The sequence below is a fragment of the Pseudomonas sp. MF6755 genome (assembly GCF_016405635.1).
GTDB lineage: Bacteria > Pseudomonadota > Gammaproteobacteria > Pseudomonadales > Pseudomonadaceae > Aquipseudomonas > Aquipseudomonas haemolytica.
The window spans coordinates 1-57,671 of record NZ_JAEKDA010000008.1 but is presented as its reverse complement, the minus strand read 5'-3'; the positions used below and the strand labels follow the sequence as shown (position 1 = coordinate 57,671).

Sequence of the window (57,671 nt, the reverse complement as noted above, 5' to 3'; positions counted from 1 at the left end):
GCATCATCTTGGCCATACCGCCTTTGGCGGAGAATTTCTTCATCATCTTCTGCATCTGCTTGTGCTGCTTGATCAAGCGACCGATGTCCTGCACCTGAGTGCCGGAACCCATGGCGATCCGACGTTTGCGCGAACCGCTGATCAGCTCAGGGTCGCGGCGCTCGGCCGGGGTCATGGAGTTGATGATGGCTTCCATCTGCTTGAACTGCTTCTCTGCCGCGCCCTGGGCGTTGCCCATTTGCGCCAGGTTCACACCGCCAATGTTCGGCAGCTTGTCCATCAGGCCGCCGAGGCCGCCCATGTTCTTCATCTGTTGCAACTGGTCGCGGAAGTCTTCGAGGTCGAAGCCCTTGCCCTTCTTCAGCTTTTTGGCGAGTTTGTCGGCCTTGTCCTTGTCGAGCGTGGCTTCAGCCTGTTCGATCAGGCTGAGCACGTCACCCATGCCGAGGATACGCGAGGCAATACGCTCGGGGTGGAACGGCTCGAGTGCGTCGCTCTTCTCGCCCATACCGATGAACTTGATCGGCTTGCCGGTGATGGCACGTACCGACAGCGCAGCACCGCCACGGGCGTCGCCGTCGACCTTGGTGAGGATCACGCCAGTCAGCGGCAGTGCGTCACCAAAGGCCTTGGCGGTGTTGGCCGCATCCTGGCCGGTCATGGCGTCGACCACGAACAGCGTCTCGACCGGGCTGATCGCGGCATGCAGCGCCTTGATCTCGCCCATCATCTCTTCGTCGATGTGCAGGCGACCGGCGGTATCGACGATGACCACGTCGATGAACTTGAGCTTGGCTTCTTTAATAGCTGCGTTGGCGATGTCGACCGGCTTCTGGCTCAGGTCGGACGGGAAGAAGGTCACGCCTACTTCGCCTGCGAGCATTTCCAACTGCTTGATGGCCGCCGGACGGTACACGTCGGCCGATACCACCATCACGGATTTCTTCTTGCGCTCTTTAAGGAAGCGCGCCAGCTTGCCGGCGGTGGTGGTTTTACCCGCGCCCTGCAAACCCGCCATCAGCACGACGGCCGGTGGCACGGCGCTGAGGTTCAAATCTTCGTTGGCCGCGCCCATCAGGCTTTCGAGTTCGGCCTGGACGATCTTCACAAAGGCCTGGCCCGGGGTCAGGCTGCGAGACACTTCGGTGCCGACCGCGCGCTCCTTGACCGAGTTGACGAAGTCCTTCACCACCGGCAAAGCCACGTCGGCTTCCAGCAACGCCATGCGCACTTCACGCAGGGTGTCTTTAATATTGTCCTCGGTCAGCTTGGCCTTGCCGGTAACGTGGCGCAGCGTCTGCGAGAGACGGTCAGTCAGGTTTTCAAACATGCGCGATCCTTTCAGGCCCTATTCAACAAAATGCATTGGTAGACCGAGGTAGTGGCGGCCCAGGCTGTGGTAAATCGCTATTAAAAACAGCGCTCGGCGAGCCTGCGGCGTGGGCAGGTCGCGGATTATAGCGAAGACTGCGCCCATGCACACCCGCTGTCTGGCCCATGAGTCTTTCGTGGAGCGCAGGTGTGTGCCAAACTCAGCGCCTTTCGGGCTTGTCTATCAGGATTTATGCTCCCCTTGTCACCCAGTTTGCTACCCAGCCTCGCCGCCGCCATCTTGTATGCCGCTGCGACCCTCTATCAGGGCACTCGTCTGGCCCAAGGCACTAAAGCGGACAAACGTCTGCTCGTCGGCCTTGGCGTGCTGGCCCTGCTGGCCCATGCCGCCAGCCTGTTTACCCACCTGATGACCCCCGTGGGCCTGGGCCTGGATTTTTTCAGCGCCGCCAGCCTGATCGCCGCGGCCGTCATCGCGCTGACGCTGCTGGCCTGCTACCGCATTCCCGTCGAGAACCTGCTGGTGCTGCTATTCCCACTGGGAATGCTGACGGTCCTGCTGGCGCAATTTACGCCCACCGGCACCGTGCAGGTGATCGATGAGGAGCCGGGTATCCTTGCCCACATCCTGTTGTCGATCCTTGCCTACGGCATGTTCACCATTGCGGTGTTCCAGGCCCTGCTCCTGCTGCTGCAGGATCACCAGCTCAAACACAAGCACCCGTCCGGGCTGATCAAGAACTTCCCGCCGCTGCAAACCATGGAAAGCCTGCTGTTCGGCTTCCTGTGGGCCGGTTGGACCCTGCTGTCGCTATCGCTGATCTCCGGCTGGCTGTTCGTCGAGAACCTGTTCGCCCAGCACCTGGTGCACAAAACCTTGCTGGCGTGCCTGGCCTGGGTGGTGTTCAGCGTGTTGCTGTGGGGCCGCAACCGCCTCGGCTGGCGTGGGCACAAGGCGATCCGCTGGACCCTGGCCGGTTTCTGCCTGCTGATGCTGGCCTATTTCGGCAGCAAGCTGGTTCGCGAATACATCCTGCATATCTGACGGGCAGCGATCATGGACAACTTGCCCTTAGGGCCGATGCTCGCCGTAATTGCCCTGCTGATTTTATGGGCGGCGCTGTTTACCGCCATTGAAGCCGCGCAACAACACCTGCTGGCCCTGCGCCCCGGTACACGCCAGGGCGACAAGGCTGCCGCGCGCCTGAGCTTCCCGCGCCATAGCCTGATCCTGTGCAACAGCTTGTGCCGCGCCGCGGTGGTGATCCTCTGCACGCTGCTGGCAATCTATGCCTGGGCGCAGAACGGCCCATGGCTCGGCTGGCTGATCTCCTGCGCACTGCTGCTGATACTGGCCGACTACCTGCCCCGCGCCCTCGCCACCCGCCATCCGCAAGCGGTGCTGGGTTTCGGTAACACTCTGCTGGGCGTGCCGCTGAAAATCCTCTATCCCGCAGCCTGGCTGCTCAATGGCATCAGCCTGTTGCTGCTGCGCCCGTTTGCCCGCAAGGCCGGCGTGGTAAAAAACAGCGACGAGCCGCTGCCCCACCACGACGACGAACCGCAGCCCGAAGCCGACGACGACCGTACGCCCGGTATGCCTGGCATTCATGCCCTGGACAACATCACCGTCAATGACATCCTGGTGCCGCGCAGCGAAGTGGACGGTATCAACCTGGATGACTCGATCGACGAGATCATCGAACAACTGCGCAGCTCCCAGCGCACCCGTCTGCCGGTGTTCCACAGCGATATCAACCAGGTCGAAGCGGTGCTCAACACCCGGCAGGTCCAGCATCTGCTACCCGACGCCAGCCTGACCAAAGAGGCGCTGCTCGCGGCCTGCCACGAACCCTACTTCGTCCCGGAAAGCACGCCCCTACAGCTGCAACTGCTGAATTTCCACAAGCAGCAGCGGCGTCTGGGCATGGTGGTGGATGAGTACGGCGAAGTGCAGGGCATCGTCACCCTGGAAGATATTCTTGAAGAGATCGTCGGCGAATTCGAAAACGACCCGGCTGTGGATAACCCACATATCGAAGCCCAGCCCGATGGCCGCTACATCATCGACGGTGCTGCCTCGATCCGCGAACTGAATAAAAGCCTGGGCTGGCACCTGCCCAGCGATGGCCCCAAGACCCTCAACGGCTTGGTGACAGAGGCGCTGGAGACCATTCCGGATTGCGCGGTGTGCCTGAAGATCGGCCGCTACCGCCTGGAAATCCTCGAGACCGAGGACAACCGGGTGAGCAAGGTGTTGATCTGGCATACCAGCCATGTGCCCGTCGCCGCCTAACCTCTGACAGCCCACATTTGGTTTGCGGCACTCCAGCCACTTGTTGTATTTCCAAACCCCTTCCTATAATCCCTGCGGCTTACCCAAGCCTGCGCCCGACCGCGTGCTACCCGCACTCAGCGCGTCCAGGCACTGCTTCATGTCCGACCGGTGTTGGCTCCCATCCCGAGCCGCCCCGCGCACAACCCTGATCCATGGGTGTTCGACCAATAATAATCCGCGTCCAAACGCGCAATGACCGTCAGGGATACCTCCATGAGCACCACCTACCAAGAGGCTGCGACCGCCGCCCCAACCAACTCGACCGCCCGCGTCGCCACGGCGAGCATCGTCGGCACCGCCATCGAGTTCTACGACTTCTATATCTACGCCACGGCTGCTGCGCTGGTGATCGGCCCGGTGTTCTTTCCCCAGAGCTCCGGCACGGCGCAGATGCTGGCGTCGTTCCTGACCTTCGGCATCGCCTTTATCGCCCGCCCGCTGGGCTCGGCGCTGTTCGGCCACTTCGGCGACCGTATCGGGCGCAAATCAACCCTGGTGGCTTCGCTGCTGTTGATGGGTGTGTGCACCACCTTGATCGGCTTGCTGCCCGGCTATGACAGCATCGGCGCCTGGGCGCCGATCCTCTTGTGCGTACTGCGCTTCGGCCAGGGGCTGGGCCTAGGCGGGGAATGGGGCGGCGCGGCATTGCTGGCGACCGAGAACGCGCCCAAAGGCAAACGCGCCTGGTTCGGCATGTTCCCGCAATTGGGCCCGTCGATTGGCTTTCTGGCGGCCAACGGGCTGTTCCTGATTTTGGCCATGAGCCTGGATGACGAGCAGTTCCGCAGTTGGGGCTGGCGCATTCCGTTCATTCTCAGCGCCGCACTGGTAATGGTGGGCCTGTATGCACGCCTGAAGCTGCATGAAACCCCAGTGTTCGCCAACTCCGTAGCCAAAGAAGCACCGGTGAAGGTGCCACTGGTGGAGCTTTTCAGCGAGCATTGGCTGCCGGTGCTGCTGGGCGCTGCGTCGATGGTGGTGTGCTACGCGCTGTTCTACATCACCACGGCATTTTCCCTGAGCTACGGGGTTTCCACACTGGGCTACAGCCGCGAGACATTCCTCGGTTTGCTGTGCTTTGCCGTGCTGTTCATGGGCTTGGCGACGCCGCTGGCAGCGCTGGCCAGTGATCGTTATGGACGTAAGCCGGTGCTGATCGTTGGGGCGATCCTGGCGATTCTGTCGGGCTTTACCATGGAACCACTGCTGAACCATGGCTCGACCTGGGCCGTGGCGCTGTTCCTGGCCCTGGAGCTGTTTTTGATGGGCGTGACCTTCGCGCCGATGGGCGCCATGCTGCCGGAATTGTTCCCGACCCGTGTACGTTATACCGGCGCTTCGGCGGCGTATAACCTGGGTGGGATCGTCGGGGCGTCGGCAGCACCGTTCTTCGCGACCAAGCTGGTGGCGATGGGTGGCCTGAGTTATGTCGGTGGGTATGTGTCGGCGGCAGCGTTGTTGAGTTTGATTGCGGTGCTGTGTCTGAAAGAGACGCGGGATAATGATTTGAACAAGGTCTCCTGACAGACCGCTATCGGGGGCAAGCCCCCTCCTACACTTGATCGGGTTCACATCGTTGGATTTGTGAATACATTCAAATGTGGGAGGTGGCTTGCCCCCGATGCTTTTAAAGCTCTACAACAACAGCCTTCGAAGCGCGGGTCGCTTTAGCCCGAGCCGCTTCAATCGACTCATCCCGCGCCAACGCCACACCCATGCGGCGCTGGCCATTCACTTCTGGCTTGCCAAACAGACGCAACGCCGTGTCCGGCTCGCTCAACGCAGCGCCCAGGTTAGCGAATGCTGTCTGGGTCGACTGCCCTTCCACCAGGATCACCGCCGAAGCCGAAGGCCCGAACTGACGGATCAATGGGATCGGCAAACCCAGGATGGCGCGTGCGTGCAGCGCGAACTGCGACAGGTCCTGGGAAATCAGTGTGACCAAACCGGTGTCATGCGGGCGCGGCGACACTTCGCTGAACCACACCTGATCACCCTTGATGAACAACTCCACGCCAAACAAACCACGACCACCCAAGGCTTCGGTCACCGCCTTGGCAACACGCTCGGATTCGGCCAGGGCAATCGGGCTCATGGCCTGTGGCTGCCAGGATTCTTGATAGTCGCCTTTCTCCTGGCGATGACCAACCGGGGCACAGAAAGTGGTGCCGCCGGCATGACGCACGGTCAGCAAGGTGATTTCGTAGTCAAAATCGATAAAGCCTTCGATGATCACCCGACCTTTACCGGCACGCCCGCCTTCCTGGGCGTAATCCCAGGCTTTGCGCACATCATCAGCGCTGCGCAGCAGGCTCTGGCCCTTGCCCGACGAACTCATCACCGGTTTGACCACACACGGGAAGCCCAGGTCCTGGACGGCCTTGCTGTAGTCTTCAAAGGTATCGGCGAAGTGATACGGCGAGGTCGGCAGGTCCAGTTCTTCGGCGGCCAGGCGGCGGATGCCTTCACGGTTCATGGTCAGCGACGTTGCGCGGGCGGTCGGGATGACGGTAAAACCTTCGGCCTCCAGTTCCACCAGGGTCGCAGTGGCGATGGCTTCGATTTCCGGCACGATGAAGTGCGGCTTCTCGGCCTCGATCACCGCACGCAGGGCGGCACCGTCGAGCATATTGATGACGTGGCTACGGTGCGCAACCTGCATGGCCGGCGCATTGGCGTAGCGATCCACGGCAATCACTTCAACGCCCAGGCGCTGCAGCTCGATTACCACTTCCTTGCCCAGCTCACCGCAGCCACACAGCAAAACGCGGGTCGCGGTTGGCGACAATGGAGTTCCGATTCGGGTCATCTCAGGTCCTCAGGGGAGCGGATCATGGGGAGAAAGGCCGGCATTTTACATGAACTGTAAAAATTGGCCTCAGTTGGCGACCGCTCGCTTACGCAGGCGCCAGGCCATGATCAGCCACACCACCGTAACCCCGGCGAACTTCGATACCAGCGCCGTGCCCGCCACCGCAGGTGTCAGTGCGCCAATCAGGCCGAAAAAGATAAAGGTATCGAGGGGAATGCTCAGCGCCGAACTTATCCACAGGCGGTCATGGAGCGGGCGCTTGGTGATACTGAACACCAGCCAGTCGATGCACTCGGACACCGCGAATGCCGTGGCGCTGGCCAGGGCGATGGACGGATCGGAGGTGATATAGGACAGCACCAGCGCCGCCAGCATGGCAATGATTGCGCCGTGGCCGAAGCGGGTTTGCACCATGTCGCGCAGGATAAAGACCAGGCCACCCCAGGCGGACCAGATCACATCCAGGTGCGGGGCGGTGGAGAAAGCGAAGTTGATCAGCACGACGCTGCTGATGTAGGCGATCAGGAAAAGCATGGGGATGGACCTGTGAACAAGGGGCACAGGGTACTTCACATTTGGAACTATGTCGTCTGGGAGGGCCTCATCGGGAGCAAGCCCCCTCCCACACTTGAATGTGTAAACAAATCAAAATGTGGGAGGCGCTTGCCCCCGATGGCGGTCTATCAGGCGCCGGATTTACCAGAAGCCATAAACACCAACCCACCCGCCACCGCCCGCTCATGACACAACCCCAGCACCACCCGCCGCTCGACGTTGTCCATGCGGCTCCAACGCGTAATCTCGTCCACCGTACGCTGGCAGCCGGTACAGATATCGTCCTCGTCCAGCGCGCAAATATTCACACAGGGCGAGGCTACAGGCCGTTCAACCGCACTCATTCTTCCTGCTCAACCAGATCACGCGCATAGCGCTGCGAGTTATGCACATAGTGCGCGGCGCTGGCTTCGAGCATGCGTTTCTGCGCCTCGGTCAGCTCACGTACGACTTTTCCCGGCGAGCCCATGACCAGTGAGCCATCGGGGATTTCCTTGCCCTCGCCGATCAGCGAATTGGCACCGATGATGCAATGCTTGCCGATCTTGGCGCCGTTGAGGATCACCGCGTTAATGCCGATCAGGCTGTAGTCATCGACGGTGCAGCCGTGCAGCATGGCGTTATGGCCGATGGTCACGCCGGTGCCGAGGGTCAGCGGGTAGCCCATGTCGGTGTGCATCACGCTGCCGTCCTGCACGTTGCTGTTCTTGCCGATCAGGATCAGTTCGTTGTCGCCGCGCAACACCGCGTTGAACCAGACGTTGGCGCCCTCCTCCAGCTTGACCTTGCCCACCAGCGTGGCATTCGGTGCTACCCAACTGTCGGGATGCGTCTCGACGCGGGCGTCGCCCAGGCGGTATTTCATGGTTTTTCCTCACGGCTTGCCATTCAAACGATGGCTTAGATATTGATGAAGCTCTTGGGCGGCTGATGCAGGCTGATGTTGGCATCGTCATAGAGCAGATTGATCAACTCGACGATCATGATCGCGGTCAGGCCCCAGATCTTGTATTCGCCAAAACGATAGCTGGGCACATACCAACTGCGGCCCTGGTAATCGATCCGGTGGGTATGTTCGCGCGGGTCCTGTCGGAAAAAGTCCAAAGGCACGCTGAAAACCGCGGCAATCTCGGCATCGTTGGCCAGGTATTCGACATAATCCGGGATGACGCCCACGTACGGGGTCACGCGAATGCCATGCAGGGAAATCAATGGGCTCAACGGCCCGATCACTTCGACCAGCCCCGGTGGCAGGCCGATTTCTTCTTCGGCTTCGCGCAAGGCGGTGAAAATCAGGTCCGGGTCTTCGGGGTCACGGCGCCCGCCAGGAAAGGCCACTTCGCCACCGTGGGTCGACAGGCCGCTGGCGCGCAGGGTCAGGATCAGCTCAGGTTCGTCACTGCGGGGAATCGGCACCAGCACCGCGGCCTCGGGGAAACGCCCGTCAGTCTCCAGGGTGTGGGGTGTGTGATTGCTTACCCGGCGAAGTAGCTCGTCCAGCATGAGTCATCTCGGTCTGTTGGCTACCTAGCATCATGCACCAAAGCGTGCGGGCGCCCAAGCCCAAAACCCCGTGCATGTCGCGAAACGACAACTTGCAGGAAAGCCTGGCACCGAGCCAAGATGTGCCCATTCTCCAGGAACCCCAGCATGAATTTTTGCAGCCAGTGCGGTAAACCGGTTACCCAACGCATTCCCGAAGGCGACGCACGCCTGCGCTATGTGTGTGACCACTGTTCGACCATTCACTATCAGAACCCCAATATCGTCGCCGGCACCGTGCCAGTATGGGGTGATCAAGTGCTGCTGTGCCGCCGCGCCATCGAGCCGCGCCTGGGTTACTGGACCCTGCCCGCAGGCTTTATGGAGAACGGCGAGACAGTAGAACAGGCGGCCATGCGCGAAACCCAGGAAGAAGCCTGCGCCCGGGTGCGTAACCTGAGCATCTACACCCTCATCGATGTGCCGCACATCAGCCAGGTGCACATCTTCTACCGTGCCGAGCTGATCGACCTGGACTTTGCCGCCGGCCCCGAAAGCCTTGAAGTGAAGCTGTTCGATGAAGCCGACATTCCTTGGTCCGAGCTGGCTTTCCGCACGGTCGGGCGTACCTTAGAATGCTTCTTCGCTGACCGCCGCCAGCAGCTATTTCCGGTGCGCAGCGAGTCAGTGCCGCCGATGACACGTCCAGCCAAATAACCTTCCAGGCAGCACCTTTATCAGGAACCGTTTTAATGCGTTGGTTGCTCGCTCTTATCTGCCTGTCGTTCGCTACCCTGTCTTGGGCTTCCACGGTGGAAACCATCGGCGGTAAAACGGTCGAGAAAGTCCTGGTGCTCAAGTCCGCCCACCAGTTGCAATTGATCAACGACGGCAAGCCCCTCAAGACCTATCGCATCTCCCTGGGCAAGAACCCCAAAGGCCACAAGCTGATCGAAGGCGACCGCCGCACGCCCGAAGGCCTCTACTGGATCGACTGGCGCAAGGCCAGCGACCGCTTCAACCTGGCCATGCACATCTCCTACCCGAACATCAGCGACGCCGCCCGCGCCCGCCGCGAAGGGGTTAAACCGGGCAGTATGATCATGATCCACGGCACGCCCGACAGCGAGGAATACCCGGAGCAGTGGTTCCACACCCTGGACTGGACCGACGGCTGCATCGGCATGCGTAACGTAGACATGCGCGAAGTGTGGAGCCTGGTCAAGGACGGCACCCTGATCGAGATTCGGCCGTAATTTCGCACCGTTCGTAAAATAATTCGAAAATAATTCCTGCCCCCTGGCAGCGCCTGCCGGTGAATACCAGTTCACCGCGCAGGACAGTGCACTTCTGCGCGCCATAAAGACCTCTCTAATACCACTTGATACCAAGCACCTTTAAGGCGCCCTAAAACCGGGGTTCGCACCGTTTTGGCAGCATTGACATGGTATTTAAGTGGTATTAATTTCCGGCCATTACCGGGCGACAACACTCCAATAACCGCATCGGAAACCTGATAGATGAACCCCATCCTGACGCTGCGCCCCGACGACAAGCAATCCACGCCGCTTTACCTGCAACTGGCCCGTAACCTTGAAGCGGCGATCCATGCCGGCCAGTGGAAATCCGAACAGGCCCTGCCCTCGGAGCGCGTCCTCAGCGAGCAGTTGAGTATCTCGCGGGTCACCGCCCGTAAAGCCTTGGAAGTACTGTTTGCCCAAGGCCTGATCCGCCGTAGCCAGGGTTCCGGCACGTTTATCACGCCGCGCCTGGAACAACCGCTTTCACGCCTGTCGGGGTTCAGCGAAATGCTGCGGCTCAAAGGCTTTGTTCCCACCTCGCAGTGGCTGGAACGCGACATCACCCCGCCCACCCACGAAGAACTGATCCGCCTGGGCCTGTCACCCACCGACAAAGTGGCGCGCCTCAAACGCCTGCGTAAAGCCGATGACACGGTGATGGCGATTGAAATGACCGCCATGCCCGCCTCCGTGCTGCCGCACCCGCAAGCCATCGGCAATTCGCTGTACGAATACCTGGAAGGCATCGGCAAGCCCATCGTGCGCGCTCTGCAACATATCCAGGCAATCAATGCCTCGGATGAGTTCGCCAAGCTGGTCGGCATCGCCCCCGGCACCGCGATGCTGCTGATGACCCGGGTCGGCTACACCGCCGACAACACGCCGATTGAAATCACCGACACCTACTGCCGCAACGACTACTACGACTTCGTCGCAGAGCTGCGTCGCCACGACTATTCCGCTGAATTGCGAATCTAGAGAAGTGCCCATGCCAGAAGACAACATCCTCACGCCCAGCGGCTGGATTCGCGGCCGCCTGGTGCACGAGCACGGTAAAGTAATCGCCATCGAAGGCACGCCGTGCGACCCGGCTGACAACGACCTGCCCTACCTGCTGCCGGGCTTTATCGACCTGCATGTACACGGCGGTGGCGGCAAAGACATCATGGAAGGCGTTGAAGCCTTCGAGACCATCACCCGCACCCACGTGCGTTTTGGTACCACTTCGCTGCTGGCCACCACCATGACAGCGCCGGTGAACGAGATCTCCAGCGTGCTCGGCCAGCTGGGTACTTTCTGCGAACAACGTCCTACCGGCAGCGCCCGTGTACTCGGCGTGCACCTGGAAGGCCCCTACATCAACCCAGGCAAACTCGGCGCCCAGCCCAACTTCGCCCACACCGCGTTGATGGCGGAAGTCGAAGCCTACCTGCGCCTGGCGCCGATCCGCGTGATCACCATCGCCCCGGAAATCGCCGGCCATGACGACCTGATCCGCGCCCTCAGCCAACGCGGCGTGCGCATGCAGATCGGCCATACCCTGGGCAGCTATGAAGAAGGCGTCGCCGCCCTCGCCGCCGGCGCCACCAGCTTCACCCATTTGTACAACGCCATGAGCCCGCTGCATCACCGCGAGCCCGGCATCGTCGGGGCTGCGCTGGCCCATGCCAAATACGCCGAGCTGATTCCGGACCTGCTCCACGTTCACCCCGGCGCCATACGCGTGGCCTTGCGTTCAATCCCGTGCCTGTACTGCGTCACCGACTCCACCGCCGCCGCCGGCATGCCCGACGGCGAATACAAGCTGGGCAGCCACACCGTGACCAAATGCCTGGGTGGCGTGCGCCTGCCGGACGGCACCCTGGCCGGCAGTACCCTGACCATGGATCAGGCGCTGCGCAACCTGGTGAAGATCGGCCTGCCCATCAGTGAAGCCTCTCAACGCCTGTCGCAATTTCCTGCGGACTACCTGGGCCTGGAAGAACGCGGCCGCCTGCAACCCGGCAGCTTTGCCGACTGCGTGCGCCTGGACCGCTCCCTGACACTCACCGACGTAATGGTCGAAGGAGACACCATTGACTTCAAAAATGCTTGAAGAGGCCCTGGCCTCCTGCGACGCCGTCGCGGCGCAACTGCAACGCCTGGACCCGCTGCTGGAAGAAATCGCCGGTCGCCTGCGCCGTCAGCCGCCGCAAGTGGCGATGACCATCGCCCGCGGCAGCTCCGACCATGCCGCCAGTTACTTCGCCTACCTGGCCATGCAACACGTGGGCATCCCGGTGGCGTCGCTGCCGATGTCGGTGGTGACCCTGTTGCAAGCGCCGATGAAAGTCAGCGGCCAAGTGGCGTTTGGTTTCTCCCAGTCGGGGCAGAGCCCGGACCTGGTCAACAGCCTGCGCCTGTTGCGCAAGCGTGGTGCCCTGAGCATCTCGCTGGTGAATGCCGAAGACTCGCCGCTGGAAGCCGCCTGTGAATTCCATGTGCCGCTGTGTGCCGGGCCGGAACTCAGCGTGGCCGCGACCAAAAGCTTTATCGCCACCCTCAGTGCCAGCGCGCAATTGATCGGCCACTGGAACCAGGACCTGTTGCTGCTGCAAGCCTGCCAGGCCCTGCCCGAAGGTTTGCGTGAAGCCGCCAAACAGAATTGGACCAGCGCCATAGAAGCCTTGCGCGACAGCCAGCGCCTGATCGTGATCGGCCGTGGTGCGGGTTTCGCCATCGCCCAGGAAGCCGCGCTCAAGCTCAAGGAAACCTCGGCGATCCAGGCTGAAGCCTTCAGCAGCGCCGAAGTACGCCACGGGCCGATGGCACTGATCGACAAGAACTACCCGCTGCTGGTGTTCGCCCCACGCGGCGCCGAGCAAGCCGGCCTGTTGAGCCTGGCCGCCGATATGCGCCAACGCGGCGCCCGCGTGCTGCTGGCCGCGCCGGACGACATCGCCGAGCGCGACCTGACCCTGAGCCGCGCCGAGCACCCGAGCCTGGACCCGATCCTGGCCATCCAGAGTTTCTACGTGATGGCCGCCGGCCTGGCCGTTGCCCGGGGCATGGACCCGGACCAGCCGCGTCACCTGAGCAAAGTTACCCGCACTCACTGAGTGGCGTTTTCCTGATGAGTACCGTGCCCATGTCCAACAACAATAATGTACTGACCCTAAGCGCTCCCCTCAGTGGGCCGGTGCTGGCCCTGGGCAACGTTCCCGACGAAGTGTTCGCCAGCGGCGCCATGGGCGATGGCCTGGCCATCGACCCGCTGAATGATTGCCTGCAGGCGCCCTGTGACGGCGTGATCATCCACGTTGCCCGCACCGGGCATGCGTTGACCATTCGCGCCGACAACGGTGCCGAAGTGTTGATGCATGTGGGCATCGACACCGTGGAGCTCAATGGCGAAGGCTTTGCCTTGCTGGTGAAGGAAGGCGCACGGGTGAGCGAAGGTCAGCCGTTGGTGCAGTTTGATCTGGACCGCATTGCGCGCCAGTGCAAAAGCCTGGTCAGCCTGATCATCCTGACCAACAGTGAACGCTTCGAGCTGCAACCGATTGCGAGCAAGACGGTAAAGGTCGGTGAAGCGCTGATGCGGATTGCCGTGCGCACATCCGCACCGGTTCAAACCGCTGTGGATAACTCGGCCGCTGAAGTAGCTGCCTGCGTGCGTATCACCCACCGTGGCGGCCTGCATGCGCGCCCTGCTGCACTGATTCGCAAGACCGCACAGGGTTTCAGCAGCCAATCGCAGCTGCATTTCGGTGATAAGTCGGCGGCCTGCGACAGCCTGATCGGCCTGATGGGGCTGGGGATTGGCGAGGGCGACCAGGTGCGGGTGAGCTGTCGTGGCAAGGATTGCGAAGCCGCGTTGCAGGCACTGGTCGCCGCGCTGTCCGTGGCAGTCCACGAGGAACATCACGCGCCGGTCGTTGCCACCACGCCTCGCCGGGCGAATACCGAAGCCAATGTGCTGCAAGGCGTATGCGCGGCACCGGGCCTGGTGTGCGGGCCGCTGTTCCGCCTGGCGGGTATCGAGCTGCCGGAAGACACCGGCACCCATAACGTCGACGAACAACTGCAACGCCTGGATGCGGCCCTTGAGCAAGTGCGCGGCGAAATCCGCAACACCCTGGACCACGCCCGCCAACGCAAGAACGTCGAGGAAGAAGAGATCTTCGCCGCCCACCTCGCCCTGCTGGAGGACCCGGCATTACTCGACGCGGCCACCGCGGCCATCGAACAGGGCAGCGCCGCCACCCACGCCTGGCGTGATGCGATCCAGGCCCAATGTGCCGTGCTGCTGGCGTTGGGCAAACCGCTGTTTGCCGAGCGCGCCAATGACCTGCGTGACCTGCAACAACGGGTGCTGCGTGCGTTGCTGGGTGAAGCCTGGCATTTCGAATTGCCGGCCGGTGCGATTGTCAGTGCCCACGAACTAACGCCCTCGGACTTGCTGCAACTGAGTGCGCAACGGGCGGCAGGTATTTGCATGGCCGAAGGCGGCGCGACCTCCCATGTGGCTATTTTGGCCCGGGGCAAAGGCTTGCCTTGTCTCGTCGCACTGGGCAGTGAAGTACTCGACGTGCCCCAAGGCCAACGGGTGGTGCTCGACGCCGCCAATGGTCGCCTTGAACTGGCGCCCAGTGATGCGCGCCACGCCGAAGTTCACCAGATTCGCGAAACGCAAAAACTACGGCGCCAGCAGCAACAAGCCCAAGCCCAGCAGCCGGCGCACACCACCGATGGCGTGAGTATCGAAGTCGCCGCCAATGTCGCCTCCAGCGCCGAAGCCCAGGTGGCGTTTGACAACGGCGCCGATGGCGTCGGCCTGCTGCGCACCGAATTCCTCTTCGTCGACCGCCGCACCGCGCCGGATGAGCAAGAGCAACGCCAGGCCTATCAAGCCGTGCTGGACGCCATGGGCGACAAGTCAGTGATCATCCGTACCATCGACGTGGGTGGCGACAAGCAGCTCGACTACCTGCCGCTGCCCGTCGAGGCCAACCCGGTGCTGGGCCTGCGCGGTATTCGCATGGCCCAGGTACGCCCGGAACTGCTCGACCAGCAGCTGCGCGCCCTGCTGCAAGTCTCGCCGCTGGCGCGGTGCCGCATCCTGCTGCCGATGGTCAGCGAAGTGGATGAACTGCTGCAGATTCGCCAGCGCCTGGATGAACTGTGCGTGGAACTTGAGCTAACGCAGCGCCCCGAACTGGGCGTGATGATCGAAGTGCCCGCCGCCGCGCTGATGGCTGAGCAGTTGGCCAGGCACGCGGACTTTTTGTCCATCGGCACCAATGACCTGTCCCAGTACACCCTGGCCATGGACCGCGACCACGCCGGCCTGGCCGCCCGAGTCGACGCCCTGCACCCGGCGCTGCTGCGGCTGATCGCCCAGACCTGCATCGGAGCGGCCAAGCATGGCCGTTGGGTCGGTGTCTGTGGCGCCCTGGCGTCCGACCCACTGGCCACGCCGGTGCTGGTCGGCCTGGGCGTCAGCGAGCTGTCGGTGAGCCCGCCGCAGATCGGAGAAATCAAGGACCGCGTTCGCCACCTGGACGCGGCGCAATGCCGGCAACTGAGCCTGGAACTGCTCGACCTGAGCAGCGCCAAGGCGGTTCGCCAAGCCTGTCAACACCACTGGCCGCTGAGCTGAAAACAACAAGAATAGGGAGACACGCCATGTACCAACACTTTATCGAAGGCCTGCAACGCCTGGGCCGCGCACTGATGCTGCCGATTGCGATCCTGCCAATCGCCGGCCTGCTGCTGCGCCTGGGCGACACCGATTTGCTCAACATCGCGGTGATGCACGATGCCGGGCAAGCGATCTTCGCCAACCTGGCGCTGATCTTCGCCATCGGCATCGCCGTGGGCTTTGCCCGCGACAACAACGGCACGGCTGGCCTGGCCGGGGCGATTGGCTACCTGGTGATGGTATCCACCCTCAAGGTGATGGATACCTCTATCAACATGGGCATGCTCGCGGGCATCGTCAGCGGTTTGATGGCGGGCGGGCTGTATAACCGCTTCAAGGACATCAAGCTGCCGGAGTACCTGGCGTTCTTTGGTGGGCGACGCTTTGTGCCGATTGTTACCGGCTTCAGCGCAGTAGGTTTAGGCGTGATCTTCGGCCTGATCTGGCCACCGATCCAGCACGGCATCAACAGCTTCGGCGTGCTGCTGATGGAAAGCGGCAGCCTGGGCGCGTTCGTATTCGGTGTATTCAACCGCCTGCTGATCGTCACTGGCCTGCACCATATCCTCAACAACATGGCGTGGTTTGTATTCGGCAGCTTCACCGACCCGGTAACCGGCGCGGTGGTGACGGGCGACCTGACCCGCTATTTCGCCGGCGACCCCAAAGGCGGCCAGTTCATGACCGGCATGTTCCCGGTGATGCTGTTCGGCCTGCCCGCTGCATGCCTGGCGATGTACCGCAACGCACTGCCGGAACGACGCAAGGTGATGGGCGGGATTTTCCTGTCGATGGCGCTGACGTCGTTCTTGACCGGGGTGACCGAGCCGATTGAATTTGCGTTCATGTTCCTGGCACCGTTCCTGTATCTCATCCACGCACTGCTCACCGGCCTGTCGATGGCGGTCACCAATTTGCTGGATATCCACCTCGGGTTTACCTTCTCCGGCGGGTTTATCGACATGGTGCTGGGTTGGGGCAAGTCCACCAACGGCTGGCTGGTGTTCCCGGTTGGCTTGGCTTACGCGCTGATCTACTACTCGGTGTTCACCTACTGCATCCGCCGCTTCAACCTCAAGACGCCGGGCCGTGAAGATATCCAGGTGGTGCAGGCCGAAGCGATGAGCGATAACCAGCGCGCCACGGCTTATATCCAGGCCTTGGGTGGTGCGCAGAATCTGCTGAGTGTGGGTGCGTGCACCACGCGCCTGCGCTTGGATATGGTTGATCGCAACAAGGCAGTGGATGCTGAACTCAAAGCGCTGGGCGCCATGGCCATCGTGCGCCCGGGTAACGGCGGCAGTTTGCAGGTGGTGGTTGGGCCGATGGCGGACAGCATTGCCGATGAGATTCGCTTGGCGATGCCAGGGTTTGTTGCCGTAGCGCCTGTAGCGGTTGCACCTGTGGATAAGCCCACGGCAGTGAATGTTCAAGAGGCCGAGAAATGGCTGAGTGCCCTGGGTGGCCGCGGGAATGTGCGCCATCTGGAAGCGGTAGCGATCACCCGGTTACGGGTGGAGCTGGGGGATGATTCGGTGTTGTCTGAAGCTCAGCTCACTGCGCTCGGCTGCCAAGGTGTGAGCCAACTGGATAGCGGTGTTTGGCACCTGTTGATTGGTGACAAGGCGTCGGGGTTGGGTGAGGCGCTGGAGCGGTTGGTCAGTGGCCGTGAGGTCGGCGCCAGGGTTTAGAGGTGTAATGTCTGCTCTGGCCTCATCGGGAGCAAGCCCCCTCCCACATTTTGAATTGTGAATACCTTCAAATGTGGGAGGGGGCTTGCTCCCGATGAGGCCCTTGCAGCCAACAAAAAACCCGCTGGCCAAACTGGCTCAGCGGGTTTCTTGTTAATGCAGTATGCGAATCAGAAATCCGCCAATTGCCACACCTCATACGCCGGTGTTTCGTACGGGTGGCTCAGTTTGAGCGCAGCCACTACAGCCACAATCAACTCATCCGCCACCACCAGTTCAACCTTCCATTCTTCAACCACTTCAACCTGGCCCACCTGCCCGATAAACGGCTGGCTGCCGTCCAACGCGCGGAACAGGCCCTGGCCCAGCACTTGCCAGGCGCAGTTGTCGTAGTCGCCGATGCGCCCGCCGCCGGCTGCGAAGACGGCGGTTTTCACCGTCTCCACATGGCTGTCGGGCACAAAGAAGGCGAGCTTGTACACGGCCTTAGTTCACCCACACACGAGCGTTGCGGAACATGCGCATCCAGGCGCCGTCTTCGTTCCACTCTTCCGGGCGCCACGAGTTTTGCACGGCGCGGAATACGCGCTCCGGGTGCGGCATCATGATGGTCACACGACCGTCGCGGCTGGTGAGGCCGGTGATCCCGCGTGGCGAGCCGTTCGGGTTGGCCGGGTAGCTCTCGGTGACCTTGCCGTGGTTATCGACGAAACGCAGTGCCACGGTGCCGGACAAGTCGGCTTCGAGCAGTGCTTCTTCGCTGGCGAACTCGGCGTGGCCTTCACCGTGGGCGATGGCGATAGGCATGCGCGAACCGGCCATGCCTTGCAGGAAGATCGAGTTGGATTCCTGCACCTGCACCATGGCAACACGGGCTTCGAACTGCTCGGAACGGTTGCGCACAAAGTGCGGCCAGAACTCGCTGCCCGGGATCAGTTCGCTGAGGTTGGACATCATCTGGCAACCGTTGCACACGCCCAGGGTGAAGCTGTCGTTGCGCTCGAAGAAGCCCTGGAACGCGTCGCGGGCACGGCTGTTGAACAGGGCCGACTTGGCCCAGCCTTCACCTGCACCCAGCACGTCGCCGTAGGAGAAACCGCCGCAAGCTACGAGACCTTTGAACTCGTTGAGGTCAACGCGACCGGCGAGGATGTCGCTCATGTGCACGTCGATCGCGTTAAAGCCGGCACGGTCGAAAGCCGCTGCCATTTCCACCTGGCCGTTGACGCCCTGCTCACGCAGCACGGCAACCTGTGGGCGGATGCCTTTCTTGATGTAAGGCGCGGCGATGTCCTGGTTGACGTCGAAGCTGAGCTTGGTGCTCAGGCCCGGGTTGTCTTCTTCCAGGATCACGTCGAACTCCTGCTCGGCACAGTCGACGTTGTCACGCAGGCGTTGGATCTGGTAGCTGGTCTCGGCCCACTGGCGTTGCAGCAGGCGGCGCTGGCCGGCAAACACGGTGTCGCCGTTGAACGAGATGTTGATCTCGCCGTTGTTGATCGGCTGGCCGATCACGGCCACGCAGTCGTCCAGGCCAGCGGCGCTGAATTGTGCAAGCACGTCTGGCGTAGCGTCCTGGCGCACCTGGATCACCGCGCCCAACTCTTCGTTGAACAGGATGCCGTTGATTTCGGCAGCATCCTCGGCAACGCTGTCGAGCACGATGTTCAGGCCGCAGTGACCGGCGAAGGCCATCTCGACAACGCTGGTCAGCAAGCCGCCGTCGGAACGGTCGTGGTAAGCCAGCAGGTGGCCGTCGGCATTCAGGCCCTGGATCACGGCGAAGAAGGCTTTCAGGTCTTCGGCGTCATCCACGTCTGGCGCGTGCTTGCCGAGCTTGCCGTGGGTTTGCGCGAGGATCGAAGCGCCCATGCGGTTCTGGCCACGGCCCAGGTCGATCAGGATCAGATCGGTGGTGCCCTTGTCCATGCGCAGTTGCGGGGTCAGGGTCTGACGGATATCGGTGACCGGTGCGAAACCGGTGACGATCAGCGACAGCGGCGAAGTGACGCTCTTGTCAGTGCCGTCTTCGTTCCAACGGGTGGCCATGGACATCGAGTCCTTGCCCACCGGAATGGTGATCCCCAGCTCCGGGCACAGCTCCATGCCGACAGCCTTGACGGTGTCGTACAGGCGCGCGTCTTCACCCGGGTGGCCGGCAGCCGACATCCAGTTGGCCGACAACTTGATGTCGGACAGCTTGCCGATGCGCGATGCGGCGATGTTGGTGAGGGTTTCACCAATGGCCATGCGGCCCGACGCCGGAGCGTCCAGCAGGGCCAGCGGCGTACGCTCGCCCATGGCCATGGCTTCACCGGTGTAGACGTCGAAGCTGGTGGCGGTGACGGCAACGTCGGCCACCGGCACTTGCCAAGGGCCAACCATTTGGTCACGGGCCACCAGGCCGGTGATGGTGCGGTCGCCGATGGTGATCAGGAAGCTTTTGCTCGCTACGGCCGGGTGGTGCAGTACGCGCTCGATGCTGTCGGTCAGGTCCAGCGCGCTTGGGTCGAAATCATCGCCCAGTTCGGTTTCGCGTACGGCCGAACGGTGCATGCGCGGGGCTTTGCCCAGCAGCACTTCCAGCGGCATGTCCACCGGGCTGTTGCCGAAGTGGCTATCCGTGACAGTAAGCTGCGGCTCGGCAGTGGCTTCGCCGACTACGGCAAACGGGCAACGCTCACGTTCGCAGATGGCCTGGAAGCGTGCGAAGTCTTCAGGGCCAACAGCCAGTACGTAACGCTCCTGGGATTCGTTACTCCAGATTTCGTGCGGGGCCATGCCCGGTTCGTCGTTTGGAATGTTGCGCAGTTCGAAGCGGCCGCCACGGTCGCCATCGTTGACCAGTTCCGGGAAGGCGTTGGACAAACCACCGGCGCCGACGTCGTGGATGAAGCTGATCGGGTTCTTGTCACCCAACTGCCAGCAACGGTCGATGACTTCCTGGCAGCGGCGTTCCATCTCAGGGTTTTCACGCTGTACGGAAGCAAAATCCAGGTCTGCCGAGCTGGTGCCGGTCGCCATGGAGGAAGCCGCGCCGCCACCCAGGCCGATCAGCATCGCCGGGCCGCCGAGGACGATCAGCTTGGAGCCGACCAGGATCTCGCCTTTCTTGACGTGTTCTTCGCGGATGTTGCCCATGCCGCCGGCCAACATGATCGGCTTGTGGTAGCCGCGCACTTCATCGCCACGCGGGGTAGTGATGGACTGTTCGAAGGTACGGAAATAACCGGTCAGCGCCGGGCGCCCGAACTCGTTGTTGAACGCGGCGCCGCCCAGCGGGCCTTCGATCATGATGTCGAGTGCGGTGACGATGCGCTCGGGCTTGCCGTACGGCACTTCCCAAGGCTGTTCGAAGCCCGGGATCTGCAGGTTGGACACGGTGAAACCGGTCAGGCCCGCCTTTGGCTTGGCGCCACGGCCGGTAGCGCCTTCGTCACGAATTTCGCCGCCGGAACCGGTGGCTGCGCCCGGGAACGGGGCAATCGCGGTCGGGTGGTTGTGGGTTTCAACCTTCATCAGGATGTGCACCGGCTCCTGCACCGCGCCGTACTGGCGGGTCTCCGGGTCCGGGAAGAAACGGCCGGCGACGGAGCCGACGATGACCGAGGCGTTGTCCTTATAAGCCGACAGAACGCCTTCGCTGTGCATCACGTAGGTGTTCTTGATCATGCCGAACAGGCTTTTTTCCTGGCTTTCGCCGTCGATGTCCCAACTGGCGTTGAAGATCTTGTGACGGCAATGCTCGGAGTTGGCCTGGGCGAACATCATCAGTTCGATGTCGTGGGGGTTGCGCTTCAAGCCGTTGAAGGCGTTGACCAGATAGTCGATCTCGTCTTCGGCCAGGGCCAGGCCCAGCTCGGTGTTGGCCTTCTCGAGGGCGGCGCGGCCACCGCCGAGCACGTCAATCGCGGTCAGCGGCTTGGGTTCGGCGTGGCTGAACAGGCCGGCAGCCTGTTCCAGCTGGCTGACGATGATCTGGGTCATGCGGTCGTGCAGGCTGCTGGCGATCAACTCGGCTTCGGCATCGCTGAACTGGCCGGCAACATAGAAAGCGATACCGCGCTCCAGGCGCTGGATTTTGTCCAGGCCACAGTTGCGGGCGATATCACTGGCCTTGCTCGACCAGGGCGAGATGGTGCCGAACCGCGGCAGAACCAGGAACAAGCGGCCGGTCGGCTCTTGAACAGGAACGCTTGGGCCGTACTTCAGAAGGCGTGCCAGCACTTGCTGTTCGTCGGCGGTCAAGACGCCGGTTACTTCGGCGAAGTGAGCAAATTCAGCGTACAGGCCTGTAACAGCTGGAACCTTCTGGCTCAGTTGCTCTAGGAGTTTGCTGTGGCGAAAGGCAGAAAGGGCAGGAGCGCCGCGCAGGATCAACATCTTCGGGACAGCCTCGGGAAGGGGTGTGCTTTGAGGCCGTGCATTCTAGCGTAAACCATCGCCAACGGCACCCGAAACGCTACCGGTGGCCGCTGCCGAACGTCAGTTGGCAAGGTTTGCACGCGATCAGGGTGTTATCCACGGTACTGGGCGCAGTTATTTTAACCGTCATAATCGCTCGCCAAGCCACGTTTCTGCGGGCTGCAGCACAGTTTAAGCGGCGCTAGCAGACAAGTCCGCCGCTGTCGAGATATGGCGCCATGGGCCGTTTGCGTATACTGCGCAGATGTTCTCCCCAACTGTTTTGCGCCCGCGATGGGTCAAATGGCTCATCGCCACCTCGCTCTTCCTGATGCTCAGTGCCTGTGTTGATAAGCCCAGCACACTTGAGCGAATCAAGGAGGATGGCGTATTGCGGGTGGTCACCCGGAACAGCCCGGCCACGTATTTCCAGGACCGCAACGGTGAAACCGGTTTCGAATACGAACTGGTCAAGCGCTTTGCCGACGAACTGGGCGTAAAGCTGGAAATCGAGACGGCCGATAACCTCGACGACCTGTTCAACCAACTGGGCAAGCCTAACGGCCCGGTGCTCGCCGCCGCCGGCCTGGTGAGCAGCGAACAGCGCCAGCAGCAGGTGCGCTTCTCCCACCCTTACCTGGAAGTGACCCCGCAGATCATCTATCGCAACGGCCAGTCACGCCCGACCAACGCGGCCGACCTGGTGGGCAAGAAGATCATGGTGCTCAAGGGCAGCACCCACGCCGAGCAACTGGCGGCGTTGAAAAAGCAGAATCCTGCAATCGAATACGAAGAATCCGACGCCGTTGAGGTGGTTGACCTGCTGCGCATGGTGGACGAGGGGCAGATCGACCTGACCCTCGTAGACTCCAACGAAGTGGCAATGAACCAGGTGTACTTCCCCAACGTGCGCGTGGCGTTCGACCTCGGCAATGCCAGCCACCAGAGCTGGGCCGTGGCCGCTGGCGTTGACAACAGCCTGCTCAATGAGATCAACGGCTACCTGGACAAGGTCGAGAAGAACGGCACGTTGCAGCGCCTGAAAGATCGCTATTACGGGCACGTCGATGTACTTGGCTATGTGGGCGCCTATACCTTCGCCCAGCATCTGCAACAACGCCTGCCCAAGTACGAGAAGCACTTTCGCGCCTATGCCAAGGCCGAAAAGGTCGATTGGCGGTTATTGGCAGCCATCGGCTATCAGGAATCGCTGTGGCAACCGACCGTCACCTCCAAGACCGGCGTGCGCGGCCTGATGATGCTGACCCAGAACACCGCCCAGGCCATGGGCGTGTCCAACCGCCTGGATGCCAGGCAGAGCATCATGGGCGGCGCCAAGTACCTGGCCAAGATCAAGGATGAGCTGGACGACAAGATCGCCGAGCCCGACCGCACCTGGTTCGCCCTCGCCGCCTATAACGTGGGCGGTGGCCATCTGGACGACGCACGCATACTGGCGAAGAAAGAAGGCCTGAACCCGAACAAGTGGCTGGACGTAAAGAAGATGCTGCCGCGCCTGTCGCAGAAGCAGTGGTACAGCAAGACCCGCTACGGCTACGCCCGGGGCGGCGAGCCGGTGCACTTTGTGGCCAACATCCGGCGCTACTACGACATCCTCACCTGGGTAACCCAGCCGCAGCTGGAAGGCAACCAGGTGGTGGAAGGCAACCTGCATGTGCCGGGTGTGGACAAGACCAAGCCACCGCAGGACAGCCCGCAATTATAAGAACACTGAATACCAATGTGGGAGGGGGATTGCTCCCGATAGCAGGGGGTCAGTCACTGCATGTGGTGACTGACATTCCGCCATCGGGAGCAAGCCCCCTCCCACATTTTGATCTCCGCTTGGCTTAGAGGCCGGTGAGCAGGTGGACTACGCCGCCCGACAACACCATCACGCCTGCTACACCCGCCGCCTTCAACGCCGCCTCATCCAACCCGCCTATATCCTGCAACTGCACCCGCACCCGCGTCAGTGCCACACGCTGCTGTGACTTGAGATTCTCGGCGCCGCCCAATGCACTCAGCACATCGGCCGACAGCAGGCCAGGTGTCGATGGCGCAACCGTTTCGGCAATCAGGTCCGGGGTCAGGGCTTTCCAGAATGCCCGCTGCAATTTCTCCAACATGCTCAGTGCTCCATGACAGGTGAGGTTTCAACGGTGGCCGCGTGGTACAGGCGCAGGGCCTCACGCACTTGGGCGGCTTCTTCCAGGCCCAGCACCTGGCGGGCGATGATCTGGCAGTCAAGCAGGTCCAGTTCGCGCACGGTGGCCTTGATGGTCGGGATCAGCGGTACGCTGACCGACAGCTCATCCACGCCGAGCCCGATCAACATCGGCACCGCCAATGCTTCCGAAGCCAGCGCACCACACACACCCACCCACTTGCCGTGGGCATGGGCGGCTTTGACCGTGGTATCGATCAGACGCAGCACTGCTGGGTGAAAACTGTCGGCCTGGCTGGCCAGGCGCGGATGGTCACGGTCCATGGCCAGGGTGTATTGGGTGAGGTCATTGGTACCGATGGAGAAGAAATCCACATGGGGCGCAAAGACATCCGCCATCAACGCGGCCGAAGGGACTTCAATCATGATGCCCAGCTTCGGTAACTCGGTCAGGCCGAGCGCCAACGCTTCTTCTTCGAGCATCGCGCGCGCCAGATGCAGCTCGGAGAGCAGGCTGACCATTGGCAGCATGATATGCAGCCGCGCTAAACCGGCACTGGTGAGGATGGCGCGCAATTGTTCACGCAGCAACTCGGGGCGCTCCAGGCACAGGCGAATACCACGCAGGCCCAGGAACGGGTTGGTCTCGCTTTCCATCGGCACATAGGCCAAGGGTTTATCGCCCCCCACATCCAGGGTACGCACCACCAGATTGCGCTCGGTGCCAAGGGCGCGGGCGATGGCGCTGTAGGTACTGGCCTGCTCCTCGGGGCTCGGGGCGCGATTGCGGTCCAGGTAGAGAAACTCTGAACGCAGCAGGCCGACACCTTCACCGCCCAAGGCCAGGGCCTGCTCCACTTCCTGCAATGAGGCCACGTTGGCGGTGATCTCGACGTGATGGCCGTCACAGGTGACCGCGGCCAGTGCTGCCTGGGCCACTTCACGTTGGCGTCGCAGCAGTTGCTGTTGGCGAATCGCCTGCAGTTGTTCGATTTCAGCCAGGTCGGGTTCAAGATGCAGCTCGCCTTTGTCGGCATCGAGCAATACCTGCCTGCCGTTGGGCAGCGCCAGTACTTGCGCCTGGACCCCGCAAATAGACGGCAGCCCGAGCGCGCGGGCGAGAATCGCAACGTGGCTGGTTGCACCGCCACCCACGGTGACGAAGCCGAGCACCTTACTGGTATCGAGCCCGGCGGTTTGCGAGGGTGTCAACTGCTCGGCGACCAGGATCGCGCACTCAGGCAAATCCCATGCGCAGTCCGGCACGCCCAGGATCAACTTGAGCACGCGCTGCCCGACGTCGGCCAAGTCCGCTGCGCGTTCGACGAGCAACGCTTTGCCCAAGCCTTCCAAGAGTTTTGCGGTCGCCAATGTGGCGCTGTTCCAGGCAAAGGCAGCGCTCTTGCCTTCGGCCAGCAAGCTGTGGGCGTGCTCAAGTAAGGTGGGGTCTTCGAGCAATTCCTGATGGGCGCGGAAAATGTCGACCTGGGCACCGCCGGCCGCCTTGGCTTGCAGGGTTTGCAGCGCCTGGGCTGCCGCCCGCAGGCCACGCGCCAATGCAGCACGCTCAAAGGCCTCTCCAGCACCGGCCTCGGGGATGTCGAGTTGCGGCTGCGCCACTTGGACAACCTGGCCAAACGCCGAGCCCGGCGACGCACACACCCCCCGCAACACGGTCGGCGATAACACCGGTGCGGCTGGCTTGACCACCCCAGCCGCAGCTGCCAACGTTTCGCCACAGCCGTCTAGCAACAGCGTCACCAGCGCCTGGATCGCCGCCTCGGCATCCTCGCCCGCTGCACTCACTTGCAGGCTATCGCCCCGGGAGGTTTGCAGCGCCATGATCGCCACCAGCGACTTGGCATTCGCGCTCTGGGTTTGCTTGTGCAGGTAAATACTTGAACTGAACGCCTTCGCCGCCTGGGCAAACACCGCCGCAGGGCGAGCGTGCAAACCGTTGGAGTTTGGCAAGGTCAGTGGCTTTGAAAACAGCGCGTCGCCCTCCTCTTCATTCACCTCGGCGAGTGTGTCTGCGGGTGACAAGTGCAACAGCGGCTGGCCTGCCTTGACCCGCGCCTGTTCCGGCACCAGCAGCACAAATGGCTCGCCACTCACCACCAGCATCAAGGTCAGCAGGCTACGTGCATGGAGCGCCACATAGTCGGCGTCGAATTCGATCAGCGGCTGCCCGGCCTCCACCCGCTTGCCTTCCTCGACCAGGCGGGTGAAGCCCTGGCCCGCCAGGTTCACGGTGTCCAGGCCAATATGCAGCAGCACCTGCACACCGTTTTCGTCAGTGACACTCACCGCATGACCGCTGTCCTGGATGTTGCTGATCACCCCAGCCAGCGGCGCGCAGAGGCTCTGCGAGGTGGGATCGATACACAGGCCGTCGCCGATCACGCGGCTGGAAAACACTGGGTCGGGTACCTGATCCAGCGCGAGCAGCACCCCGGACAGGGGCGCCAGCAGTTCCAGGGGTTGAGATGTGGTCATGACGTCACCTGTTGTGTTGTTCTGTAAAAATCATTGGCCGGATGCAAAAGTTGCGGGATGACGAAGATCAAATGTGGGAGCGGCGGTGCGACGATTCGACTTGCTCGCTCCCACATTTAGCCCGTGTACACCCGAAGATCTATTTCCACCAGTATTCGACTTGCACACCCATGTTCGACCCATGCCGTGCCGTGCCATAAGCGCCGGTATCAGACAACGCCGAGCCCGCCGCCAACTCATTCGCGGCACGCTTGGCTGCTTCGTTCCAAGACGCATAGGTGTAATACAACCGCACTTCCGGCCGCGCCCAGAATTCCGGGCCTTTGGGTGACCAGGTCGGGGCGAAGGTAAATTTGCTCAGTTTGCGCGTACCGCCCGTGGCCTCGACCTGATCGTGCCCCAGTTCAGCGACCAGCTTGAATTGCTCGCTGATGGCGTACGCCGGGCGTACACCCAGGGAGATCCAGTTCTGGTCCTGTCGTCCCGGACGTACATCTTTCTGGTACACCGCCTCCACCTGCCCGCCGAAACGCGGGGTCACCTGCCAATCGAAGAACTCCACGGCACGGTAGCTTTTACTGCTCTTGTCCAACGCAGTATTGCCGGTGTAGCCCAGGCCGGTGCCGGGGCCTTCGCCGTACTGCAGGGCGAATTTATTCTTACCGCCCAGGAATGGCGTTTGCACGTGCTGCGCCGTCAACGCCCAACCACTGTTGGTGTCACGCCCACCAGCCTTTGCGATGTAGCTCAAGCCAAGCTCCAGCTCGCCGCCCGGGTTGGTGTTGAAACCTGCCACGTTGAAGTCGTGACGGGTGGCGTATTCCTTCTGGTACAGGTTGTCCTTGCGCGACAAGGCGTAGCTGTATTTCAAGCCGCCGATCAGCACGTCTTCGATCCCCCCGCCGGTGGCGCTCTGGTTCCAGTAGTAGAAATCGGAGATGTGGATGTCGTTACGCTTGTAGTAACGCCGCCCGGCCCACAGTGAGCCGCCATTGAGGCTGGGCAGGTTGGACCACTGCGCGTACATCTGCGGCATGCGCGCCGAGCCGTTGTTTTCGCCCTGGAACTTCAGGGCCCGATCGTACTTGTTGTAGAGCGAGGCCATCGCATCCACGCTGAGCACCGAGCCGTCGTCAAGGGTCAGCAGGTCCTGGCGCAGTTCCAGCTCAGCGTACTGCTCGCATTCGTTACCCAAGCGGTACTTGGTTTGCGCCCCCGGCAGCTGGAAACATTGCTGCTTGCCACTGCCCGTTGACGTGCCCGCGCCGCTGCGCAAGTAACCGGCGAACTCCAGCGCCTGGACGCCAAACGGCGCGGTGAGGCACGACGCAATGAGGCCCAGTTTTATTTTTGTTTTCATGAAGCACTCCTTTTATTTTTATTGTTTTTTCTTGCTTTCTTGCGTGATGCGATTGCCTGTAGGGCGGCTCAATCCTTGAGGTGCAGCACAAACGATTCATAAGGACGCAACACCACCGTGCTCGAACGCACCGGGCAGTCGGGGTAATTGCTGATCAACAGACGTTGCCCGCACATCGGGTTGATCACGTGGTCGGGCAGTTGGATTTCGCAAGCTGTGCCGTAGAAGTTATTGAGCACCAGCAGCCGTTCGCCATGGCCTTCGCGCAGGTACGCCCAAACCTGAAGGTGGTCTTGCAGCAGTTGCTGGTAAACACCGTCCTGGATCAGCGGTTCGCGACGCCGCAGGGCGATCAAGGCGCGGTAGTGATGCAGCACCGAGTCCGGGTCATCCAGTTGGCTTTCAACGTTGATCTGTGCGGCGTTGGCCGGGATGCCAATCCATGGCTCGCCACGGCTGAAACCGGCATTGGCCTGGCTGTTCCATTGCATCGGCGTACGGCCGTTGTCGCGGGACTTCTGCATGATCGCCGCCATGCTCGACGCCTCGGACTCCCCGGCATCGCGCTTGAGTCGGAAGATATTCAGGGTTTCCACGTCGCGGTATTGCGAGATTCTGTCGAAGCCCGGATTGGTCATGCCCAACTCTTCGCCCTGGTACACATACGGCGTGCCCTGGAGGAAGTGCAGCGCCGTGGCGAGCATCTTGGCCGAGACCACGCGGTGTTCACCGTGGTCACCAAAACGCGAGACCACCCGTGGCTGATCGTGGTTACACCAGAACAGCGCATTCCAACCGCCACCGGCCTGCATACCCATTTGCCAGTCAGAGAAAATCTGCTTGAGTTGGAGGAAATCGAAGTCGGCCTTCACCCACTTTTGCAGGTTGGGATAATCGACTTTGAGGTGATGAAAGTTGAAGGTCATCGACAGCTCTTTCGACTCCGGCCGCGAATAGCGGATGCAGTGTTCGAGGCTGGTGGACGACATCTCGCCAACGTTGATCAGGTCATGGCCTTCGAAGACTTCGCGGTGCATTTGCTGAAGGTATTGGTGCACGTTCGGGCCGTCGGTGTAGAAACGGCGGCCGTCGCTGTTGTCTTCGGGGAAGTCAGCGGGCTTGGAGATCAGGTTGATCACGTCCAGGCGGAAACCACCCACGCCTTTGTCGCGCCAGAAACGCATCAGCTTGAACACTTCGGCGCGCACCTTGGGGTTGTCCCAATTCAGGTCGGCCTGGGTGTGGTCGAACAGGTGCAGGTAGTACTGGCCGGTCTGCGCCTCGTACTCCCAGGCGGAGCCGCCGAACTTGGATTCCCAGTTATTCGGCTGGTCGCGCCAGATGTAGAAGTCGCGGTAGGGGTTATCGAGGCTGCTGCGCGCCTGCTGGAACCACTCGTGCTCGATGGAGGTGTGGTTGACCACGATATCGAGCATGAGCTTGATGCCGCGCTTGGCCGCTTCGCAGATCAGCAGGTCACAGTCGGCCATGGTCCCGTAGCTGGGGTCGATCGCGTAGTAGTCGCTGATGTCGTAGCCGTTGTCGCGCTGCGGCGAGCGCAGGAACGGGGTGATCCACAGGCAATCAACACCCAGCCACTTGAGGTAGTCGAGCTTGTCCACGATGCCCAGCAGGTCTCCGGTGGCGTTACCCGCGTGGCTGTGGAAGCTTTTGGGGTAGATCTGGTAGATCACCGAGTGTTGCCAGTTTTGCATGGTGGGTTCCTTCAGTAGAGTTATGGGCTGGCCTTGAGGGCCCCATCGGGGGCAAGCCCCCTCCCACATTTGAAATGCGTTCTCCTGTGGGAGCGGGCTTGCTCGCGAAGGCGGTGGATCAGGCGACCCGATATCCAGGCCGCACGATCTTCATGCTCAACACACAGGTCACGACAAACGGCACGACAATCGCGATGACCATCCCGATCACAAAGCTTGGAATGAACTGCGGAACGATCGAGATAAACCCGGGCAAGCCACCGACACCGATGGCCGAGGCCGTCACCTTGTTCAGCGACAGGAAAATGCTGCCCAGCGCCGAGCCCAGCAGCGCGGCGTAGAACGGAAACTTGAAGCGCAGGTTCACGCCGAACATCGCCGGTTCAGTGATGCCGAAGTAGGCAGAAACCGCCGAGGTCGAGGCCATGCTTTTGTCCCGCGCATTGCGGGTCATGTAGAACACCCCGAGTGCGGCGCTGCCCTGGGCCAGGTTGGACATGACGATCATCGGCCAGATAAAGGTGCCGCCCTGGGTAGAAATAAGCTGCAGGTCCACGGCGAGGAACATGTGGTGCATGCCGGTGATCACCAGCGGCGCATAAAGCAAACCGAAGATCGCCCCGCCGAGCATCGGCGCCAGGTCAAACAGGGTGACCACGCCTTCGGTGATGAGGATGCCGAGGTGGCGGGTTACCGGGCCGATGATCGCCAGGGCCAGCACGCCAGTGACGACGATGGTAGTGATCGGCACCACGAGCAGTTGGATCGCATTGGGCACCCGTGCCCGCAGCCATTTCTCGATGACGCTCATCACATAGGCCGCCAGCAGGATCGGCAGGATCTGCCCCTGGTAGCCGACCTTCTCAATCTGGAACCAGCCGAAAATATCGAAGTACGGCAAGCTCTGGCCGTCGAGGCCGGCGACCGCCTTGCCGTAGTTCCAGGCATTGAGAAGGTCGGGGTGCACCAGCATCAGGCCGAGCACGATGCCGAGGATTTCACTGCCGCCGAAACGCTTGGCCGCCGACCAGCCCACCAGTGCCGGCAGGAACACGAACGAGGTGTTGGCCATCAGGTTGATCAGGCTCCACAGGCCATCCAGGTTCGGGTAGGCCTCCAGCAGCGTCTTGCCCTCGATGAACATGCCCTGGGCGCCCATCAGGTTGTTCACGCCCATCAACAGGCCGGCAATGATCAGCGCGGGCAGGATCGGCATGAACACATCGGAGAACACCCGCACCAGACGCTGCATGGCGTTGGTCTTGTCGGCGCCTTTCTTTTTGACGTCGGCAATGGTGGCGGCGGCAAGGCCGGTCTGTTCGCGCAGGGCGGCGTAGACCTTTTCCACTTCGCCTGGGCCGATCACCACCTGGAACAGGCCGCCGGTAAAGAACGAGCCCTTGACCAGATCGACCTGGTTCAACGCACTGCTGTTGACCAGGTTCGGGTCTTTGAGCGCCAGGCGCAGGCGGGTCACGCAATGGGCGGCTTGCTCAAGATTGTCGCAGCCCCCGAGGTGCTCGAGAATCTCGCGGGCGATAGTCGAATAGTCGTGGCTCATGATCGTTTTCCACTGTGATTGTTTTTATGGGTGGCAGTCATTGGCAGCACGCCGAGGGGAAAAGTACTCGTCTGTACGAGTTAAATCAACAACTCGTCTGTACGAGTTACACTTTTGTTTAATATTGCGAACTGCCCGTCAGATTTTTCCCCAGGCTGCACGGGTGCCCAATGGACAAACCCCACCTGTGCCACTAAGGTTCCTGCCTTGAATGCAAGCCAGGCACAGAGCCATCTCATGAGCAAATACAACCAGATCTATACGGATCTGCTTGCCAGCATCACCACAGAACGCCTGCAACGCGGTACGCGCCTTCCCTCCGAAACCGAACTGATGGACGCCTACCAAGCCAGCCGTGGCACCGTGCGGCGCGCCATCGAGCAGTTGCAGGAGCGTGGCTTTGCACAAAAAATCCATGGCAAGGGCACCTTCGTGCTGTCACCCAACCCGATTGAGTTTCAACTGGGCGGTATCGTCAGCTTCCACGAGACCCACGCCGACCTGGGCGAAGACGTACGCACCGACGTGGTCGAATTCACCCAGCTCCCGCTGGAAGGCTCACTGCTGCAACACATCGAGGCCGAACCCGGCACGCTGATCACCCGCGTCAAACGGGTGCGGCGCATCGGCGGCAAACGGGTGATCCTCGACATCAACCACTTCGTCGCCGACCTGATCCCCGGCCTGGATCGCGAGATCGCCGAACAGTCGATCTACGCGTTTATCGAACAGACGTTGCAGCTGCAAATCAGCTTTGCGCAGCGCACCATCGAAGCCCTGCCGCGCAGCAAAGACGACCAGGCGCATCTGGATCTTGATGGGCAAAGCCATGTGATCGTGGTGAGTAACCAGACGTTCTTGCAGGACGGGCGGCAGTTCGAGTACACCGAGTCGCGGCATACGCTGGATAAGTTCTACTTTTCGGATATTGCGCGGCGATGAGCGCTGGGCATCACGATCATTCGCTAACTATGTAATGCACGAAATAGCAGGTGCCGAGGGAATCTCAACGTTCATTTTGAAGGATGAGCAACCCCATGAACGTGAGTACTCCCCCTGCACTGCCCAATGCGGCCGACAAGGCCGCTTTGAAAGAACTGGCCACTCGCCTGATCCAGGCGTGCCCCAGCCTGCATGACAGCGCCCATCAGACCGCCTGTGAAATTCTGAAAAGGTACGGCGTAGAAGGCCTGGACCCTGACCAGATCTACTACCACCGATTCAAGGCAGCCCAGAGCAGCACCAAGACCTTTACCGGCTGGGAGCATATTCTGGAGAAGCCTTACGAATCGACCACGCTGACCCAACTGGTGATTCATCGATTTCGAGTCACCGACTACGACAACGCCGACCTGCTCGACCTGTATGGTGGGTTCTATACCGCAGGCCCGGAGTTTGGCGACTTCAATGAAACCAACGAAGTGCGCCTGCATGGCAACGAGGTGCTGAAGTACTTTTGGCGTCTGAAGTTCGACCTTCTCTACACGCAAAAACTGGATGATTTCTGGCACACCTTTGCCGACGACTTTCGCACCCTGGCCAAGTGCAACTTCCTCAGCCAGGCCGTCCAGGCCCTTGAGCTCAAAAAACTGACTGCCGATGATTTCCAGACCTGCCTCAACGCCGTCGCGCCCAACCTGAGCTGGCCCGTCACCCGGCAGATGCTGCAAACCGAAACCACACCCAGCAACGGCGTGCAGGTTTATGCGCTGGATGTGGACGGCCATGTCGCGATCAATCTGTTGCGCATCGTCGATGCAAAGGGTCGGCAGATTCTCTACACACCCGGCGACACTCCGGCGTTCGAGGTGCTCGATACCCCTGCGAACCTGCATTGGTGGGTCCTGGACAAGATGAACGAGGAAAAAAACCGCAGCACCTTCCTCTGCCGCTTTCCTCTGTCCGACCGCCAGGCCATGACCGGTAACATCACCGACCTCATGAACCGCCTGGTCGCCACCTGGGGCAAGTCGGACCATCACCTGATCAACCGGACAAACCAGGCCATCACCACCGATGCATTTTCCTGGCTGAGGGACCGGACCCGCTGGTCGATGTATGACGAAGCCCAACAGCTACTGACCACTCAAAAAGCGCTGAAAAAGAAGCTCTGGATAGGCTACCTGACCGTAGGCTTGAAAATTTTTGGCCCGCTGGCGGTGGTCGGCTGGCCAGTGGCCCTGCCCGTATTGGGCGCCAGCATCGCCAACCTGGCGCTGAATATTGATCAGGCGGTCAATGGCCGTACCAGCGAGGAACGCAAGGCCGGTGTGATCGGTGCAGTGCTCAGCGGCATCGATACGCTGTTCAATCTGGTGGCGCTGCACGGCCCTGGTCCGATCGTGGAACTGGGCCCGGAAGTGGATGCCGCAGAAGCGGCCGAGATGGCCAAATTCAAAGCAGCCACAACGCCTGTCGACGAGCCGGTGGTGATACCTGCGCCCAGCGAAACGCCCGTGCTGCCCGCTGAATCGCAACCGCTCACGCCAGCCCCCGCCCAGCCGGAAATACCGGCCGGCTGGAAGCGTCAAAATGGCCTGGAAGGCGCCACTGCGATGAACGAAGGCGGCCGCTACCAAGGCATTTACACCGTCAACTCAAACCCGTCGACCGTCATCAAGTTCAAAGACGCCGTGTATTACGTGCGCTACGAAGCGGATGCCAATGGCAAGGGCACCTGGGCCATCATCGACCCGGCCAACCCTCATGAATTCTTCGGCTCACGTGCGGTACGCCTCAACGCCGAAGGTGAATGGGAATATGCCTTGCAGCCAACGGACGCGATAAGGGGAGGAAGCCCGATAGAACCGGCTCCCCCCCATCAGGCGGCCGCCGCTTCACCAGCAACCGAGGCTGAACAGCGAACCCCCACTTCCTACGGGCCTGCGGGCTATAAGAACGCCCCATCCAGCCTGACTACCCCGTACGACCTCAACAATATGGACAGCTTTCAGATCGAGCTTGCGATGTCTGGCGGCCCCGATTACGCCAAGGTGATCCCTAACGCTGACGGCAGCACCCGCCATTTTTATACGTCTGATTACTTTATCAATCCCGCCCGCTCCAGAATCCTGGCCGATGCGCGTCGCTTTTACTCACGCCCCTTCTTCATCCGCAGCCTTCCGGAACGCCCTGTGCTGCCGGCGATCACGCCTGAACTGTCATCCACTGGGTTCGTCGAAAGCGTCCTGGAAAACGGGGCAAACCTGGTTGTGGCCGAAAGCCCGAAACGCGTCGCCAGCCTGTACTTGCTGATTAAAAACCTGCCCGCGCTGGCGCGCAAAGGCGTCAAGACGCTCTACCTGAACCGCCTGTGCAACGACCTTCATCAACTCGACCTAGACAGGTTCGCGGCTACCGGGGAAATGTCCGCAAACCTGAAAGCCTACCTCCAGGAACTGGATAGCAACTTGCCTGTGCGCTTCAACACAATGGAACTGCTCAACGCCGCCCGCAGCAACAACATACGTGTACAGGCCACCGGCAGCCTGGCCCACTATCGGCCGTACCCGATTGCCGTGGATGACCAGATGGCCAATAACTTTTTGACCAGCGAAATCATCCGCCTGGACCAACTCAAGAATGGGCCCGGTCAATGGGTGGCACTGACCGATGCGCAGCACACCAACACATTCCGCGGGGTGGCTGGGATCAGTGAGATAAATGGAGGCACCAGCGTGCGGGTCAGCGAGGTGCTCAATGGCGAACCCCCGCAGGTCAAAATTGATTACGGCCCCAAAGTGAGCAATACCCCCATCGGTGACCGGACACGCCCCAATCCGACGCTGCTGGACAGCGACTTCACCCTGCTGGTCCCCATGAGGGAGCAAGAGTTCGCAAACCCACACATCTTCAGCTCGCAAAGTGTCGATGAGATGCTCAAGGCTCCCGGCGACTACCTTCTGGAGCAGACGCAAACAGAACTGACACTGATCCACCGCAACCGGCTCAACACGCTGGTACGCAACACCGTCCAGCGTACGGCCAACCATGGTTACTTTCTCGACCCGGGCAACTTTCCTCGGCTCAAGGGCACCGTCTACCCCTCATTGACAGATCTGTGCCAAGCGCTGGATGCACAGGGGCTCAACGCCAAAGGCTTGCCTCTGGTCAAGCGCTGGGTGCCAGCGCCGCAAATCGAGGCTGAGCCCGTGCAGGCGCCGGTGGAAGCGGACGTAGAATCAGGTGCGGCGTTCGCGCCACTGGCAAACCCGACAACCGTAGTTGGAGCGGGTGAAATCCCTTCCATTCCACCCTTGTGGGAAGCCAACGAAATCCTCGAGGGCACGGAATCGGTCAGTGAACCCGGCAGGGATCAAGGCATCTATCGACTAAACTCCAACCCATCCGCCGCGATTCTTTATAAAGACACTCCGTACTACGTCCGCTATATCAACGACGTCAACGGCGACGGTCATTGGGCAATCATCGACCCGCAAAATCCTTATGCACTGTCAGAGAACATCCCAGTGCGCTTCAACGCCCAAGGCGAATGGGAGGTGGTCCCTAAGCCCGGCCTGAGAGGAGGCGGAGGGCAACTGCTCAACAGGCTGCTTGGCCACACGCCCTTGGTGGAGGCTCAAAGCCCGGCCGTCGCCTATGAAATACCGCCTGACTTACGCTCCCCTTTGGAGAACGCCGCCGCCGGACCGCTCCCTGAGCGCTATGCCTTGAGCGACGAAGGCATCATGACCTGGCCCGACGAACTCGACCCCTATGCGCCGTTCAAGGCCAGAAGGCAGCGTTTGTTCAAAGACGCCGTGGCATTCCTGAGTAAGTTCACCGTGAAAAATCGGCCACCCGTGCCAGCGTTACCTGCCAAGGCGCCAACCGCCACCTGGCTCAAGGGGCTCCTCAAGGACGTGCGCGCAATAGTGGTCGGCGAGGCTCACAACAGCGTGGGAAGCAAGCAACTGCTGATCGAGCATATGGAGTTATTAGCCCAGGAGAACGTCAAAACCCTGTATTGCGAACACCTGCTCAGAGACTTTCACCAGGCTGCCCTGGATACGTTCGCCGAAACCGGTGAGATGCCCGAGAAACTCAGGCGCTACCTTCAGTCATTGGACGCAGGCCAAGGTACAGACCCCCTGGGGCAATACAACTTCATGGAACTGGTTAAAGCCGCCCAGGCCAATAAGATCCGGATCCAGGCCATTGATTGCCTGGCCAGTTATCGAACTGATGGCTTCACCGCCGCCGTGAGCGACAGTCTCGTCCCCACCGGTGCGGAGCGCCATGCCCTGATGAACTACTACGCGAGCACCGTGATTCGTGCCGACCAGGCAGCGCAAGGTGCGCATAAATGGGTGGCACTGGTGGGCAATACCCACGTCAGCGACTACAAGGGGGTTGCTGGGCTGAGCGAACTGGAAGAAGTGTATGGCCTGAGGGTGGAAGATGTTGCACCCGGGCAATCCCAAGGCATCATACCGGACCCCGGTATCCCGGCGGTCGGCAATGAAGGCGCGGTGAAAAGCGATCTGTTGTTTCAGGCACAGATACCCCGAAAGCCTTCAACCCGGGAGGCATTCGAGGCCCTGCTGCAGCGCTCCGGGGCGTTCACAGTCGACTCATCATTGTCGCCAATCCTGAAACATCGCAGCAAACTGGGGGAGTTGGTTTCCACGGATATCCGTAACCAGAACGGCTATTTCTTCATCGAGCGCCCCAGCTGGCCGAGTGTGAGCGGCAAACGCTTTGGCAGCCTCAAAGCATTGTTTGCCGCGCTTGAGGATATGGGTATGGTGATGGTTGGCAAGCCGGCACCGCTATGACCCATACAACACTCAGCTACGGCACACGCTGGCCACGTTCTACTGCCCAGAGATTACACGACGCTGAAACAAGGAAATGAGAGCACTGTGAATATCCCGAACAAATGGCGCGAGCAGTATCCCCATGCGCTGATTGAACAACAGGCCATTGGCGAATCGCGGGCCGACGTCTTTCGCCTGCGCCAGGATGACGGTACAGATCTGTTCCTGAAGTCCGAGCCCCTCGAGGAACTGGGTGAGCTTGCAGACGAAGTCGATCGACTTAGGTGGCTGCAGCAAATGGACCTGCCTGCGCCTGCTGTCCTGGATGAAATCACAGAAAACCATCGCCACTGGTTGCTGATGACCACCGTACCAGGACAGGACTTGGCCAGCGCCAACGAGCTTTCTGCCGGGCAAATCATCAACATCCTGGCGACAGCGCTGCGCACTCTGCACCAGCTACCCGTCGAACTCTGCCCCTTCGATCACTCCCTTGAGCAGCGTATCGCACGGGCACAGCAACACCTCAGCGCCGGCCTGGTGGACCCGACGGATTTCGACGACGAACGACTAGGGCAAAGCGCTGAGGAGGTGTTTGCTGAACTGGTGGCGACTCAGCCAGGCACTCATGATCTGGTAGTGACCCACGGCGACGCCTGCCTGCCGAACTTCATGGCGGCAGACGCTCGCTTCAGTGGCTTCATCGACTGCGGTCGCCTGGGAATCAGTGACCGTTATCAAGACCTGGCCCTGGCAGCACGAAGTATTGAACGCAACCTGGGGCAGGCATGGGTGAAGCCATTTTTTGAGGTTTATGGTGTTGAGCCCGATGAGCAGCGTATGAAGTTCTATTGTGTGCTGGATGAGTTTTTCTGATCTGGCCTGCAGCCTGAAACACAAAACCCCGGCACCAGGCCGGGGTTTTGTTATTCAGCGCTCACCTGCCAGTGCAGGATCATTCCCACTCAATTATTTTAATCTATAAAAAAACGATAAAAATCAGAACCTTATGAATGCAAGACCATAAAGTACCATGATCGATACCATGCTCGACTTTGGCTAAGCTGAGATCAAGCAGAGTTCGCCCCCCCCCCCTTAGCCGCATCAGACTTGTGAATATCATCCGCGAAAACGCTTGTTAGGGGCATATCCAAGTCAAATCCTTTTGCCCGAATGTCTAATACCGCCTTTATATCCTCTGGTGAGCTGATTTCAGAAACGCAGTAATACGCATCTACAGAAATCCGCTTGAGTTGACTCTTATATTTTTCCAACCAAGCAAGCTTGCTAGCGAAAAACACCACCTTCTCAGAAAGATACATCCTCGCAAAAACAGAAGGCATAAATTCTTTCTTATCGAAGGCAACTACTGGATTACCTATCGAGAGAAGATTAGGCTTTTCTTTTCGCGTTGATGACGATACTTTTTTTATGGACTCGTAGATTCCGGATGGGAGAACACAGCCGCAAATTACACCTTGGGTCGAAAGTTCAAGCGCGAGTTTTTTTTCAAAGGCTGTCCCCCCCAACAAAATACTGCACTTCTCGAGAACGCAAAAATCAACAAACTTTCGTATAGCATTTATCTCGCTTAAGTCAGGCTTGCTGCTGCATACAACTGAAAAATCGTATCTAAATTTATTTTGCTGTTTTGGATAGTAATACACATCCTTCTTGGTGTAGATGCGCAACTTTTCCGGGTATGCGTCCGACGCATATTTAACAACCCCAGCCCCAACCGAACCAAGCAGTTGCTCATAGTCAGGCTCCGAAGCTTTGACATTGCCCGCTTTCACTGAATCGAAGGGCTCAAAGACATATATATGCGCAGGAGAGTTTTTTAGCTTCTCAGCAATCATGGATCGGACCCTGTCCCAGTCCAAACCACCATGACCACAGCCTAGGGCCGGAAGAGTTACTACTTTTCCACTCTTATCTTCAAGATACTTAGAAAGCCATTCCAACCCATCATCAATATAATGATACTCAGATGGATTCTTCCAATGATTTTTAGTCGGAAAATTTATGATCTCGATGTCTTTCGAGATCATATCCTTTTGCAACCAAACGGAAGGCAGGCCGGGGCGAATAATGCCCGAACGACACTTCTCAGCATAGTCATCGAACATTTCAGGAAATCTTTTCTTAAATGCGAGCGCCACACCTGCACCCATCACACCAACACAGTTGACTGTATTGATCATGATATCCGCATCAAAATCGAAAAAATCTCCGGAAACAAACTCTATCATTAAATATTACCTTGCAATTTTTGAAGAGCCTCAACTCTGAGGGCGTCGATTCCAGCAGAGACTTGCATCAACCAAATTTGATTTAACGCACCAATATCAGCCTTACTCAAAGCCACCAACATAGTGATATCTTCAGGACAAGTAATTATATCGAACAACTGACTTTTGTCCCGACCTTTAGCAACAATCTCACCCAGTAGGTCATCATAAGTCACCAGCATTATAATTTTTCGGACTATATCTGGTGGCAGAATAGGCAAATCCTCAGTCAAAATTCTTTTCAACATAGGCAGGGATTTTTTGGGATGTTCACCATCAGCCTTATTCATAAAGCTATTGGGCCAGCGTGTTTTGGGCCCTTTGCCTATATCGTGGAGATAAGCTGCAAGCTCCAAGACCTCACGATGGATAGGGTCCAACTGAATATATTCGGGTGAGTTCAGCACCAGCCCCGAAACACGTCGAGAATGAGCGCCAACATCTTCGCGATGTGGCCCGTAGTTCGCGCCGAGACCATCGATATCTTCTAGCTCTCTGATGGCCGCGAAGTTAGCGCGAATAGCACGCAAGGCGTCACTTAAGGTCTGGAATTTCGGCATCACCTGACGCTGAAATGAGACCACATGAGAAATAGCCTCATCTACAAAACGCTTGAGGAAAAAAGGCCCTGTAACCAAAGAAGCATTCCAGTTACCAGGCTCTAGATAATAATGCTCCCCTCCCGCCTCCACAATGTTCGGCGGAACAACCCCTTTGTTCTGAAAAATTTGCCTAACACAGTCAGACACGCTGCGATTAAATGTAACTATCTGATTAATTTCAGACAATGGGACATGATCTGGTAACAAAAGCTCCGCCATTTTGCGGTGCTTCTGAGCATCGTCGTCATATCCCCACCGATTGTTATCGATAGTTTGCCAATCTAGTTGGTCGAGCTGATCAGACTGATGATTTCCAGAAAAGAAAGCTGGGGGAACGTCCGTATTTGCAGACGCGCTTGTGTAATAGGCCCCAGCTCTTGTCTCCATCAGCAAAACCGAAACGGAAAGGTAAATGATGAACTGCTGATCTACGTTCTTCTTATAGAGCACCGCCTGCTGCATAGGCGTTTTCTTTGCGAAATAGAATGGTACATAATCATGAACACACCGCCCGTTGGCTCCAGGCACTTGCATAAGCGCCCGACGCCTCTGTATTCCTTCCTCAGCGACGTTAACGTGCAGAATGCCGCGAGCAATTTTTTGATTGGTCGAAAAAATACCGTGATCAATTATTGATTCAAGATTCTGTATCGATGTGAAATGATATGCGTTGCGACCCCTATGGTGCACAGGAACTGCCATGTTTCCCCCTTGAATAAACTATTGATAGAGCGATACTAAAATCATTGCTCTTGATATTTTTCTGGAATTATTGGGATCTGCCGACGCAGAATTTCAATCTCTCCTTGTTCGCCATCACGCAAAACTTCCTCAGCAAGTTTCATCGCGTATTCTGGATCAGAGTCAAACGCCTCCGCCATAACTTCATCGTGGCCTCGATCTTTCCTATGTTGTTTTTTCATTTAAGCCTCGACAATGCTTACCGATTCGCATTTTGGATTGTGCAATCCAGTCTATACCAAATCACATGATTTGCTTCTCGATCTCCATCACCAAGCGGTACAAGGCAACCATTCGTGCGCGCCTCCCGTGCTCGGGCTTCAACCACCACAAATCTCGCCCTGAAAGCCTCACGACTCACCTTAACCACAGCCGTCACCCGCCTCATCAGTTCCATCACCGATGAATCGAGGTCGCAGCACTGCGTGCCTCGACATAGGGCGTGCTGCCAACCAATGCTTCCGTCGATGCATGCAACATGCCGCAGAACGAACCTTCGATGCGTTGGCTAACCACCTATCAATCCAACATCAGGCGCTCGATTGGCCGCATTGATACGGCATGACTGTGCGAAGCTGAACTTTGCTTTGTGTCAGACGACACGTACAGCAGTCATCTTACGACGCGTGACATGATGGAAAGCACCTCGCTCTGCAATTTACGAAAGTCATTCATCATCGCTTCCACATCCATTGGACTTGCGCCTTGTCCGCGCTTCTCCGCGAGCCAAAGTTTCAGTAGTCCGGCCACCCGGCCAAGGTCGCCATTGACCTTGGCCAAGTCAGCAACTGCTAGCAGGTCAACCACGGATCGAATAGGGCTGTTACGACCGACCGCCAACAGGTAGGCGGACAACGACATGTTGGCCTGGCGAGCTTTGTCCTCGATCTCTGCGCGCTCGTCTTCCGACACCCATACCTTGATCGGCGGCAGCTTCCGTCGAGGGGTGGGCTTTTGCTCTTTCTCCATGCTGTACCTCTCAAGCTTTTCAACAGTCGCGGCAGCGATGGTGAGCCTCGCAGAGCAAGATCCGTCGAGCCGCAGGCGAGTAAGGGGCTGTGGTGGGGGTCGTAGCTGCGAAGCAGCGTAGGCCCACAACACACATCTTGCCGTCTGTCTGAGTGCAACTCAAAGAAATTTAATGCTAATGGCCGTTTTGGTAACGCAAGTTGCCTTGAGTTTCCTTGAATTTCGTTAATTTTTCCTTAGTTGCCTAGAGTTGCATTAATCTAAGCAGGAATTTCCTAAAATTGCCTTGAACTTACTTAATCGACGAAATTGAACTGAACGGATCAAACAGGGCGGAGAAAGCACAGGGGTGGCGACCAACATGCCGTGGCCGCGCTTCGTTCTTAGCGATGCCAATCCTGATGTGGTCAGAAATTCCAGCGGTCGCTAAAATCTCCCTGATGCACAATAGGTTAAGGCCGAAATGGCACCAAAAAAGGAGCACTAAAATTGGCTAGAAAAACCCTTTCCGAGCGACGAGCTGACGCGCTTTCTGAGCTAGAGATGGCTAAGGCAAGGCTCGCAAAGCTCGACAATGAAGCAGCAGAAAGAATCGGGAGAATTGCAATAAAATCAGGATTGGTTAATCTTGAGCTTACGGACGATCAGATCCGGGAAGAATTCGATAGAATCGTGGAAGGGATCAGCAAGAGGAATTGATCATGAAGACAGCTCACCGCATCAGCGCTTTGGCCAATCAACTCAATGAACTGCAAGCCTGCCTAGGTCGAGCCAGCGGGCAATCTAGTAAGCCCGTTGTGGAAGCCCAGCGCATTGCGGCCGAGCTAGCTTCTTCACTCGAAGAGTGGCACCTAGAGACGCTGCACATCCCTGAGACTGAACGTAGCCTTTATCGCGCTCAGAATCCTTATTACGCGGCCCACTGACGCCGCGCACATACTTATCAAAAGCTCACTTTGGTGGGCTTTTTTTTGTCCGCAAAAAGCATCAAACCGGACAGCTAAGTAATCTTCCTCATGAAAGAAAAACCCTAGACAAGTCAGATGGTTGGCATCATTGCAAAGGATGATTGACGGACAGTTTCCGGACGCAAGTCATTGAAATCTATGCGGATAAGTATCTATCCGCATATTCAAAACCACCCCGTATCGGACAATAATCAGACCTCAGATTACGACAAAGTGAGGTATTCGGCATGGAAATGGAATCGCGAAAAACGTCAGCTTATGTCGCTCGGGTATTTGGCCGAGGCGCGGCGCTAGCTGTGGCAATGGCAACCACAGGCCTTGGTGTAGGCCTCTACATCACACCTGCACCGGCTTACGCCATCTACTGCTCTAACTGCTCGACGTTCTATCAACAGATGTTCGAGTACGCCGAACAGGTCAACACGGCGCTGAACACTGCCGAGCAACTGCAAACGCAGATTCAGCAGTACCAAAACATGGTCACGCAGGGCACGGGCCTGCCCGATTCGATGTTTGGCAGCATTGCGGCTGACTTGAAAAGCGTGGTCAACATCTACAACCGTTCGCAGGCCTTGGGCCGTCAAATCCAAAACATGGATTCGCAGTTCAACACGGCTTTCCCCGGCTTCGATTCCTACCTGAATCAAGCAGCGAATTCGGCAGAGGTCCCGGCGCAGGATCGCTATCAAAAGTGGTCGCAACAGGGCCGCGACAACGTGAAGACGGCGATGGAAGCGGCAAATCTCAATACCAGCACGTTCGAGCCTGAAGACGCCCAGCTTGCTCGCATGGTGGCCCGTTCGCAGTCAGCCGTAGGCCGCATGCAAGCTATTCAGGCGGGCAACGAAATCGCCTCGCAGAACGTCCAGCAACTGCAAAAACTGCGGGATCTGATGGCCACTCAAATCAACATGCAGGGCAACTACATGGCCCAGCAAGGCGACCGGCAGGCCGTTAGCGAAGCGACTGAACAGCAGTTTGAAGCGCGGAAAAATACACGCGGCGGCGTGAAGGAGTACTGAGAATGACTATTTCGAAATGGCTAATCGCGTTGATGTGCGCCGGGTCCGCACTGACCGGTTACATGGTTACCGTGGTGGTTCAAAGCAACATCGAATGTACTGCGATGGCTGAGCAACAACGGCAAAAGCGTGACGCAGATGCGTCGTTTGAGGCGCGCCCGAACACTCGCGGCGGTGTGAAGGGGTACTAGCTATGGATCGTCGTCTTTTGTTGTTTCTCGCCTTGGCGAGTGTGTTCATGGCCGGAAATGCTGTGGCCGCGACCGACCTTTCCCATGCCGATACATCGGTTCAGGGCCTACTCGACCTAGTTTTGCAACAGTCGCACCAGTGGTCAGCGAAGCTGTATGACTATGCGATCAGACTGTTCTGGCTGCTGGCCTCGATACAGTTTATTTGGACGTTCATGCCTCTGGTAATGAAGCAAGCCGACTTCGGCGAGATTGTCGGCGAGCTGCTGCGCTTCGTGCTGGTGATCGGTTTCTTCCTTGCAGTCATGAAGTACTCAGTGGAGTGGTCAACGGCCATCGTCGATAGTTTCCGCGATGCAGCGGCATCAGCGAGCGGGCTCGGGCGTGCATTAGAACCCGGCGATATGCTTGCAGTTGCGCTGGATTTTGGCCGCACAATGGTAGAGGGCATTTCAGTATTTTCTCCAGCCAAGGGACTTCTGATCGCTGTATGCGCAATTCTTGTGTTGGCGTGTTTCGCATTCATCGCTGCATTCATGTTTGTCACGCTCGTAGAGGCCTACGTAATCATCAACGCATCCGTGCTGTTCTTGGGCTTTGGTGGCTCGCAATGGACGCGGGAATTTGCAATTGCGCCAATGCGTTTCACCGTCGCGATTGGTGCAAAGCTATTTGTATTGACTCTGATTGTCGGCCTGGTTGTACAGTCGGCTAAGCAGTGGTTAGCGGCCTACACCAATGATGAAGCGTCATTGATGACGATGGTCGGCTTGGCCTTGGTGTGCTGCTATCTGACCAAGACTATTCCTGACCTGATCGGCGGCATGATTAGCGGCACGTCCATGGGTGGTGGCTCGGCCATCGGCGGGATGGCGGTGGCCGGGGCAGCCGGGGCAGCTGCGGCGGCTGCCACCATCGCCACGGCCGGGGCGGCCGCTCCGGCTGCTGCCGGTGCTCTTGGCGCTGCCGGTACTGGCGGCGCTGCTGGGGCCGGTGTAGCGGGTGCAGGTGGGATTGGCGGCGGCGGTCTGGCTTCTGCGATCAATTCCAGTTTTGCCGGTGGTGGAGCGCCCGCAGCGGCGGCGGCTCACGGCGGTGCGGCCGCTGGCCTCGGCGCGAGCACGGGCGGCCACGCGGCCGCACAAGGCGCGTCGTCGGCCGGTGCCCGCGTAGGCGGCAGCGCCGCCCCTCAATCACCGGGCACGGCTCCGCAGCAGCCTAGCAGTGGTGTCCAGCAGGCGACCAAGCAGGCCGGGAGAGCGGCGCAGGGCAACGACGACAAAGACCAGCAAGGGGCACCAAAAGGGGGAGTCGTTGGTTCTGGCAACGGCTTTTCCCAAGCGGCCAACGCTAGCGCAAAAGCGATCGGTGTGATGACCTCGATGGCAGTGCCAGGCATGGAGAATGCGCACTCTCTATCTCTTGGTGCAGGATCTTCGCCGCCTGTTCCCGACGGTGCCAGCTCGCCCGTTCCAACCAATGGCGCGGAAACAACCGTGGAAGCTGCACAAACGGAATCTAACGTCATCCGTCCATCCTCGGACGAAAGCCCCGCTACAAGTCGCCTAGCCTCGCTCAACGTGCCCGGCACGGCCTCAAACAACGACACGTCGGAGAAATAACCATGAAGGACATACTGATGTTCGCTGGATTCGTAGTAATCGCATCGACGCTAGCCATCTGCATGTGGACGCTCGGTCGATGGCTGCGTAGCAAGGGCTACGGGCCGCAGCTCGATAGGTTGGATCGCCAGTACACGGCTTTGCAGCTTCGAGTAAGCCCGCTCGCCTTGTCGGCATCCTATCGCATGTTTGCCGGAGCACAGGCTATCAATCGCCTACCTTTGCTGGGCAGCAAGAATAACGCAGCCCTGAATCAGCAGGCGTTGATGGCCATCCAGGCCGCGCAGGAAGCACAGAAGCAAGAGAGTCCCGGCAAGCAGTGATCGCTGACCGGACCCACACAACCCCGCCTTAGTGCGGGGTTTTGCTCTTCATATGGGGCTACTCTTGGCTGCGACGAACAACCACACGGGGCTCCGCTATTAGTAATACGCACGAACTTGTCTCAACTCCGTCCGTCACACGCCCTGTGATGCCCTGCGCTGCGTTCTGAGCGATTATGGGGCCTTGCGCACCCTAGCAATCACCGCACGCCCAAAAAGCGTTTTTGACGGCTCCTGCGGCGTTCTGGCGAGTCCAAAGAGATCGGACGGCCCCTAGCTCTTCCTTTTTGGTGTCCAACGGCCGTAGGCCGACCGGCAAGGCCGGACCGCGCCTAAAGCGCGGGCTGTGCCGCGCAGGACTGAATATCCTGAATATCCTGCTAACTCCGGGCGGATGTGGCACGTTTCGGGCGGGTGTGACACGCTACCGGGCGGGTGTGACACGCCATCGGGCGGGTGTGGCACGCTTTAGGTGTTTTAAGCACCGCTTTTCTTAATGCGATCACCATCGAGCACAAGCCCAATTTTCCGTAAATCTTCAGCTTCCTCTTTGAGCCTACGTCTCGCATTGCGCATGTCTTGACTTGAGGCTTGTCCGGCAACCGCCACAATAACGGTGTCTAGGTACCAACCGCCTGTCGGCTCTACTTTGTGGCTCAAGACGTGCCGCGCTACCGCTTGGCTGATGCCATGCTGAAGGCGAGCAATTGGGGCCGGGTCGTAGAACAAACTCAAGTCATGCTCTAGCAGCATCACCAGTGCGACACCAAGGCGAACACGCCATAAATTACGCTGCCCCCCAGTTAGGGGATCGGGTCGTGTCTTGGACGAAGGAATAACGTGGTCGATCAATCCGCCAATTATCGGAAAATCAAATTGGGGTGTTTCAATCGTAATCGTTGCAGCGCGCAGTTCCACAAACAATTTCTCAATCTGTGTGAAGCTATAGCGGCTGTCGGAAATTGTTTTTCTCACTTGAGCGGGATCTACCAGAAGTTCCACACCGCCATCTGAGACAGGGCGTTGCCGTTCTGCGCAATACAAGACTGCTTCAACAGTATCGGCGTGTCTCTGGCCTAGTCTACCTAACACGCGACAACGCCCAAATGATGTATCTAGCCAATCGCCTTGGCGATGCTGTGGGCGCTGGCTAGGCTGATAAATCCTCAATCGGGCCAGTGCGGTAGTACTGGTGGGGACTACGGCGTTACCACCGCTCATCGTCATTCCCACTTACGACGTGCAAAGCGCGTTCCCTCTTCACCGCCTCCAATTCCACCGGCACAAGCACGCCACCGTCGTGGCGCTTGTACCATTGATCGAGCGGAGTGGCATCGTAGTTCTGTTTGCTAACACCAAAACGAACGAAGAAACCTCTTCGGTCATTACCGATGGGTTGCCGATCATAGCTGCGGTCGCTGAGAGTTTTGGCCTGCTCCTCAGTCATCTTGGCGACGAAGCCGCACCAGCGGGCGTTGTCGATCAGAGCGGACGCACCTCGTGCTGCCTGCTGCTGATCGGCTTGACCCTCGCGGGCGCTGCCCTTGCTGACATGATGCAGGTACAGGACTGATGCCCCGGTATTGGTAGCGACGTGCTCAAGCGTGGCGATAAGCCGCGACATGTCGCCGTTGCTGTTCTCGTCTCGGTCGTGAACTCGGCTTAGAGTATCCAGCACGATCAACCGGGCACCCTCGCAAAACTCGGTGATACGGACAAGATGCCGGTCATCCATGACGTTCAGCCGTTTACCCATGATCGACTCAAGGATGAGGTTCTTCGCAATGGCCTCGCGTGCCTGCTGATTCAAGTGCTGGCCTATGGCATGGATGCGGCGCACCAATGCAACTTCCGGGTCTTCCCCAGCGAAATAGACCACACGGCCAGCGCATGCGGGGGAAAGCCCAACAAGATCACCGCCGGCAACGCTGCATGCGATAGCCATTGCCGCTTCCAGCGCCCAGAAGCTCTTCCCTGTGGCTCCGGGAGCTACCAAGGCCCCTACTGTCCCAGCAAGAAAGCCCGGCCAAATGAAGTCTAGAGTGGGCGGCTCGTTCTCGAACGCAGCCCGTAAGTCAATCGCCACAATTCAGGCCCCCATTCCGGGCCGGGGAGCCGGACCGGCCCCCTTGCACGCATCAATCCATTCCTCGACTTCCCCCAAATCCCACACGACCTTACGGCTGCTGAGAGCAATACGGCGAGGGAATTTTCCCTGCTTTTCAAAGTTGTAGATCGTGCGTTCGCACAACGGGATCATTGCCAGCAACTGTTTCTTGCTGATCAGGACTTTTCTCGATTCTTTCTCCACACCGAATACCTCGTTTCGTGATCATTCGAGGTTCGATTATTGCCCCACATTTCTGGTATTTTCCAGCATTTTTAGACAATTTTCCCATACAAATCAATCACTTGAGTGTCCGTCAAACGTCCAGTTTCGGGACGGGGATAATCACCCAATCTCTTGTTTTATCGGTGGTTTTTTTAAACGAAATTCAGAGAAAAAAGTGTCCCTAAAACGTGCGTTTCGGGACAAAAAAAAGCCCACCGAAGTGGGCGTTTCGCCACAAACGAACGGGCGCCATGTGCTCTGTAGTCCATGAAGCTCGGTATCAGCCCTCGGAGCGCGGTCTCCTAAGCGTCCATTCGTCGATCATGTCCGCCCAATCCTGCAGCATCGCCCGACGCTGATCTCGATATTCGGCCTTGTTGTAAACCGCTCGCACACCCTTCTGTTCGTGTGCGAGGCACTTCTCGATCCAATCGGTGTTATAGCCAGCCTCATGTAACAATGTGCTGGCAGTCCGTCGCAAGTCGTGCGGCCCGAACTTGCCTAGCGACTGCCCCTCTTTCTGAGCGAGGCGATAGGTCAGCGTTAGCACTTGATTGAGAGTGGCACTGCTCATCGGTAAGTCAGAGTCATAGCGCGATGGAAGAACATATTCCGAGCCACCCGCAAAGGTTTTCAAGGCAATGAAAATATCAAGCGCTTGCCTGGACAGGAACACCAAATGCGGATTACGGCGCTTCATCCGCTCTTTGGGAACTGTCCAGACTGCTTCGCTGAAATTGATTTCGCTCCAAGTCGCATTGGTCAGTTCACTTTTGCGAACCATGGTTAGCAACAGCAACTTAGCCGCAACACGCACCGAAGAAGCGGTACCAATGCGTTCCATGTATTGATACATCAAGGCGATTTCATCAGGAGTCAAGGCCCGGTCGCGCGGCTCGAATTTTGCGATGCTGGTAGGCCGCACCAGATCAGCCGGGTTCTCAACCTTCTGACCACGTTCGATTGCCCATCGAAAGACCTGCATCACAATCTCTCGCGAGTGAACTGCTGTTGCCGGAGCACCTCGCTCAACGATGCTGTCAGTCAGCGCTCGCAGGTCCTCATGCGTAATTTCAGCGAGTTTCTGGTTGCCAAATTTCGGCTTTAGCTCTCGTTCGAAAACCGAGCGTCGCATATCGCGGGTGGAATCAGCCATTTGGTACCCACGCAGCCATTTTTCAGCCCAAACCCCGAACGTCTCCGCATCCCTGACGCGGCCCTTTTCTCTGGCCTTCTCTTTGGCTGGTGACTTCCCAGCGGCGATCATCTTTTTTGCCTCGCCGAGCCGTTCCCGGGCTTCCGCTAGGGTGATGCCCCCTACACCGTAACGGCCGAAGGTGATGGTCTCCTGCCTACCGTGGATCGAGTAGTTGTAGCGGAATGAAATCGACCCCGCCGGGGTGATGGCTACATAGAGACCGTCACGGTCGTTCACTTTGTAGAGCTTGTCTTTCGGCTTGATGTTACGCAGCTTGGTATCGGTCAGCATGGTCAGGACGGGTTTCCTCTAAAAAATACCATGCTCAGCCTGCATCGTATTGATCCCATAAAACCCTTACGGATCAATACCTTAACGCAACTCAATACCATGCCCATCTGGTTAGGAGCAACATGGTATCAAGCGCCGAACATGGCATCAGGGTCAGGTCGTACCATCTACCATGCCATAAAAAAGGGGTGCTTGGCGATGCGAAAACTTGCCAGATAGTGCGGAGCCGAAAACGCAAAAGCCCGCAATTACGCGGGCTTCAGGGGTGTTTCATGCCACTTGCTACCGGTCTATGCCGGACGCGGGATCATTCCCACTCAATGGTCGCCGGCGGCTTGCTCGACACGTCATAAGTCACGCGCGAAATGCCTTCGATCTCATTGATGATACGGCCGCTGACAGTTTCCAGCAGTTCGTACGGCAGATGTGCCCAACGCGCGGTCATGAAGTCGATGGTTTCTACGGCACGCAGGGCCACGACCCAGGCGTAGCGGCGGCCATCGCCTACCACACCAACCGATTTCACCGGTTGGAACACCACGAAGGCCTGGCTGACTTTGTGGTACCAGTCGGCCTTGCGCAGTTCTTCGATGAAGATGTGGTCGGCGCGACGCAGCAGGTCGGCGTATTCCTTCTTCACTTCACCGAGGATACGCACGCCCAGGCCCGGGCCTGGGAATGGGTGGCGGTAGACCATGTCGTACGGCAGGCCCAGTTCCAGGCCCAGACGGCGGACTTCGTCCTTGAACAGTTCGCGCAGCGGTTCTACCAGCTTGAGGTTCATTTCCTCAGGCAAGCCACCCACGTTGTGGTGGGACTTGATCACGTGGGCCTTGCCGCTCTTGGCGCCGGCCGACTCGATCACGTCGGGGTAGATGGTGCCTTGGGCAAGGTACTTGATGTTGTCCAGTTTGTTGGACTGGGCATCGAATACGTCGATGAAGGTACGACCGATGATCTTGCGCTTCTTCTCCGGGTCGGACTCGCCGGCCAGGTTGTTCAGGAACTGGTCTTCAGCGTTGGCGCGGATGACCTTGACGCCCATGTTCTCGGCGAACATGGCCATCACTTGCTCACCTTCGTGCAGGCGCAGCAGGCCGTTGTCGACGAAGACGCAGGTGAGCTGGTCGCCAATGGCCTTGTGCAGCAGCGCGGCAACCACGGAGGAGTCAACGCCGCCGGACAGGCCGAGCAGCACGTTGTCAGTACCGACCTGGGCACGCACGTTGGCGATGGCGTCTTCAGCGATCTTCGACGGGGTCCACAGGGCTTCGCACTGGCAGATGTCGAGGATGAAGCGCGACAGGATGCGCCCGCCTTGCTTGGTGTGGGTCACTTCCGGGTGGAACTGCACGCCGTAGTAGCCGCGCTCGTCGTTGAACATACCGGCGATCGGGCAGCTTGGGGTGCTGGCCAGGATGTGGAAGTCTTCCGGCATCTTGGTGACTTTGTCACCGTGGCTCATCCACACGTCGAGGCCGAACAGGCCGTCGGCGTCGATATGGTCTTCGATGCCGTCCAGCAGGCGGCTCTTGCCGACCACGTCTACACGGGCATAACCGAATTCACGCAGCTCAGAACCTTCAACCTTGCCGCCCAGTTGCTCGGCCATGGTCTGCATGCCGTAGCAGATACCGAAGACCGGCACGCCCAGGTCGAATACGGCTTGCGGGCAGCGCGGGCTGTTGGCTTCGTGCACGGACTCGGGGCCACCGGCGAGGATGACGCCTTTAGGGGCGAATTCGCGGATCGCTTCGTCATCCATGTCGAACGGGTGCAGTTCGCAGTACACGCCGATTTCACGCACGCGGCGGGCGATCAGCTGGGTGTACTGGGAACCGAAGTCGAGGATCAGGATGCGGTGGGCGTGAATGTCGAGGGCCATGAAGTCAGTCTCGTCTAATGAATCAGAAACAACTCGGGGCTGAATAAAACAGCCCCGGTTACTTAACGTTTTGCTGGAAGCCTCAACCTACGCGGTAGTTTGGCGCTTCCTTGGTGATCTGCACGTCGTGGACATGGGATTCAGCCATGCCGGCGCCGGTGATCCGTACGAACTCTGGCTTGGTGCGCATTTCTTCGATGTCGGCGCTGCCGGTGTAGCCCATCGAGGAACGCAGGCCGCCCATCAGTTGATGGATGATCGCGCTCAGGGTGCCTTTGTACGGCACACGGCCTTCGATGCCTTCCGGTACGAGCTTCTCGGCACCTGCCGAAGAATCCTGGAAGTAACGGTCGGAAGAGCCTTGCGCCTGGGACATGGCGCCCAGCGAACCCATGCCGCGGTAAGCCTTGTACGAACGGCCCTGGAACAGTTCGATCTCGCCTGGCGCTTCTTCAGTACCGGCGAACATCGAGCCCATCATCACGCAGGAAGCACCGGCTACGATGGCCTTGGACAGGTCACCGGAGAAACGGATGCCGCCGTCGGCGATCAACGGCACGCCCGTGCCTTCAAGGGCGGCGGCGACGTTGGCGATGGCGCTGATTTGCGGCACACCCACACCGGCGACGATACGCGTGGTGCAGATCGAGCCTGGGCCGATACCGACCTTGACCGCATCGGCGCCGGCTTCGGCCAGGGCCTTGGCGGCAGCGCCGGTGGCAATGTTGCCGCCGATCACTTGAACGTCAGGGAAGTTCTGCTTGACCCAGCGCACGCGGTCGATCACGCCTTTGGAGTGACCGTGGGCAGTGTCGACCACCACCACGTCAACACCGGCAGCGACCAGCGCCGAAACGCGGTCGCCAGTGTCTTTACCGGTGCCGACCGCAGCGCCAACACGCAGACGACCTTGGTCATCCTTGCTGGCCAGCGGGTAAGCCTTGGCTTTCTCGATGTCGTTGACGGTCATCATGCCTTTGAGGGCGAATTTGTCGTCGACGATCAGCACGCGCTCGATGCGGTGCTTGTGCAGCAGTTCGCGCACATCGTTCTTGTCGGCGCCTTCCTTGACAGTAACGAGGCGCTCTTTAGGCGTCATCACTTCGCGGACGGTGACTTCAAGACGGTTCTCGAAACGCACGTCACGGGAAGTGACGATGCCGACCAGGTCGCCATCGTGCAGTACCGGAACGCCAGAGATGTTGTGCAGGCGGGTCAGGTCGAACAGGTCACGCACGGTAGCGTCGGCTTCGATGGTGATTGGATCTTTCACCACGCCGGCTTCATAACGCTTGACCTTGCGCACTTCGGCAGCTTGCTGCTCGATGGTCATGTTCTTGTGGATGATGCCGATGCCGCCTTCCTGGGCCATGGCGATGGCCAGACGGGCTTCGGTGACGGTGTCCATGGCAGCGGAAACCAGGGGAATATTCAGCTCGATGCCACGGGTTAGGCGGGTCTTGAGACTGACTTCGTTAGGAAGCACCTCGGAATAACCGGGCACTAGGAGAATGTCGTCGAATGTCAGAGCTTCTTGGCTGATACGCAGCATCGCGGGGGCTCCCGAGCGGGAAAATGGAAGCGCGCCATTATATACATGCACCCTGTCGGGCTCAATGTAAAACTCTGACAAACTTGGTAATACTGATAGAAGGATTAAAGCTCGACTTTGACCCAGCTCATTTTCTGGTCCAACCAATCGGCAAATTCGTCGATAAAGCTCTGCTTGAACCCCGCCTCCGCCCAGTTGTTGAAGATGAAACCCAGGTTGGAGAACCCGCATTCCTGCAGGAACAGGAAGCCGTTGATGTCGTCTTCATGCCCACACAGCGGGCAGGTGAAGTTGTCGGTGTGGCCGGGCATCCAGTCTTCCAGGCTTTCGAACAGTGCCTCGCCGACTTCCTTGAGGCATTCCGGGCAACCCGCCTCTTCGAGGAAACCCTTGGCCGGGGTGTAGATGCAGCGTTTGTAGATGATCTCCAGGCCATTGACCGGCTCATTGAACGGCAGCGCCTCGGGGTGCAGCACCACGGCCCGGGCGCCATCGGCCAGGGCATAGCCCATGCGGTTGCCGGTACGGCCGCAGGTGGTCAATTCCTCCTTGACGATGTTCTTGCGCACCAGCCAGCGCACGATCGCCCGGGCGCGGGGTTCGTGAACGGGCAAGGTGGAGATTTTCGGGACGAGGATGCTTTGGGAGTTCATGGGAGTCCTGCGGTGTGGCGTCTGGCGCCTTCGCGAGCAAGCCTGCTCCCACATTCGACTGCATTCCTACAGGAGAAATGCGGTCGAATGTGGGAGCGGGCTTGCTCGCGAAGAGGCCCTGAAGGCTGGCAGCTTAATCCCTGAATAAATCAGGTCAAGCGCTCAAGTAGCGCCCGATCAAAGCAATACCGCTCGCCAGCACCAACCACGTCACCAACCGCACAAAGGCCTCACGTGACATACGCATCGTCAACCTGCGCCCACACCACAACCCCAACGCCATCGCTGGCAACAGGCAAACCGCCACCATCAACAACGGCAAATCCGCATACACCCCGGCAATCAGGAACAGACTCAGGCGCACCACCGTACTGCAACTGATCAACGCGCTTTGCGTGGCCCGCGCCGCATCCTTGGGCAAACGACTGTTCAAATAGATCGCATATAGAAAGCCCCCACTGCCAAACAACGCGCCGAACAAGCCACCCACTGTGCCCATGGGAATCGACCACCCCGCCGCCAGCTGCGTCGGTCGGGCTTTCACCGCCAGGCTATAAATGGCGTAGGCGCTGATAAACAACCCCATCAACAGCAGCAACAGATCCGAATGCAGGTTGAGCAAAAACACCACGCCCAGGGTGCAACCCATCGCCATGCACGGCAGCAGTCGCAACAACTCCCCCGTGTTCACATCACGTCGTGATTGCAGCAGGTTGCCAAACGCCGCGACGAAATCCAGCAGCACCAGCAGCGGGATGATCTTCGACAGCGGCATAAACACAATCAGGACCGGCCCCGCGACCAATGCCGTGCCGAACCCGGCAATCCCGAACACCACATAGGCCACCACCACACCCAGGCCAATCACCAGCCAATCCACACCGCTGAACGACCACTGACTCATCCACTCAACCGCGCTCATGGGTTATTCCTTGAAAGACCTGGCCTTCACTTTAGCCATCGGCAAGTGTTGCGACTAATATCTTCAAAGCCATTCACCCATCTCGAAAAGGCATGACCCGTGATTTCCACCCGGCAACTGCGTTACTTCGTCGAAATTGCCGACAGCGGTAGCTTCAGTGCCGCCGCCGAGCGCCTGTTCGTGGCGCAATCGGCCTTGAGCCGACAGATCAAAGAGCTTGAAAACCAACTGCAGACCGCATTGTTCGAGCGTACCGCACGCCAACCGCGGCTAACGGCCGCCGGTGAGGCGTTTTATCCACGGGCGCGCAACCTGCTGGCTGAATTACTCAAGGCCAGCGAGATGGCGACGCAAGTGGGCAATGGTCAACTCGGCACCTTGCGCCTGAGTCACTCGAGCACCGTGCCGATGAGCGGTGTGTTACTGCAAGGGATCGGTACCTGGCTGGAGCGCTGCCCAGGCGTGTCGATGGATATCGTCAAACTGTCCTCCGAAGCCCAACTGGAAGAAATCGCCGACGGTCGCCTGGACGTCGGCCTGTTGCGCTTGCCGGTGTTGCGCCAGCGCGAAGGCGTGCGGGTGGTGCCTTTGTACACTGAGCCGTTGGTGTTGGCGGTACCGCCGAATCATCCATTGGCACACAGCGATGCCCCGGTGGAACTGGCCCGGCTCAAGGATGAAGCGTTTATCTCGATCCCTCATCCTCAACGCGGCGGGCTGAGTTATCTGTCGGCCGAGTTATGCATGCGTGCCGGTTTTTTCCCCAAGGCAGCGCGGGTGATGTCACGCAAGACCACGCAGCTGCAATTGATCCAGGCCGGCTTCGGAATTGCTTTGTTACCAAAATCCATGCAAGACATCGCCCCAGCAAACCTGCACTTTTTGCCTCTGGCCGACCCGGATTGCCATAGCACCGTTGCCCTCGCCTGCGCGCAAGCACCGAGCGCGCTGGTAGAGCAGTTCTGTCAAACCCTGCACGAATGCCTATAAACTGCCGCCCATGATTAAAGATCCTTTTGCCCGTCTGGGCCTGGACCGCGAAGTCCTGACTGTCAGCCAGCTCAACGGCCGTGCGCGGGTGTTGCTGGAAGACGTGTTCACCAATATCTGGGTCGAAGGCGAAATCTCCAACCTCGCCCGCCCGGCCTCCGGCCACGTGTATTTCACCCTCAAGGACAGCGGCGCCCAGGTGCGTTGCGCGCTGTTTCGCAATAATGCCGCGCGCGTGCGCCAGGCGCTGAAGGATGGCCTGGCGGTCAAGGTGCGTGGCAAGGTCTCGCTGTTCGAAGGCCGTGGCGACTACCAACTGATTCTCGACACCGTGGAGCCCGCCGGGGATGGCGCGCTGCGCCTGGCCTTCGATGCGTTGAAAGAGAAGCTCAGCGCTGAAGGGTTATTCAGCGCCGAACGCAAAGTCCCGTTGCCGGCGCATCCACAGAAGATCGGTATTATCAGTTCGCCGACCGGTGCGGTGATCCGCGACATCATCAGCGTGTTCCGTCGTCGCGCGCCGCAAGTGCAATTGACGTTGATCCCCACAGCCGTGCAGGGCCGCGAAGCGATCCCGCAGATTGTACGGGCGCTGAAACTGGCGGACGCCCGAGGCTTTGACGCGCTGATCCTGGCCCGTGGCGGCGGCTCGCTGGAAGACCTCTGGTGCTTCAACGAAGAGGCCGTGGCCCGCGCAGTAGATGCCTGTGTTACACCCATCGTCAGTGCGGTCGGGCATGAAACCGATGTGTCGATCAGCGACTTCGTGGCAGACGTGCGCGCCCCAACCCCCTCCGCCGCTGCCGAACTGCTTGCCCCCGATGCCAGCAACCTGGTGCGCCAGGTCGACAGCCTGCACCGGCGCCTGGTGATGCTGATGCGCAACCGGTTGACCCACGACCGTCTGCGCCTGGAGGGCCTGGCCCGGCGCCTGCGTCACCCTGGCGAGCGTTTGCGCCAGCAGGCCCAGCGCCTGGATGACCTGGACATGCGCATGCGCCGCGCCTTCGAGCGCAGCCTCAATACCCGCCGCGAACGCCTGATCCGCCTGGAAACCCGCCTCGCCGGCCAGCATCCGGGGCGCCAACTGGCCCTTCTGCGCCAGCGCCTGGACAGCCTCGCCGAACGCCTGCCCCGTGCCATGCGCGAAGGCCTCAAGGCGCGGCGCCTGCAACTGCAAAGCCAGGTGCAGACGCTGCAGATAGTCAGCCCATTGGCGACCCTGGGCCGTGGCTACAGCATCCTGCTGGACGAGCGCGGCCAGGCGATTCGCAATGCGGCACAAACCCACACGGGCCAACGCCTGACGGCGCGTCTCGGTGAAGGTCAATTGCAAGTACGGGTGGAAGACAACCACCTGACACCCGTCACCCTTTCGTTACTGGATTGATTGATGCCACGTCTATTTAGCCTGTTGATGCTGCTGTGCCTTGCCGTTAACGCCCACGCGGACAGCTATATCACTCGCACCTTGAACAAACCGGTGCCGGGCGGTGTAGCCGTTGTCGAACTGGGCCCATCCGCTACGGCGCCTAAAGCTACCTACCAAGGCAAGCCGGTGTTGGTGGTCAAGGAACAGGACAACTGGCTGGCGATTGTCGGTATCCCGTTGACGGTCAAGCCTGGCAATGAGCGCATCAGCAGCGGCGGGCGCAGCCTGCCGTTTATCGTCGGCTACAAGAAGTATCCGGAACAGCGCATCACCTTGAAAAACAAAAGCCAGGTCAACCCCGACCCGGCGCAGCTCAAGCGCATCGAAGGTGAATTGGCGGTGCAGCTCAAGGCTTACCGCAGCTTCAGCCCCAACCTGCCGAGTAATCTGGTGTTGGACAAACCGGTGAACGGGCCGCTGTCGAGCAAGTTCGGTGTGCGCCGCTTCTTCAACGGTGAGGAACGCAACCCGCATTCGGGCCTGGATTTCGCCGTGCCGGCCGGTACGCCCATCAAGACCCCGGCCAACGGCAAGGTGATCCTGGTCGGCAACTACTTCTTCAACGGCAATACCGTGTTCGTCGACCATGGCCAAGGCTTTATCAGCATGTTCTGCCATATGTCGAAGATCGATGTGAAGGTGGGCCAGCAACTGGGCCGCGGTACGGTGGTGGGCAAGGTCGGCGCGACCGGCCGGGCGACTGGACCGCATATGCATTGGAACGTCAGCTTGAACGATGCTCGAGTGGACCCGGCGATTTTTATCGGCGCGTTTCAGCCCTGACACTGCGACGGTACGCGGGCGTCGGTGAAATTAACGCACCCACGCCTGAAATGCCGGCGCTTGAGGGTCATGCACTGTCATCTTCTTACACTTTTGCCGTGAACCATCCGAAACCCGAGACTCACTCAACCAGCGACTTACACGGACGTAATGAGCAGGACCTGAGCATTGGATATCCAATTCCCGTGAGACTCACTGTATGCCCCTTACCCCAGCACTGTCCGAGCACCTGTCTCTTATACACATCT

At 59.3% G+C, this 57,671-nt stretch carries 48 protein-coding genes (1 of these 48 running past the window's edge); 23 read left to right on the top strand and 25 right to left on the bottom strand.

Annotation, left to right across the window (positions count from 1 at the left end):
• Positions 1-1,330, bottom strand: partial view of a signal recognition particle protein gene (gene ffh, locus JFT66_RS12060; protein WP_034115852.1) — the 5' portion only. The gene continues 47 nt to the left of window position 1, outside the view; 1,330 of the gene's 1,377 nt are visible here — the first part of the coding sequence; it begins with the start codon at positions 1,328-1,330; the stop codon falls past the left edge of the window.
• A gap of 234 nt (positions 1,331-1,564) precedes the next feature.
• On the opposite strand from ffh, the gene JFT66_RS12055 reads away from it, so the two are divergent.
• The 3 genes from JFT66_RS12055 (at position 1,565) to JFT66_RS12045 (ending at position 5,194) form a co-directional block, all read left to right on the top strand.
• Positions 1,565-2,377 carry a cytochrome C assembly family protein gene (locus JFT66_RS12055; RefSeq protein WP_034115853.1) on the top strand — a complete coding sequence of 271 codons (813 nt, stop codon included), beginning with the start codon at positions 1,565-1,567 and terminating at the stop codon, positions 2,375-2,377.
• A gap of 12 nt (positions 2,378-2,389) precedes the next feature.
• Positions 2,390-3,628: a transporter associated domain-containing protein gene (locus tag JFT66_RS12050; RefSeq protein WP_153839120.1), complete on the top strand. Its 1,239-nt coding sequence runs from the start codon at positions 2,390-2,392 to the stop codon at positions 3,626-3,628.
• A gap of 255 nt (positions 3,629-3,883) precedes the next feature.
• Positions 3,884-5,194, top strand: coding sequence for an MFS transporter (locus tag JFT66_RS12045; protein WP_198859324.1), 1,311 nt, complete (start codon positions 3,884-3,886; stop codon positions 5,192-5,194).
• Between the two features lie 103 nt (positions 5,195-5,297).
• Here the strand turns inward: JFT66_RS12045 and purT are convergent, their stop codons facing one another.
• The 5 genes from purT to JFT66_RS12020 all read right to left on the bottom strand — a co-directional run bounded on the left by purT (position 5,298) and on the right by JFT66_RS12020 (position 8,540).
• Entirely contained in the window at positions 5,298-6,479 is a 1,182-nt protein-coding gene (gene purT / locus JFT66_RS12040) for a formate-dependent phosphoribosylglycinamide formyltransferase (RefSeq protein WP_034115856.1), read from the bottom strand.
• 69 nt (positions 6,480-6,548) lie between these two features.
• On the bottom strand, positions 6,549-7,016 hold the full coding sequence (locus JFT66_RS12035) for a VUT family protein (RefSeq protein WP_034115857.1): 468 nt from the start codon (positions 7,014-7,016) through the stop codon (positions 6,549-6,551).
• Positions 7,017-7,165: 149 nt separating this feature from the next.
• Positions 7,166-7,381 carry a DUF1289 domain-containing protein gene (locus JFT66_RS12030; RefSeq protein WP_198859323.1) on the bottom strand — a complete coding sequence of 72 codons (216 nt, stop codon included), beginning with the start codon at positions 7,379-7,381 and terminating at the stop codon, positions 7,166-7,168.
• On the bottom strand, positions 7,378-7,902 hold the full coding sequence (locus tag JFT66_RS12025; protein ID WP_034115859.1) for a gamma carbonic anhydrase family protein: 525 nt from the start codon (positions 7,900-7,902) through the stop codon (positions 7,378-7,380). Before JFT66_RS12025 ends, JFT66_RS12030 begins: the two co-directional genes overlap by 4 nt.
• A 35-nt stretch (positions 7,903-7,937) precedes the next feature.
• Positions 7,938-8,540, bottom strand: a complete 603-nt coding sequence (locus tag JFT66_RS12020; protein WP_198859322.1) for a CoA pyrophosphatase — start codon at positions 8,538-8,540, stop codon at positions 7,938-7,940.
• A 147-nt stretch (positions 8,541-8,687) separates the two neighbouring features.
• Between JFT66_RS12020 and JFT66_RS12015 the strand changes: the two genes are divergently transcribed.
• The 7 genes from JFT66_RS12015 (at position 8,688) to nagE (ending at position 17,194) form a co-directional block, all read left to right on the top strand.
• Positions 8,688-9,236, top strand: coding sequence for an NUDIX hydrolase (locus JFT66_RS12015; RefSeq protein WP_034115861.1), 549 nt, complete (start codon positions 8,688-8,690; stop codon positions 9,234-9,236).
• 35 nt (positions 9,237-9,271) lie between these two features.
• On the top strand, positions 9,272-9,775 hold the full coding sequence (locus JFT66_RS12010) for a L,D-transpeptidase family protein (RefSeq protein WP_198859321.1): 504 nt from the start codon (positions 9,272-9,274) through the stop codon (positions 9,773-9,775).
• A gap of 264 nt (positions 9,776-10,039) precedes the next feature.
• Positions 10,040-10,798 (top strand): GntR family transcriptional regulator, encoded by a 759-nt coding sequence (locus JFT66_RS12005; protein ID WP_034115863.1) that lies wholly within the window; start codon positions 10,040-10,042, stop codon positions 10,796-10,798.
• Positions 10,799-10,808: 10 nt separating this feature from the next.
• The gene (gene nagA / locus JFT66_RS12000; RefSeq protein WP_198859320.1) at positions 10,809-11,915 is read left to right on the top strand and encodes an N-acetylglucosamine-6-phosphate deacetylase; all 1,107 of its coding nucleotides are present in this window, start codon (positions 10,809-10,811) and stop codon (positions 11,913-11,915) included.
• Positions 11,896-12,918, top strand: coding sequence for an SIS domain-containing protein (locus JFT66_RS11995; protein WP_153872438.1), 1,023 nt, complete (start codon positions 11,896-11,898; stop codon positions 12,916-12,918). The genes nagA and JFT66_RS11995 overlap by 20 nt, the downstream gene beginning before the upstream one ends.
• Before the next feature lie 29 nt (positions 12,919-12,947).
• On the top strand, positions 12,948-15,461 hold the full coding sequence (gene ptsP, locus JFT66_RS11990; RefSeq protein WP_198859389.1) for a phosphoenolpyruvate--protein phosphotransferase: 2,514 nt from the start codon (positions 12,948-12,950) through the stop codon (positions 15,459-15,461).
• 26 nt (positions 15,462-15,487) lie between these two features.
• The gene (nagE, locus tag JFT66_RS11985; protein WP_198859319.1) at positions 15,488-17,194 is read left to right on the top strand and encodes an N-acetylglucosamine-specific PTS transporter subunit IIBC; all 1,707 of its coding nucleotides are present in this window, start codon (positions 15,488-15,490) and stop codon (positions 17,192-17,194) included.
• Between the two features lie 170 nt (positions 17,195-17,364).
• On the opposite strand, the gene JFT66_RS11980 is transcribed toward nagE, so the two are convergent.
• Both JFT66_RS11980 and purL read right to left on the bottom strand, forming a co-directional pair.
• A complete protein-coding gene (locus JFT66_RS11980) occupies positions 17,365-17,676 on the bottom strand; it encodes an NGG1p interacting factor NIF3 (protein ID WP_198859318.1) in 312 nt (103 codons plus the stop codon).
• Positions 17,677-17,680: 4 nt separating this feature from the next.
• Complete coding sequence (purL, locus tag JFT66_RS11975; protein WP_198859317.1) at positions 17,681-21,577, bottom strand: phosphoribosylformylglycinamidine synthase; 3,897 nt, start codon at positions 21,575-21,577, stop codon at positions 17,681-17,683.
• 286 nt (positions 21,578-21,863) lie between these two features.
• On the opposite strand from purL, the gene mltF reads away from it, so the two are divergent.
• Entirely contained in the window at positions 21,864-23,324 is a 1,461-nt protein-coding gene (mltF, locus tag JFT66_RS11970) for a membrane-bound lytic murein transglycosylase MltF (RefSeq protein ID WP_034115870.1), read from the top strand.
• 124 nt (positions 23,325-23,448) lie between these two features.
• On the opposite strand, the gene JFT66_RS11965 is transcribed toward mltF, so the two are convergent.
• The 5 genes from JFT66_RS11965 to treP all read right to left on the bottom strand — a co-directional run bounded on the left by JFT66_RS11965 (position 23,449) and on the right by treP (position 30,897).
• Positions 23,449-23,727: a PTS transporter subunit EIIB gene (locus JFT66_RS11965; RefSeq protein WP_198859316.1), complete on the bottom strand. Its 279-nt coding sequence runs from the start codon at positions 23,725-23,727 to the stop codon at positions 23,449-23,451.
• 2 nt (positions 23,728-23,729) lie between these two features.
• Entirely contained in the window at positions 23,730-26,261 is a 2,532-nt protein-coding gene (gene ptsP / locus JFT66_RS11960) for a phosphoenolpyruvate--protein phosphotransferase (RefSeq protein WP_198859315.1), read from the bottom strand.
• Between the two features lie 139 nt (positions 26,262-26,400).
• Complete coding sequence (locus JFT66_RS11955) at positions 26,401-27,621, bottom strand: maltoporin (RefSeq protein WP_153872433.1); 1,221 nt, start codon at positions 27,619-27,621, stop codon at positions 26,401-26,403.
• Between the two features lie 68 nt (positions 27,622-27,689).
• The gene (treC, locus tag JFT66_RS11950) at positions 27,690-29,336 is read right to left on the bottom strand and encodes an alpha,alpha-phosphotrehalase (protein WP_198859314.1); all 1,647 of its coding nucleotides are present in this window, start codon (positions 29,334-29,336) and stop codon (positions 27,690-27,692) included.
• Positions 29,337-29,454: 118 nt separating this feature from the next.
• A complete protein-coding gene (gene treP / locus JFT66_RS11945) occupies positions 29,455-30,897 on the bottom strand; it encodes a PTS system trehalose-specific EIIBC component (RefSeq protein ID WP_198859313.1) in 1,443 nt (480 codons plus the stop codon).
• A gap of 237 nt (positions 30,898-31,134) precedes the next feature.
• Here treP and treR point away from each other — a divergent pair, with 237 nt between their 5' ends.
• The 3 genes from treR to JFT66_RS11930 all read left to right on the top strand — a co-directional run bounded on the left by treR (position 31,135) and on the right by JFT66_RS11930 (position 37,532).
• Entirely contained in the window at positions 31,135-31,839 is a 705-nt protein-coding gene (treR, locus tag JFT66_RS11940; protein WP_034115876.1) for a trehalose operon repressor, read from the top strand.
• Positions 31,840-31,934: 95 nt separating this feature from the next.
• The gene (locus JFT66_RS11935; RefSeq protein WP_198859312.1) at positions 31,935-36,674 is read left to right on the top strand and encodes a membrane-targeted effector domain-containing toxin; all 4,740 of its coding nucleotides are present in this window, start codon (positions 31,935-31,937) and stop codon (positions 36,672-36,674) included.
• An 87-nt stretch (positions 36,675-36,761) separates the two neighbouring features.
• Positions 36,762-37,532, top strand: a complete 771-nt coding sequence (locus JFT66_RS11930) for an APH(3')-II family aminoglycoside O-phosphotransferase (RefSeq protein WP_198809836.1) — start codon at positions 36,762-36,764, stop codon at positions 37,530-37,532.
• A 194-nt stretch (positions 37,533-37,726) separates the two neighbouring features.
• On the opposite strand, the gene JFT66_RS11925 is transcribed toward JFT66_RS11930, so the two are convergent.
• The 4 genes from JFT66_RS11925 to JFT66_RS11910 form a co-directional block, all read right to left on the bottom strand.
• The gene (locus tag JFT66_RS11925; RefSeq protein WP_045338580.1) at positions 37,727-38,908 is read right to left on the bottom strand and encodes a macro domain-containing protein; all 1,182 of its coding nucleotides are present in this window, start codon (positions 38,906-38,908) and stop codon (positions 37,727-37,729) included.
• Positions 38,908-40,251 (bottom strand): DarT ssDNA thymidine ADP-ribosyltransferase family protein, encoded by a 1,344-nt coding sequence (locus JFT66_RS11920; RefSeq protein WP_045338579.1) that lies wholly within the window; start codon positions 40,249-40,251, stop codon positions 38,908-38,910. Before JFT66_RS11920 ends, JFT66_RS11925 begins: the two co-directional genes overlap by 1 nt.
• 41 nt (positions 40,252-40,292) lie before the next feature.
• Positions 40,293-40,472 carry a hypothetical protein gene (locus tag JFT66_RS11915; protein WP_045338577.1) on the bottom strand — a complete coding sequence of 60 codons (180 nt, stop codon included), beginning with the start codon at positions 40,470-40,472 and terminating at the stop codon, positions 40,293-40,295.
• A gap of 430 nt (positions 40,473-40,902) precedes the next feature.
• The gene (locus JFT66_RS11910) at positions 40,903-41,259 is read right to left on the bottom strand and encodes a plasmid mobilization protein (RefSeq protein WP_045338574.1); all 357 of its coding nucleotides are present in this window, start codon (positions 41,257-41,259) and stop codon (positions 40,903-40,905) included.
• Between the two features lie 489 nt (positions 41,260-41,748).
• Here JFT66_RS11910 and JFT66_RS11905 point away from each other — a divergent pair, with 489 nt between their 5' ends.
• From JFT66_RS11905 to JFT66_RS11880, 6 genes are all read left to right on the top strand, one after another.
• On the top strand, positions 41,749-41,958 hold the full coding sequence (locus JFT66_RS11905; protein WP_045338571.1) for a TraC family protein: 210 nt from the start codon (positions 41,749-41,751) through the stop codon (positions 41,956-41,958).
• A 2-nt stretch (positions 41,959-41,960) separates the two neighbouring features.
• A complete protein-coding gene (locus JFT66_RS29740; RefSeq protein WP_045338569.1) occupies positions 41,961-42,185 on the top strand; it encodes a hypothetical protein in 225 nt (74 codons plus the stop codon).
• Positions 42,186-42,454: 269 nt separating this feature from the next.
• Complete coding sequence (trbJ, locus tag JFT66_RS11895) at positions 42,455-43,249, top strand: P-type conjugative transfer protein TrbJ (RefSeq protein WP_045338568.1); 795 nt, start codon at positions 42,455-42,457, stop codon at positions 43,247-43,249.
• A gap of 2 nt (positions 43,250-43,251) precedes the next feature.
• Entirely contained in the window at positions 43,252-43,440 is a 189-nt protein-coding gene (locus tag JFT66_RS11890; RefSeq protein ID WP_045338566.1) for a hypothetical protein, read from the top strand.
• A 2-nt stretch (positions 43,441-43,442) separates the two neighbouring features.
• Positions 43,443-45,062, top strand: coding sequence for a P-type conjugative transfer protein TrbL (gene trbL, locus JFT66_RS11885; protein WP_054907373.1), 1,620 nt, complete (start codon positions 43,443-43,445; stop codon positions 45,060-45,062).
• 2 nt (positions 45,063-45,064) lie between these two features.
• Positions 45,065-45,385: a hypothetical protein gene (locus tag JFT66_RS11880; protein WP_045338563.1), complete on the top strand. Its 321-nt coding sequence runs from the start codon at positions 45,065-45,067 to the stop codon at positions 45,383-45,385.
• Between the two features lie 477 nt (positions 45,386-45,862).
• Here JFT66_RS11880 and JFT66_RS11875 read toward each other — a convergent pair whose 3' ends face one another.
• The 8 genes from JFT66_RS11875 to JFT66_RS11840 all read right to left on the bottom strand — a co-directional run bounded on the left by JFT66_RS11875 (position 45,863) and on the right by JFT66_RS11840 (position 54,218).
• Positions 45,863-46,387 (bottom strand): hypothetical protein, encoded by a 525-nt coding sequence (locus tag JFT66_RS11875; protein WP_233097083.1) that lies wholly within the window; start codon positions 46,385-46,387, stop codon positions 45,863-45,865.
• 205 nt (positions 46,388-46,592) lie between these two features.
• The gene (locus JFT66_RS11870; RefSeq protein WP_045338561.1) at positions 46,593-47,471 is read right to left on the bottom strand and encodes a helicase RepA family protein; all 879 of its coding nucleotides are present in this window, start codon (positions 47,469-47,471) and stop codon (positions 46,593-46,595) included.
• Between the two features lie 3 nt (positions 47,472-47,474).
• The gene (locus JFT66_RS11865) at positions 47,475-47,696 is read right to left on the bottom strand and encodes a helix-turn-helix transcriptional regulator (RefSeq protein WP_045338559.1); all 222 of its coding nucleotides are present in this window, start codon (positions 47,694-47,696) and stop codon (positions 47,475-47,477) included.
• Between the two features lie 301 nt (positions 47,697-47,997).
• Positions 47,998-49,206 carry a tyrosine-type recombinase/integrase gene (locus tag JFT66_RS11860; RefSeq protein WP_045338558.1) on the bottom strand — a complete coding sequence of 403 codons (1,209 nt, stop codon included), beginning with the start codon at positions 49,204-49,206 and terminating at the stop codon, positions 47,998-48,000.
• A gap of 307 nt (positions 49,207-49,513) precedes the next feature.
• Positions 49,514-51,091, bottom strand: coding sequence for a glutamine-hydrolyzing GMP synthase (guaA, locus tag JFT66_RS11855; RefSeq protein ID WP_017134673.1), 1,578 nt, complete (start codon positions 51,089-51,091; stop codon positions 49,514-49,516).
• 82 nt (positions 51,092-51,173) lie between these two features.
• Entirely contained in the window at positions 51,174-52,643 is a 1,470-nt protein-coding gene (gene guaB / locus JFT66_RS11850; protein ID WP_016977684.1) for an IMP dehydrogenase, read from the bottom strand.
• A gap of 104 nt (positions 52,644-52,747) precedes the next feature.
• Positions 52,748-53,296, bottom strand: coding sequence for a hypothetical protein (locus JFT66_RS11845; RefSeq protein WP_034115879.1), 549 nt, complete (start codon positions 53,294-53,296; stop codon positions 52,748-52,750).
• A 154-nt stretch (positions 53,297-53,450) separates the two neighbouring features.
• Positions 53,451-54,218 (bottom strand): sulfite exporter TauE/SafE family protein, encoded by a 768-nt coding sequence (locus JFT66_RS11840; protein ID WP_198859311.1) that lies wholly within the window; start codon positions 54,216-54,218, stop codon positions 53,451-53,453.
• Between the two features lie 99 nt (positions 54,219-54,317).
• On the opposite strand from JFT66_RS11840, the gene JFT66_RS11835 reads away from it, so the two are divergent.
• Genes JFT66_RS11835 through JFT66_RS11825 form a run of 3 tightly spaced genes read left to right on the top strand, consistent with a single transcriptional unit; the run spans position 54,318 to position 57,423 of the window.
• A complete protein-coding gene (locus tag JFT66_RS11835; protein WP_198859310.1) occupies positions 54,318-55,208 on the top strand; it encodes a LysR family transcriptional regulator in 891 nt (296 codons plus the stop codon).
• Positions 55,209-55,218: 10 nt separating this feature from the next.
• Positions 55,219-56,598 carry an exodeoxyribonuclease VII large subunit gene (xseA, locus tag JFT66_RS11830; protein ID WP_034115882.1) on the top strand — a complete coding sequence of 460 codons (1,380 nt, stop codon included), beginning with the start codon at positions 55,219-55,221 and terminating at the stop codon, positions 56,596-56,598.
• A gap of 3 nt (positions 56,599-56,601) precedes the next feature.
• A complete protein-coding gene (locus tag JFT66_RS11825; protein ID WP_034115883.1) occupies positions 56,602-57,423 on the top strand; it encodes a M23 family metallopeptidase in 822 nt (273 codons plus the stop codon).
• Positions 57,424-57,671 lie beyond the last annotated feature (248 nt).

Bases quoted from the DNA above. Each gene is read 5' to 3' on its own strand.
- JFT66_RS12055 (WP_034115853.1), top strand. From the start codon at position 1,565: ATGCTCCCCTTGTCACCCAGTTTGCTACCCAGCCTCGCCGCCGCCATC.
- JFT66_RS12050 (WP_153839120.1), top strand. From the start codon at position 2,390: ATGGACAACTTGCCCTTAGGGCCGATGCTCGCCGTAATTGCCCTGCTG.
- JFT66_RS12045 (WP_198859324.1), top strand. From the start codon at position 3,884: ATGAGCACCACCTACCAAGAGGCTGCGACCGCCGCCCCAACCAACTCG.
- purT (WP_034115856.1), bottom strand. From the start codon at position 6,479: ATGACCCGAATCGGAACTCCATTGTCGCCAACCGCGACCCGCGTTTTG.
- JFT66_RS12035 (WP_034115857.1), bottom strand. From the start codon at position 7,016: ATGCTTTTCCTGATCGCCTACATCAGCAGCGTCGTGCTGATCAACTTC.
- JFT66_RS12030 (WP_198859323.1), bottom strand. From the start codon at position 7,381: ATGAGTGCGGTTGAACGGCCTGTAGCCTCGCCCTGTGTGAATATTTGC.
- JFT66_RS12025 (WP_034115859.1), bottom strand. From the start codon at position 7,902: ATGAAATACCGCCTGGGCGACGCCCGCGTCGAGACGCATCCCGACAGT.
- JFT66_RS12020 (WP_198859322.1), bottom strand. From the start codon at position 8,540: ATGCTGGACGAGCTACTTCGCCGGGTAAGCAATCACACACCCCACACC.
- JFT66_RS12015 (WP_034115861.1), top strand. From the start codon at position 8,688: ATGAATTTTTGCAGCCAGTGCGGTAAACCGGTTACCCAACGCATTCCC.
- JFT66_RS12010 (WP_198859321.1), top strand. From the start codon at position 9,272: ATGCGTTGGTTGCTCGCTCTTATCTGCCTGTCGTTCGCTACCCTGTCT.
- JFT66_RS12005 (WP_034115863.1), top strand. From the start codon at position 10,040: ATGAACCCCATCCTGACGCTGCGCCCCGACGACAAGCAATCCACGCCG.
- nagA (WP_198859320.1), top strand. From the start codon at position 10,809: ATGCCAGAAGACAACATCCTCACGCCCAGCGGCTGGATTCGCGGCCGC.
- ptsP (WP_198859389.1), top strand. From the start codon at position 12,948: ATGTCCAACAACAATAATGTACTGACCCTAAGCGCTCCCCTCAGTGGG.
- nagE (WP_198859319.1), top strand. From the start codon at position 15,488: ATGTACCAACACTTTATCGAAGGCCTGCAACGCCTGGGCCGCGCACTG.
- purL (WP_198859317.1), bottom strand. From the start codon at position 21,577: ATGTTGATCCTGCGCGGCGCTCCTGCCCTTTCTGCCTTTCGCCACAGC.
- mltF (WP_034115870.1), top strand. From the start codon at position 21,864: ATGTTCTCCCCAACTGTTTTGCGCCCGCGATGGGTCAAATGGCTCATC.
- JFT66_RS11965 (WP_198859316.1), bottom strand. From the start codon at position 23,727: ATGTTGGAGAAATTGCAGCGGGCATTCTGGAAAGCCCTGACCCCGGAC.
- ptsP (WP_198859315.1), bottom strand. From the start codon at position 26,261: ATGACCACATCTCAACCCCTGGAACTGCTGGCGCCCCTGTCCGGGGTG.
- JFT66_RS11955 (WP_153872433.1), bottom strand. From the start codon at position 27,621: ATGAAAACAAAAATAAAACTGGGCCTCATTGCGTCGTGCCTCACCGCG.
- treC (WP_198859314.1), bottom strand. From the start codon at position 29,336: ATGCAAAACTGGCAACACTCGGTGATCTACCAGATCTACCCCAAAAGC.
- treP (WP_198859313.1), bottom strand. From the start codon at position 30,897: ATGAGCCACGACTATTCGACTATCGCCCGCGAGATTCTCGAGCACCTC.
- treR (WP_034115876.1), top strand. From the start codon at position 31,135: ATGAGCAAATACAACCAGATCTATACGGATCTGCTTGCCAGCATCACC.
- JFT66_RS11935 (WP_198859312.1), top strand. From the start codon at position 31,935: ATGAACGTGAGTACTCCCCCTGCACTGCCCAATGCGGCCGACAAGGCC.
- JFT66_RS11925 (WP_045338580.1), bottom strand. From the start codon at position 38,908: ATGATAGAGTTTGTTTCCGGAGATTTTTTCGATTTTGATGCGGATATC.
- JFT66_RS11920 (WP_045338579.1), bottom strand. From the start codon at position 40,251: ATGGCAGTTCCTGTGCACCATAGGGGTCGCAACGCATATCATTTCACA.
- JFT66_RS11915 (WP_045338577.1), bottom strand. From the start codon at position 40,472: ATGAAAAAACAACATAGGAAAGATCGAGGCCACGATGAAGTTATGGCG.
- JFT66_RS11910 (WP_045338574.1), bottom strand. From the start codon at position 41,259: ATGGAGAAAGAGCAAAAGCCCACCCCTCGACGGAAGCTGCCGCCGATC.
- JFT66_RS29740 (WP_045338569.1), top strand. From the start codon at position 41,961: ATGAAGACAGCTCACCGCATCAGCGCTTTGGCCAATCAACTCAATGAA.
- trbJ (WP_045338568.1), top strand. From the start codon at position 42,455: ATGGAAATGGAATCGCGAAAAACGTCAGCTTATGTCGCTCGGGTATTT.
- JFT66_RS11890 (WP_045338566.1), top strand. From the start codon at position 43,252: ATGACTATTTCGAAATGGCTAATCGCGTTGATGTGCGCCGGGTCCGCA.
- trbL (WP_054907373.1), top strand. From the start codon at position 43,443: ATGGATCGTCGTCTTTTGTTGTTTCTCGCCTTGGCGAGTGTGTTCATG.
- JFT66_RS11880 (WP_045338563.1), top strand. From the start codon at position 45,065: ATGAAGGACATACTGATGTTCGCTGGATTCGTAGTAATCGCATCGACG.
- JFT66_RS11860 (WP_045338558.1), bottom strand. From the start codon at position 49,206: ATGCTGACCGATACCAAGCTGCGTAACATCAAGCCGAAAGACAAGCTC.
- guaA (WP_017134673.1), bottom strand. From the start codon at position 51,091: ATGGCCCTCGACATTCACGCCCACCGCATCCTGATCCTCGACTTCGGT.
- guaB (WP_016977684.1), bottom strand. From the start codon at position 52,643: ATGCTGCGTATCAGCCAAGAAGCTCTGACATTCGACGACATTCTCCTA.
- JFT66_RS11845 (WP_034115879.1), bottom strand. From the start codon at position 53,296: ATGAACTCCCAAAGCATCCTCGTCCCGAAAATCTCCACCTTGCCCGTT.
- JFT66_RS11840 (WP_198859311.1), bottom strand. From the start codon at position 54,218: ATGAGCGCGGTTGAGTGGATGAGTCAGTGGTCGTTCAGCGGTGTGGAT.
- xseA (WP_034115882.1), top strand. From the start codon at position 55,219: ATGATTAAAGATCCTTTTGCCCGTCTGGGCCTGGACCGCGAAGTCCTG.
- JFT66_RS11825 (WP_034115883.1), top strand. From the start codon at position 56,602: ATGCCACGTCTATTTAGCCTGTTGATGCTGCTGTGCCTTGCCGTTAAC.